51 protein-coding genes and 1 pseudogene are annotated in these 55,385 nt (G+C 63.8%); 15 read left to right on the top strand and 37 right to left on the bottom strand.

What is annotated here, in order from left to right; all coding sequences use genetic code 11:
- Window positions 1-207: 207 nt before the first annotated feature.
- Entirely contained in the window at window positions 208-4,494 is a 4,287-nt protein-coding gene (locus tag IRZ56_RS06850) for a DEAD/DEAH box helicase (RefSeq protein ID WP_196144254.1), read from the bottom strand.
- Between the two features lie 127 nt (window positions 4,495-4,621).
- Between IRZ56_RS06850 and IRZ56_RS06845 the strand changes: the two genes are divergently transcribed.
- Complete coding sequence (locus tag IRZ56_RS06845; RefSeq protein WP_196144253.1) at window positions 4,622-5,035, top strand: NUDIX hydrolase; 414 nt, start codon at window positions 4,622-4,624, stop codon at window positions 5,033-5,035.
- Here IRZ56_RS06845 and metR read toward each other — a convergent pair.
- Window positions 5,019-5,936: a transcriptional regulator MetR gene (gene metR / locus IRZ56_RS06840; protein ID WP_196144252.1), complete on the bottom strand. Its 918-nt coding sequence runs from the start codon at window positions 5,934-5,936 to the stop codon at window positions 5,019-5,021. The two genes, IRZ56_RS06845 and metR, sit on opposite strands and share 17 nt — an antisense overlap.
- Before the next feature lie 195 nt (window positions 5,937-6,131).
- On the opposite strand from metR, the gene IRZ56_RS06835 reads away from it, so the two are divergent.
- Window positions 6,132-7,130 (top strand): alpha/beta fold hydrolase, encoded by a 999-nt coding sequence (locus IRZ56_RS06835; RefSeq protein ID WP_196144251.1) that lies wholly within the window; start codon window positions 6,132-6,134, stop codon window positions 7,128-7,130.
- 70 nt (window positions 7,131-7,200) lie between these two features.
- Here the strand turns inward: IRZ56_RS06835 and IRZ56_RS06830 are convergent, their stop codons facing one another.
- The 7 genes from IRZ56_RS06830 to IRZ56_RS06800 form a co-directional block, all read right to left on the bottom strand.
- Window positions 7,201-7,527 (bottom strand): GlpM family protein, encoded by a 327-nt coding sequence (locus IRZ56_RS06830; protein WP_196144340.1) that lies wholly within the window; start codon window positions 7,525-7,527, stop codon window positions 7,201-7,203.
- Window positions 7,528-7,552: 25 nt separating this feature from the next.
- Window positions 7,553-8,878: a sigma-54-dependent transcriptional regulator gene (locus IRZ56_RS06825; protein WP_196144250.1), complete on the bottom strand. Its 1,326-nt coding sequence runs from the start codon at window positions 8,876-8,878 to the stop codon at window positions 7,553-7,555.
- Between the two features lie 13 nt (window positions 8,879-8,891).
- Window positions 8,892-10,796: a sensor histidine kinase gene (locus IRZ56_RS06820; RefSeq protein ID WP_196144249.1), complete on the bottom strand. Its 1,905-nt coding sequence runs from the start codon at window positions 10,794-10,796 to the stop codon at window positions 8,892-8,894.
- Between the two features lie 64 nt (window positions 10,797-10,860).
- Window positions 10,861-11,595, bottom strand: coding sequence for an amino acid ABC transporter ATP-binding protein (locus tag IRZ56_RS06815; RefSeq protein WP_043206506.1), 735 nt, complete (start codon window positions 11,593-11,595; stop codon window positions 10,861-10,863).
- On the bottom strand, window positions 11,592-12,263 hold the full coding sequence (locus tag IRZ56_RS06810; protein ID WP_196144248.1) for an amino acid ABC transporter permease: 672 nt from the start codon (window positions 12,261-12,263) through the stop codon (window positions 11,592-11,594). The genes IRZ56_RS06815 and IRZ56_RS06810 overlap by 4 nt, the downstream gene beginning before the upstream one ends.
- Window positions 12,264-13,010 (bottom strand): amino acid ABC transporter permease, encoded by a 747-nt coding sequence (locus IRZ56_RS06805; RefSeq protein ID WP_196144247.1) that lies wholly within the window; start codon window positions 13,008-13,010, stop codon window positions 12,264-12,266.
- Window positions 13,011-13,155: 145 nt separating this feature from the next.
- Window positions 13,156-14,076, bottom strand: coding sequence for a glutamate/aspartate ABC transporter substrate-binding protein (locus IRZ56_RS06800; RefSeq protein WP_084856003.1), 921 nt, complete (start codon window positions 14,074-14,076; stop codon window positions 13,156-13,158).
- A gap of 347 nt (window positions 14,077-14,423) precedes the next feature.
- On the opposite strand from IRZ56_RS06800, the gene IRZ56_RS06795 reads away from it, so the two are divergent.
- Window positions 14,424-18,557: an NEL-type E3 ubiquitin ligase domain-containing protein gene (locus IRZ56_RS06795; RefSeq protein ID WP_196144246.1), complete on the top strand. Its 4,134-nt coding sequence runs from the start codon at window positions 14,424-14,426 to the stop codon at window positions 18,555-18,557.
- 11 nt (window positions 18,558-18,568) lie between these two features.
- On the opposite strand, the gene glpD is transcribed toward IRZ56_RS06795, so the two are convergent.
- The 4 genes from glpD to IRZ56_RS06775 all read right to left on the bottom strand — a co-directional run bounded on the left by glpD (window position 18,569) and on the right by IRZ56_RS06775 (window position 23,728).
- Window positions 18,569-20,149 carry a glycerol-3-phosphate dehydrogenase gene (gene glpD, locus IRZ56_RS06790; protein WP_419183252.1) on the bottom strand — a complete coding sequence of 527 codons (1,581 nt, stop codon included), beginning with the start codon at window positions 20,147-20,149 and terminating at the stop codon, window positions 18,569-18,571.
- 180 nt (window positions 20,150-20,329) lie between these two features.
- A complete protein-coding gene (gene glpR / locus IRZ56_RS06785) occupies window positions 20,330-21,085 on the bottom strand; it encodes a DNA-binding transcriptional repressor GlpR (RefSeq protein WP_196144244.1) in 756 nt (251 codons plus the stop codon).
- 228 nt (window positions 21,086-21,313) lie between these two features.
- Window positions 21,314-22,813, bottom strand: coding sequence for a glycerol kinase GlpK (gene glpK, locus IRZ56_RS06780; protein WP_196144243.1), 1,500 nt, complete (start codon window positions 22,811-22,813; stop codon window positions 21,314-21,316).
- Between the two features lie 63 nt (window positions 22,814-22,876).
- Window positions 22,877-23,728 carry an MIP/aquaporin family protein gene (locus IRZ56_RS06775; RefSeq protein ID WP_196144242.1) on the bottom strand — a complete coding sequence of 284 codons (852 nt, stop codon included), beginning with the start codon at window positions 23,726-23,728 and terminating at the stop codon, window positions 22,877-22,879.
- 290 nt (window positions 23,729-24,018) lie between these two features.
- Here IRZ56_RS06775 and ybaK point away from each other — a divergent pair, with 290 nt between their 5' ends.
- Window positions 24,019-24,489: a Cys-tRNA(Pro) deacylase gene (gene ybaK, locus IRZ56_RS06770; protein WP_196144241.1), complete on the top strand. Its 471-nt coding sequence runs from the start codon at window positions 24,019-24,021 to the stop codon at window positions 24,487-24,489.
- Between the two features lie 50 nt (window positions 24,490-24,539).
- Here ybaK and IRZ56_RS06765 read toward each other — a convergent pair whose 3' ends face one another.
- Entirely contained in the window at window positions 24,540-25,649 is a 1,110-nt protein-coding gene (locus tag IRZ56_RS06765) for an ABC transporter ATP-binding protein (protein WP_196144240.1), read from the bottom strand.
- The gene (gene argF / locus IRZ56_RS06760; RefSeq protein ID WP_196144239.1) at window positions 25,646-26,566 is read right to left on the bottom strand and encodes an ornithine carbamoyltransferase; all 921 of its coding nucleotides are present in this window, start codon (window positions 26,564-26,566) and stop codon (window positions 25,646-25,648) included. The genes IRZ56_RS06765 and argF overlap by 4 nt, the downstream gene beginning before the upstream one ends.
- Before the next feature lie 432 nt (window positions 26,567-26,998).
- Here argF and grxD point away from each other — a divergent pair, with 432 nt between their 5' ends.
- On the top strand, window positions 26,999-27,334 hold the full coding sequence (gene grxD / locus IRZ56_RS06755) for a Grx4 family monothiol glutaredoxin (RefSeq protein WP_043206518.1): 336 nt from the start codon (window positions 26,999-27,001) through the stop codon (window positions 27,332-27,334).
- Window positions 27,335-27,419: 85 nt separating this feature from the next.
- Here the strand turns inward: grxD and bfr are convergent, their stop codons facing one another.
- Window positions 27,420-27,893, bottom strand: coding sequence for a bacterioferritin (gene bfr / locus IRZ56_RS06750; RefSeq protein ID WP_196144238.1), 474 nt, complete (start codon window positions 27,891-27,893; stop codon window positions 27,420-27,422).
- A 200-nt stretch (window positions 27,894-28,093) separates the two neighbouring features.
- Window positions 28,094-28,315, bottom strand: a complete 222-nt coding sequence (locus IRZ56_RS06745; protein ID WP_196144237.1) for a bacterioferritin-associated ferredoxin — start codon at window positions 28,313-28,315, stop codon at window positions 28,094-28,096.
- 215 nt (window positions 28,316-28,530) lie between these two features.
- Between IRZ56_RS06745 and IRZ56_RS06740 the strand changes: the two genes are divergently transcribed.
- Window positions 28,531-29,133: a peroxiredoxin gene (locus IRZ56_RS06740; RefSeq protein ID WP_196144236.1), complete on the top strand. Its 603-nt coding sequence runs from the start codon at window positions 28,531-28,533 to the stop codon at window positions 29,131-29,133.
- A gap of 70 nt (window positions 29,134-29,203) precedes the next feature.
- Here IRZ56_RS06740 and rnt read toward each other — a convergent pair whose 3' ends face one another.
- The gene (gene rnt, locus IRZ56_RS06735) at window positions 29,204-29,815 is read right to left on the bottom strand and encodes a ribonuclease T (protein ID WP_230381177.1); all 612 of its coding nucleotides are present in this window, start codon (window positions 29,813-29,815) and stop codon (window positions 29,204-29,206) included.
- Window positions 29,816-29,871: 56 nt separating this feature from the next.
- Entirely contained in the window at window positions 29,872-30,918 is a 1,047-nt protein-coding gene (gene pyrC, locus IRZ56_RS06730; RefSeq protein WP_196144234.1) for a dihydroorotase, read from the bottom strand.
- A gap of 130 nt (window positions 30,919-31,048) precedes the next feature.
- Here pyrC and IRZ56_RS06725 point away from each other — a divergent pair, with 130 nt between their 5' ends.
- Both IRZ56_RS06725 and IRZ56_RS06720 read left to right on the top strand, forming a co-directional pair.
- On the top strand, window positions 31,049-32,014 hold the full coding sequence (locus IRZ56_RS06725) for a flagellar protein MotY (protein WP_196144233.1): 966 nt from the start codon (window positions 31,049-31,051) through the stop codon (window positions 32,012-32,014).
- A gap of 127 nt (window positions 32,015-32,141) precedes the next feature.
- Window positions 32,142-33,359, top strand: a complete 1,218-nt coding sequence (locus IRZ56_RS06720; protein ID WP_196144232.1) for an argininosuccinate synthase — start codon at window positions 32,142-32,144, stop codon at window positions 33,357-33,359.
- A 239-nt stretch (window positions 33,360-33,598) separates the two neighbouring features.
- Here IRZ56_RS06720 and IRZ56_RS06715 read toward each other — a convergent pair whose 3' ends face one another.
- Entirely contained in the window at window positions 33,599-34,060 is a 462-nt protein-coding gene (locus IRZ56_RS06715) for a hypothetical protein (protein ID WP_196144231.1), read from the bottom strand.
- A gap of 364 nt (window positions 34,061-34,424) precedes the next feature.
- On the opposite strand from IRZ56_RS06715, the gene IRZ56_RS06710 reads away from it, so the two are divergent.
- Window positions 34,425-35,057 (top strand): response regulator transcription factor, encoded by a 633-nt coding sequence (locus IRZ56_RS06710; protein WP_196144230.1) that lies wholly within the window; start codon window positions 34,425-34,427, stop codon window positions 35,055-35,057.
- 42 nt (window positions 35,058-35,099) lie between these two features.
- Here the strand turns inward: IRZ56_RS06710 and IRZ56_RS06705 are convergent, their stop codons facing one another.
- The 8 genes and pseudogenes from IRZ56_RS06705 to metG form a co-directional block, all read right to left on the bottom strand.
- Entirely contained in the window at window positions 35,100-35,276 is a 177-nt protein-coding gene (locus IRZ56_RS06705; RefSeq protein ID WP_196144229.1) for a PA3496 family putative envelope integrity protein, read from the bottom strand.
- 104 nt (window positions 35,277-35,380) lie between these two features.
- The gene (gene nth / locus IRZ56_RS06700) at window positions 35,381-36,019 is read right to left on the bottom strand and encodes an endonuclease III (protein WP_196144228.1); all 639 of its coding nucleotides are present in this window, start codon (window positions 36,017-36,019) and stop codon (window positions 35,381-35,383) included.
- A 4-nt stretch (window positions 36,020-36,023) separates the two neighbouring features.
- Window positions 36,024-36,548: an Rnf-Nqr domain containing protein gene (locus tag IRZ56_RS06695; protein ID WP_196144227.1), complete on the bottom strand. Its 525-nt coding sequence runs from the start codon at window positions 36,546-36,548 to the stop codon at window positions 36,024-36,026.
- Complete coding sequence (locus IRZ56_RS06690; RefSeq protein ID WP_196144226.1) at window positions 36,541-37,143, bottom strand: RnfABCDGE type electron transport complex subunit G; 603 nt, start codon at window positions 37,141-37,143, stop codon at window positions 36,541-36,543. The genes IRZ56_RS06695 and IRZ56_RS06690 overlap by 8 nt, the downstream gene beginning before the upstream one ends.
- On the bottom strand, window positions 37,140-38,111 hold the full coding sequence (locus IRZ56_RS06685; RefSeq protein WP_196144225.1) for an RnfABCDGE type electron transport complex subunit D: 972 nt from the start codon (window positions 38,109-38,111) through the stop codon (window positions 37,140-37,142). The genes IRZ56_RS06690 and IRZ56_RS06685 overlap by 4 nt, the downstream gene beginning before the upstream one ends.
- A 4-nt stretch (window positions 38,112-38,115) precedes the next feature.
- Window positions 38,116-38,943: pseudogene (locus IRZ56_RS06680) on the bottom strand (RnfABCDGE type electron transport complex subunit B); the annotation flags it as partial.
- Window positions 38,940-39,482 (bottom strand): Rnf-Nqr domain containing protein, encoded by a 543-nt coding sequence (locus IRZ56_RS06675; protein WP_196144223.1) that lies wholly within the window; start codon window positions 39,480-39,482, stop codon window positions 38,940-38,942. The gene IRZ56_RS06675 and the pseudogene IRZ56_RS06680, both read right to left, overlap by 4 nt.
- Before the next feature lie 90 nt (window positions 39,483-39,572).
- Window positions 39,573-41,612 carry a methionine--tRNA ligase gene (metG, locus tag IRZ56_RS06670; protein WP_196144222.1) on the bottom strand — a complete coding sequence of 680 codons (2,040 nt, stop codon included), beginning with the start codon at window positions 41,610-41,612 and terminating at the stop codon, window positions 39,573-39,575.
- Window positions 41,613-41,770: 158 nt separating this feature from the next.
- On the opposite strand from metG, the gene apbC reads away from it, so the two are divergent.
- Window positions 41,771-42,865 (top strand): iron-sulfur cluster carrier protein ApbC, encoded by a 1,095-nt coding sequence (gene apbC / locus IRZ56_RS06665; protein WP_084856048.1) that lies wholly within the window; start codon window positions 41,771-41,773, stop codon window positions 42,863-42,865.
- Between the two features lie 159 nt (window positions 42,866-43,024).
- Here apbC and IRZ56_RS06660 read toward each other — a convergent pair whose 3' ends face one another.
- A complete protein-coding gene (locus IRZ56_RS06660) occupies window positions 43,025-43,234 on the bottom strand; it encodes a cold-shock protein (protein ID WP_003254922.1) in 210 nt (69 codons plus the stop codon).
- Between the two features lie 330 nt (window positions 43,235-43,564).
- Here IRZ56_RS06660 and dcd point away from each other — a divergent pair, with 330 nt between their 5' ends.
- Together dcd and IRZ56_RS06650 are read left to right on the top strand one after the other, a co-directional pair.
- A complete protein-coding gene (gene dcd / locus IRZ56_RS06655; RefSeq protein WP_043213075.1) occupies window positions 43,565-44,131 on the top strand; it encodes a dCTP deaminase in 567 nt (188 codons plus the stop codon).
- Between the two features lie 97 nt (window positions 44,132-44,228).
- Complete coding sequence (locus IRZ56_RS06650; protein ID WP_084856050.1) at window positions 44,229-44,459, top strand: hypothetical protein; 231 nt, start codon at window positions 44,229-44,231, stop codon at window positions 44,457-44,459.
- A gap of 13 nt (window positions 44,460-44,472) precedes the next feature.
- Here IRZ56_RS06650 and IRZ56_RS06645 read toward each other — a convergent pair whose 3' ends face one another.
- From IRZ56_RS06645 to IRZ56_RS06610, 8 genes are all read right to left on the bottom strand, one after another.
- Entirely contained in the window at window positions 44,473-45,588 is a 1,116-nt protein-coding gene (locus tag IRZ56_RS06645) for a succinylglutamate desuccinylase/aspartoacylase family protein (protein ID WP_196144221.1), read from the bottom strand.
- Between the two features lie 105 nt (window positions 45,589-45,693).
- Complete coding sequence (locus IRZ56_RS06640) at window positions 45,694-47,352, bottom strand: ATP-dependent DNA ligase (protein ID WP_196144220.1); 1,659 nt, start codon at window positions 47,350-47,352, stop codon at window positions 45,694-45,696.
- Entirely contained in the window at window positions 47,349-48,359 is a 1,011-nt protein-coding gene (locus IRZ56_RS06635) for a ligase-associated DNA damage response exonuclease (RefSeq protein WP_196144219.1), read from the bottom strand. Before IRZ56_RS06635 ends, IRZ56_RS06640 begins: the two co-directional genes overlap by 4 nt.
- 121 nt (window positions 48,360-48,480) lie before the next feature.
- On the bottom strand, window positions 48,481-50,922 hold the full coding sequence (locus IRZ56_RS06630) for a penicillin acylase family protein (RefSeq protein WP_196144218.1): 2,442 nt from the start codon (window positions 50,920-50,922) through the stop codon (window positions 48,481-48,483).
- 253 nt (window positions 50,923-51,175) lie between these two features.
- A complete protein-coding gene (locus IRZ56_RS06625; protein WP_023379046.1) occupies window positions 51,176-51,376 on the bottom strand; it encodes an SEC-C metal-binding domain-containing protein in 201 nt (66 codons plus the stop codon).
- 7 nt (window positions 51,377-51,383) lie between these two features.
- Window positions 51,384-51,860, bottom strand: a complete 477-nt coding sequence (locus IRZ56_RS06620; RefSeq protein WP_196144217.1) for an LEA type 2 family protein — start codon at window positions 51,858-51,860, stop codon at window positions 51,384-51,386.
- A gap of 2 nt (window positions 51,861-51,862) precedes the next feature.
- Complete coding sequence (locus IRZ56_RS06615; RefSeq protein WP_196144216.1) at window positions 51,863-52,339, bottom strand: YchJ family protein; 477 nt, start codon at window positions 52,337-52,339, stop codon at window positions 51,863-51,865.
- Between the two features lie 4 nt (window positions 52,340-52,343).
- Window positions 52,344-52,838: a DUF6231 family protein gene (locus IRZ56_RS06610; protein WP_196144215.1), complete on the bottom strand. Its 495-nt coding sequence runs from the start codon at window positions 52,836-52,838 to the stop codon at window positions 52,344-52,346.
- A gap of 147 nt (window positions 52,839-52,985) precedes the next feature.
- Here IRZ56_RS06610 and IRZ56_RS06605 point away from each other — a divergent pair, with 147 nt between their 5' ends.
- The 3 genes from IRZ56_RS06605 to IRZ56_RS06595 all read left to right on the top strand — a co-directional run bounded on the left by IRZ56_RS06605 (window position 52,986) and on the right by IRZ56_RS06595 (window position 54,850).
- Window positions 52,986-53,678 carry an OmpA family protein gene (locus IRZ56_RS06605; protein WP_196144214.1) on the top strand — a complete coding sequence of 231 codons (693 nt, stop codon included), beginning with the start codon at window positions 52,986-52,988 and terminating at the stop codon, window positions 53,676-53,678.
- A gap of 86 nt (window positions 53,679-53,764) precedes the next feature.
- Window positions 53,765-54,481 (top strand): OmpA family protein, encoded by a 717-nt coding sequence (locus tag IRZ56_RS06600; RefSeq protein WP_196144213.1) that lies wholly within the window; start codon window positions 53,765-53,767, stop codon window positions 54,479-54,481.
- 93 nt (window positions 54,482-54,574) lie between these two features.
- Complete coding sequence (locus tag IRZ56_RS06595) at window positions 54,575-54,850, top strand: DUF1145 domain-containing protein (protein WP_196144212.1); 276 nt, start codon at window positions 54,575-54,577, stop codon at window positions 54,848-54,850.
- Window positions 54,851-55,385 lie beyond the last annotated feature (535 nt).

Genomic DNA, 55,385 nt, shown 5'->3' with positions numbered 1-55,385 from the left:
GGCGCATGGCCAGTCGATCGCGGGGGCAGAACATGAAAGATCAGTCATCGACGCAGGACCGCATCGCGGGGCAAGCCCGCTCCCACAGGATTGGCGTCGATCGCCAGAGCGGCACTATCTCTTCCGGGCCGCGCTGTTGCGCACAGGACAAGCGGCTAGCGCCGCCCCCTGTGGGAGCGGGCTTGTCCGCGATGCGTTTGGAGTGCTTCAGTGAATATCGCGTAACAGGCGCTGTCGCCAGGCTTCCTGTTCTGCGGCCGGCACCTCCACCAGGTACTCGTAGCGCCCCGCTACCCGCGTGGCCACCGGCACACCGTCGCGATACAGTAGCCGGTTGCCGACCACCGCCGGTACCTTCCCGCCTGGCAACAGCGTTCCCAGCAGGTTCAGCGGGTCACAGGCGCTGATCATCACCAGCCCACCGTCCGGTGCCCGCCGTCGTACCTGGCGCAGCAGGCCGACCGCCTCCGGCAGGGCGAACTGTTCACCGGCCAGCCCGACAATGAATCGCCCACCGCGGATTTCGCCCCGAGCCTCCAGCCGGTGGTAGCAACGCAACAGGTCACGCCAGGGCGGCAGCACATCGCTTTCGCGCTCTAGCAGGCGCCAGCAGATCACCCCGTAGCGGCGCAGCAAGGTCCGCGCGACGTGTTCCAGGCGTTGGTCGCTGTCCGGCAGGGTAGTGCCACGACGCAACAATGCCCAGCGCCCGGCCTGGGCCATGTCGCTGGCCATCGGTGGATGGCCGCGGCGGCTGTTGCGCGAGGTGCGCTTGGCGGCGGGTGTGATCAGCCCGCGCAGGCCCGTGAAGCTATCGGCACCGACCAACCCGGCGCCCACCAATTGTTGCAATGCGCTTTCCAGCTCGCTGGGCAGCAGGTGGGCCTCCTGGGTGAGCTCGTCGAAGAACAAGGCGCCCTGGGCCTGCAGCGTCTCGAATACCCGTTGCGCCCTTGGAGGCAAGTCATCGAGCGCGGGCATTGGTGCCAGGCTGCGCCAGAGGCTCAGGTGCTCGCGCGGCAGCAGTACCAGCGGTGTGCTGGACAAGGTACTGGTGGACAGCGTGCTCGCCAGCCGGCTCCAGGCCCATTGCCCGCTGCGGCAGGCATCGTCGAGCCAGTGTGGGCTGTAGTCCTTGATCCGGGCCGGCAGCAGCTCGGCCTCCCAGGCCCCGGCCGCGCTGGGGAAGCCTTGCAACTGGCCGAGTACCTCGGCCACCGCTTGGGGTCCCCTCAGGCGTTCGTCGGTCGCCAGGTGTTGCCAGTCGAACAGGAAACGCATGTAGACCTGCAGGGTCACCGGTTCGATTTCCCGCCGCAGGCGCTTGACCGTGTAGCGATGGATACGCGCCAGCAGGTGCCGCTCGCACCACTGCAGGGTTCGCTGGCCAGGGCTGAAATGGCCGCGCAGCACATAGCCTTCGACTTCCAGACGCGCCAGGGCCTGTTCGATATCGCTGCTGGGCAGGCCTAACGGTGCCGCGATCTGGGCCACTGTCAGCGGGCCGAAACCGCTGAGCCGCGCGCGCAGCAGCTCGACCTGCGCGGCATCTCGTTCGATAGGCTGGTCGAACCCCGGCAACAGGCCGAGCGAAGGCTCCAGCCTGGCGTGTGGGTAACACGCCAACAGCAGATTCAGACGTTCGCGCGCCAGCCACAGGGCCTGTTCGCCGCTGCGCAGCAGGCACGCACGGCCTGCCTGGGCCAACTGGGCGAGAAGGCCGGGCCAGTCGTTGCCCAGGTGGGTTTCCTCAGCGCTGATGGCGCCCAGGCTCATCAAGGCTTCATGCATCTCGTCGGCGTTGCCAGGCTGCGGCCAGGCCTCGGCCTGTACGGCGACGATGGCCTCGATATCCAGCGCCCCGAGGTCGTCGCCGCTGTGCACCTCGTTCCAGCGCCGGTTGAGCACCGCCTGGGTCCTGCGCTCCTCCAATGGGGCGTCGTCCAGGAAGGTATAGGGCCGGGCATTGAGGATGGCCGCGGCCAAGGGCGAGGGGGCGGGCAGGTCGCGGGCGAGCAGGCGTATTTCGCCGTTTTCCATGCGCCGAAGCAGGGCCAGCCAGCCTTCGCTGTCCATGGCCTCGTGCAGACAATCGTCCAGGGTCTGTTCCACCAGCGGGTGGTCCGGGATCTGCCGTTCACCGACGATGTTTTCCAGGCAGGCGATCTGGTCGGGGAACACCGCCGCGATCAGATCTTCACTCTTCATGCGCTGGATCTGCGGCGCCACCTTGCGCCCGCCGACATAACGCGGCAAGGCCAGGGCCACGGCGGCGTTCCAGCGCCAACGCACGCCGAACAACGGTGCGTCGAGCAGGGCCTGGACCAGGATCGGCTCGGCGCTGCGGCTGGCCAGGTAGCGCCAGACTTCATCGAGCTCGAAGCTGTGGCTGGTGGACAACGACAGCACGATCGCGTCTTCGCTGGCAGCGGCCTGCAGCTCGAAGTTGAAGGTGCGACAGAAGCGTTTGCGCAGTGCCAGGCCCCAGGCGCGGTTGATCCGGCTGCCATAGGGCGAATGGATGATCAGCTGGGTGCCGCCGGTTTCGTCGAAGAAGCGTTCCATCACCAGCGTTTCCTGGGAGGGCAAAGCGCCCAGCACCTGCCAGGCCTGCCCCAGGTAGTCGAGCAACTGGCTGGCGCTGCCTGCTTCCAGCCCGAACGCCTGCTGCAACCAGGCCAGCACCGGGGCGAAATCCCCGTCGCTGGCCTGCAGGCGCTCATCGACCTGCGCCTGCAGGCGGGCGACGGCGGCGGACAACTCATCGCTACGCCCTGGGGCCTCGCCGAGCCAGAACGGAATGGTCGGTGGCAGGCCATGGGCATCCTCGACCCGTACCCGGCCAGGCTCGACCCGCAGAATGCGATAGGACGCATTGCCCAGCTGGAAGATATCGCCGGCAATGCTTTCCACGGCGAAGTCTTCGTTGACACTGCCGATGTTCAGCGACTGGGGCTCGAGCAGCACTGCATAGTCGGCGGTCTCGGGAATGGTGCCGCCGCTGGTCAAGGCCGTCAGCTGGCTGCCGCGGCGCCCGCGCAGGGTGGCGCTGACGGCATCGCGGTGCAGGTAGGCGCTGCGCACGCCCTGGCGGCCGTTGTAGCCCTCGGCGAGCATGCGCAGGAGCGCCTGGTAGTGCGCCGGGTCCAGCTCGGCATAGGGCATGGCCTGGCGTAGGCAGTCGTACAGGGCCTGCTCCGGCCATGGCTGGTTGCTCACTTCGGCGACGATCTGCTGGGCCAGGACATCCAGCGGTGCGCGGGGTATCTGCAGTTGATCGAGTTCGCCCTGACGCACACCTTCGAGCAAGGCCACGCATTCGATCAGGTCGTCCCGCGAGGTCGGAAACAGCCGCCCCTTGGGGATGCCTTCGACCTGGTGCCCGGAGCGCCCGACGCGTTGCAAGAACGCCGAGATCGAGCCGGGCGAGGCGATCTGGCAAACCAGCTCGACCTCGCCGATGTCGATGCCCAGCTCCAGCGAGGCGGTGGCCACCAGCACCTGCAACTGGCCTGCCTTCAGGCGCTGCTCGGCCGCCAGGCGGTGTTCCTTGGCCAGGCTGCCGTGGTGCGCCGCCACGGCAGCCTGGCCCAGGCGTTCGCTCAGGTGGCGGGTCAGGCGTTCGGCCAGGCGCCGGGTGTTGACGAACACCAGGGTGGTGCGATGCTCTCGGGCAAGCGCGGCGATGCGGTCGTAGACAAGGCCCCAGACATCGGTGGCCATCACTGCCCCCAGTGGCACCGGCGGGACCTCGATGGCCAGGTCGCGGCGGCGTGCATGGCCGACGTCGACGATGGCGCAGGGGCGCTGGTGGCCTACCAGGAACTGCGCCACGCGTTCCACCGGCCGCTGCGTAGCGGAAAGCCCGATGCGTCGCAGGGGCCGGCCGCACAATGCTTGCAGGCGCTCCAGGGTCAAGGCCAGGTGACAGCCTCGCTTGTTGCCGGCCAGGGCGTGGATCTCGTCGACGATCACCGTGTGTACGTTGGCCAGGCCTTCGCGACCGGAGGCTGAGCCGAGCAGCACGTAGAGCGATTCGGGCGTGGTCACCAGGATGTGCGGCGCCAGCTTGCGCATGGCCGCGCGTTCTTTTTGCGGTGTATCGCCGGTGCGCACGGCGGTGGTGATGCGCGGCGCCTTCAACCCCTGGGCTTGCAGGGCCTGGCTGATGCCGGCCAGCGGCAGGTCGAGGTTCAGGCGGATGTCATTGGACAGCGCCTTGAGGGGCGATACATAGACCACCTGAGTCTGCGCAGGCAGCTCGCCGTCATGGTCCAGGCCTTGGCGAAACAGCTCGTCGAGCACGGCCAGGAAGGCGCTCAGGGTCTTGCCCGAGCCGGTCGGCGCGGCGAGCAGCATCGATTGGCCGGCATGGATCAGCGGCCAGGCCCGGGCCTGGGCATCGGTGACCGTGGCGAAGTGTTGCCGGAACCAGGCGCCGATGGCGGGGTGGAACAGGTCGAGCACGGGGTGGTGCTGGGCTGGCAGGTTCATGTGTTGTTTATGGCGGGTGAAGGGCGGGTTGGCAAGGGGCCGTTCGTCCTGGTCCGCCTGGACGCTTGTCAGCCTCCGACCTGCATGTGATTCTTGCCCGTCTTTTCCTGTTGTTTAGCGAGCTCCCATGTCCAAGACCCTCCGTATCGCCGCCGCCCTGCTGATCGACGCCCAAGGGCGTACCTTGCTGGTACGCAAGCGCGGCACCCAGGCCTTCATGCAGCCGGGTGGCAAGATCGATACCGGCGAAACCCCACAAGCGGCGCTGGTACGGGAGCTGCACGAGGAACTGGGCCTGCGCCTGGACCCGCAGAACGCTCGCTATCTGGGGCAATTCACCGCCCCAGCCGCCAACGAGCCGGGTTTCCAGGTGGTGGCCGAGCTGTTTCGCGTCGACAGCAGCGACGCCGTGAGCCCGGCGGCAGAAATCGAGGAAGTGAAGTGGTTGGCGGCCGATGACGCGCTCGATCTCGAACTGGCGCCGCTGACCCGCGACCTGATCCTGCCGCTCTACCGCGAGGCGCTCAACGCACCGCGCTGACGCCATCGAGGGTCGAGAACGAGGTGTCCTTGGCCGTCAGCAGGAAATCGCGCATGTAGGGGGCATCGAGCATGTCGGTGCGCACCGCAGCGTGGAGCGTGGCGAACAGGCCCTTTTCGCCCAGGCGCTTGCCCTTGACGTAGCCTCGCGAGCTGTACTCGTGCAGCGCCCAATGGGGGATGCCGCATACGCCACGGCCGCTGGCCACCAGCTGCATCATCATCACGGTCAGCTCCGACGTGCGCACCGCGGCCGGCTCGATATCGGCCGGCTCCAGGAAGCGAGTGAAGATGTCCAGGCGGTCGCGTTCCACCGGGTAAGTGATCAAGGTCTGGTCCAAAAGGTCCTGAGGCACGATGTAGGGCTTGCTGGCCAGCGGGTGCTGGTTGGCCACGGCGAGCATCGCCTCGTAGGTGAACAGCGGCACATAGGTGATGCCGGCCAGGTCCACCGGGTCGGAGGTCACCACCAGGTCGAGGTCGCCCCGGGCCAGGGCCGGCAATGGGGCGAAGGCGAAGCCTGAGGCCAGGTCCAGCTCCACTTCCGGCCAGGCGTCGCGGAACTGGTCGATGGTGGGCATCAGCCATTGGAAGCAGCTATGACACTCGATGGCCATGTGCAGGCGCCCGGCGGTACCGCCTGCCAGGCGGGCGATGTCGCGCTCGGCACCGCGCAGCAGGGGCAGGGTGGCATCGGCCAGTTGCAACAGGCGCAGGCCGGCGCTGGTGAAGCGGATCGGCTTGGTCTTGCGCACGAACAGCGCCATGCCCAGGCGTTCTTCCAGTTCCTTGAACTGATGCGACAGCGCCGACTGGGTCAGGTGCAGGCGCTCGGCGGCTTCCACCAGGCTATCGGCCTCGCGCAAGGCATGAAGGGTTTTCAGGTGGCGGATTTCCAGCACAGGTGGCTCCGGGGGTAACTCTGGGTAATGGGGTACGGTGCTTGAGTTTCCCTCATGTTGCGTGTGGCTGTCGAGGTGGCTGCGTTTGACCGCTCGGCAGCCTTAATCAAACTGTCATGGTTTTGTGGCAGCGCGCTCGAAAGGTTTTCATCAGACTCGCGATCTACTGGGGATCTGCGTTCTGGTGTTTCTTTCATGCGGGCTTTATTGGTCTTTTTATTCTTGTTGGTCAGCGTGCCGGCCGCTGCGGCCGCCCAGCGCTGCGACTCCCAGGTGCCGGTGCAACGGGCCGAGCTGGGCGAACTGAGCCTGGTCTACCAAAGCGTCGGTGCGCCGTCGGACCCTGCGTTGCTGCTGGTCATGGGCCTGGGCGGGCAATTGATCCATTGGCCCGACGATGTGGTCGAGGCCTTGTGCCGGCAGGGTTTTCGCGTCATCCGCTACGACAATCGCGATGTCGGCTTGTCGCGCTGGAACCGAATGCCGGCCTCGGCCAGCCTGACCGTCGAACTGCTGCGCTACAAGCTGGGGCTGCCGGTGGCCGCGCCCTATACCCTGACCGACATGGCCAGCGACGGGTTGCGGCTGATGGATGCGCTGAACATCGAGCAGTTCCATGTGCTAGGGGTAAGCATGGGTGGCATGATCGCCCAGCGCTTGGCGGCCATGGCCCCGCAGCGCGTGCGTAGCCTGACGCTGGTGATGTCCAGTTCCGGCGACGAAGGCTTGCCGGCGCCCAGCCCAGCGCTGGTGCAGTTGCTGGCGCGCCGCGATGCACCCAACCGGTCGGTGGCCATCGAGCACCAGGCCGACCTGCTGGCCGCCTTGGGCAGCCCCGAGATCACCGATGAGCGCGCGGTGTTGCTGCAACAGGCCGCGGACGCCTATGACCGAGCGTTCAACCCGGACGGCGTGAAGCGCCAGATCATGGCGATCCTCGCCGAGCCGAGCCGGGTGGCGCTGCTCAACCAGCTGCGCGTGCCGACGTTAGTGGTGCATGGCACGGCCGACCCGCTGTTGCCGGTGATGCATGGCGTGCACCTGGCGGCCCATATCCGAGGCAGCCAGCTGCGTTTGATTCCGGGCTTGGCCCATCGTTTCCAGGAGCCGTTCAAGGGGCCGTTGCTGGCGGCGGTGCTGCCGTACCTGAAAGCGCATCGCGAAGCGCCAAGGCATGTGGCAGGGCTTCTGTAAACGGACCGTCACAGACCCTGCAGGAGCGGCCTTGTGCCGCGATTGGGCCGCAACGCGGCCCCGGGTGCTTTCAGTGAAAGCGCATCCACAAGGTGACCAACGCCGTCGCCGCCACCAGCCAGGCCACCGTGGCCAGCGCCAGCGAGGCCTCCAGGCGCATCCTGTCGACCAGCACGTACAACGTCGCCAGGTAGATGAAATAAGGAATGATCGACCACATGCCGAACAGGATGGTGGTCTTCAAGTCAGCCAACGACCGGCCCTTGCCGACGATGTAGTGGGCGATCAGGGCGAAGGTCGGAAACAGCGGTACCAACCCGGCGATGTAGTAGTTGCGCGTCTTCGAAAGAATGGCCAGGAGCACCACGACGGCGGCGCCCAGGCTGGCCTTGAGTATCAGGTCCACGTTGGCTTTCCTTGGTTCAGCTCAGGCCGTATTTCTTCACTTTGTCGAACAGCGTGGTCTTGGCCATGCCCAGTTCCTGGCTGGCCTGGCTGAGGTTGCCGCCGGTGCGTTGCAGGGCGTCGCTGAGCAGGTTGCGCTCGAAAGCCTCCACCGCCTCGGCGAACCCCAGCCCCTGGCTGGCGCCGCCTGCGCTCTTCTTGAACGCCGGCAGGCCCAGGGCATGGCGCTCGGCGACGTTGCGCAGTTCGCGCACGTTGCCCGGCCAGTCGTGGGCCATCAGGCGCGACACGGTCTGGCTGTCGAGCTCCGGCACTTCGCGGTCGAAGCGCAAGGCCGACTGCTGAAGGAAATGTTCGAACAGTTGCAGGATGTCCTCGCGCCGCTCACGCAGGGGCGGTAGCTCCAGGGTGACCACGTTCAGGCGATAGTAGAGGTCGCTGCGGAACTGGCCGGTCTGGCCCATGGCGTCCAGGTCCGACTTGGTGGCGGCGATCACCCGGCAATCCACCGGGATGCTCTGGTTCGAACCCAGGCGTTCCAGGGTGCGTTCCTGCAGCACGCGCAGCAGCTTGATCTGCAGGTTGATCGGCATGCTCTCCACCTCATCGAGGAACAGCGTGCCGCCATTGGCGTGCTCGATCTTGCCGATACGCCGCTTGCCAGCACCGGTGAAGGCGTTGGCCTCATGGCCGAAGATCTCGCTTTCGAACAGGTTCTCCGGCAGCCCGCCGCAATTGAGCGCAACGAAGGGCTGGCCCTGGCGCCGGCTGAAGTCGTGCAGGCAGCGGGCGACCAGCTCCTTGCCAGTGCCGGTCTCGCCTTCGATGAGTACGTTGGCCGACGTATCGGCGACGTTGGCGATGAGTTCGCGCAGGTTCTGCATGGCTGGCGAGCGGCCGATGATGCGGCCTTCGAGGGTGCTCTGACCAGCCAGTTGGCGCCGCAGGGCATGCACTTCACGGGAGAGGCCGCGTTGCTCCAGGGCGCGGCGTACCACCTCTACCAGGCGCTCCGGGGAGAACGGTTTCTCCATGAAGTCGTAGGCGCCGTTACGCATGGCGCCCACGGCCATGTCGATATCGCCGTGGCCGGTGATCAGCACCACCGGCAGGCTGCGATCGCGCGCCTTGAGGCGGCCGAGCAGTTCCAGGCCATCCATGCCCGGCAGGCGGATGTCGCTGACGACGATACCGGCGAAGTCGTCGCCGATGCGTTCCAGGGCCTGTTCGGCACTGCCCACGCCTTCGCAGGCGATGTCTTCCAAGGCCAGGGCCTGCTGGCAACCCAGCAGCACGTGGGGGTCGTCTTCGACGATCAGGACGGTCAAGGGTGCTTGGTTCATGGGGACCCTTTATTCATAGTGGTTCAGCCGATGTGCCGGTAGGCGTGGCCAGGGGCAGGGCGAGGACGAAGGCGGTACCGCCGCTGGCGGGATGCTCGACGCCCAAGGAACCCTTGGCGGCGGCGGCAAGGCTCGCCGACAGGGTCAGGCCCAGGCCCAGGCCATGCTCGCCCGGTTTGGTGGTGAAGAAGGGTTCGAACAGGTGCTTGCGCGCCTCGGCGTCGATGCCGTGGCCGTTGTCGCGCACCCGCAGGCGGTATTTGTCGCCCTGTGCCTCGCCTTCCAGCCAGAGCTGCGGCTGGGGCTGGCTGGCCATGGCGTCCAGGGCGTTGCCGATCAGGTTGACCAGGATCTGCTCCAGGCGGGTCTGGTCGATGGCCAGTAGCTGGTCGTCGAACTGGCGGTGCAATTGCAGGTTGCAGCCGGCGATTCGGTTGCCCAGCACCTGTAGGCTGGCTTCCACGGCCTTGTTCAGCGAGGCCTGGCCGCTGTCGTCGCCACGCCGGGCGAAGGAGCGCAGGCTGGCGGTGATGCGCCCCATGCGGTCGATCAGGTCGTTCATGGTGCGCAGGTTGGTACTGGCGGTTTCCAGGGCGCCACGCTCAAGGAAGCGCACGGTATTGCCCGACAACGTACGCAGGGCGGCCAGCGGCTGGTTGAGCTCATGGGCGATGCTGGTGGACATTTGCCCGATGGCCGCCAGCTTGCCGGCCTGGACCAGCTCGTCCTGGGCATGACGCAGGGTCTGTTCGGCATGCCGGCGTTCGCGAATCTGCCCCTTGAGACGCTCGTTGCTGGCGCGCAGGTCGGCGGTGCGCTCGGCAATGCGTCGCTCCAGCTGGCTGTTGGCTTCTTCCAGGGCCTCGCGGGCGGCGAGGCGGGTGGCGATCACCTTGCGCCGTTCGTTCCAGGCGATAGCCAGGATGGTCAGCAGGGCGAAGGCCACGCCCACCAGGATGCCTTGCACCATGGATTCACGGTGTAAATCCTGCAGCGGCGTGAGCAGGGTGAAATGCCAGGGGGTGTCGACCAGGCGTCGGGTCTGGGCCAGGTAGGCCATGTTCTGCGGTTTGCCCTGGCCACCTTCGCTGTTGGCCGGGAAGGTGAGCTTTTCTACGCCATCGGCCAGGGTTTCGCGGGCCAAGGGTTGCAACTCGTTCAGTGGCCACCAGTAGTACTGCAGGCTGCGCGCCAGACGTTCCTTGATCTGCGGGGTGAGCGGGCGTACCGACTTGAGTCGGCGGGCCGGGTCGCTGGAGAGAATGATGATGCCGTTCTCGTCACTGACGAACGCCTCCAGGCGCGCGCGCTGCCAGCGCTCTTCGAGGGTGTCCAGGCGGACCTTGATCACCGCCACGCCGATGATCTTGCCGTGTTCTTCCAGCCCATGGGCCAGGTAGTAGCCGGCTTCGCCGGTGGTGCTGCCGATGCCATAGAAGCGCCCGGGCTCGCCGCGCACGGCGTCCTGGAAGTAGGCGCGGAACGACAGGTCCTCGCCCAGGAAGGAGTCGGCGTCGCGCCAGTTGCTGGTGGCCTGGACCCGGCCGCTGGTATCGAGCACGAAGATGGCCCGGCTGCGGCTGCGGCGGTTCAGGCCTTCGAGGTATTCGTTGACCGTCTGGCGATACCCGCCGTCCGGGTCGGTGAGCAGGCGCGAGACGCTGTCCTCGAGCTCCAGCAGGCTCGGCAGGTAGGTGTACTTGCTGATTTCGCTCTCGACCGTGCGCGCATGCAGCTCGAGCTGGCGCTCGCCGTTTTCACTCAAGGTGCGGATGCCGTTGTTCTCGCTGACCAGGTAGCCGACCAGGCCCAGGCCGACCATCAGCAGGATGATCAGGGGCGGCAGCAGCAATTGGCGGATCAAGCGGGATTTCACGACAGGTTGGGCAGGGCGAAGGAGCGAGGGGTCGCATTTCATCACAGTGGCCTTGTCACGACCAGCGTCCGCTGCCCGGATGCACCGGGCAGCGGCACGGGCCGACTCAGTGCTGCAGGATCTTGCTGAGGAAATGCTGGGTGCGTTCGTGGCGGCCTTCAGGGTTGCCGAAGAAGTCTTCCTTCTGGCAATCCTCGATGATGCTGCCCTTGTCCATGAAGATCACCCGGTTGGCCACCTTGCGGGCAAAGCCCATCTCGTGGGTCACGCACATCATGGTCATGCCCTCGTGGGCCAATTCGACCATCACGTCCAGCACTTCGTTGACCATCTCCGGGTCCAGCGCCGAGGTCGGTTCGTCGAACAGCATGACGATCGGGTCCATCGACAGCGCGCGGGCGATGGCCACGCGCTGTTGCTGGCCACCAGAGAGCTGGCCGGGGTGTTTCTTGGCGTGGGCGCCCAGGCCGACGCGGTCAAGCAGGGCCAGGCCCTTCTTGGTGGCTTCCGCTTCGCTGCGGCCGAGCACCTTGCGCTGGGCGATGGTCAGGTTCTCGGTGATCGACAGGTGCGGGAACAGTTCGAAGTGCTGGAACACCATGCCCACCCGCGAACGCAGTTTGGGCAGGTTGGTCTTGGGGTCGGCGATCGAGGTGCCGTCGACGACGATGTCACCTTTCTGGAACGGCTCCAGGGCGTTGACGCACTTGATCAGGGTGGACTTGCCCGAGCCGGATGGGCCGCAGACCACTACCACCTCGCCTTTCTTGACCTCGGTGCTGCAGTCGGTCAGCACCTGGAAGTCCCCGTACCACTTGTTGACGTTCTTGATGGAAATCATACGGTGATCCTTTTTTGCAGGCGCTTGACCAGCCACGAAGCGGAGAAGCTGATGAGGAAGTAGACGACACCGGCGAAGATCAGGAACTCATGGGAGCGCCCGATGATATCGCCGTTGGAGCGGGCCGAGTTGAGGAAGTCCACCAGGCCCACGGTGTAGACCAGCGAGGTGTCCTGGAACAGGATGATGCTCTGTTGCAGCAGCAATGGGGTCATCTTGCGGAATGCCTGGGGCAGGATGATCAGACGCATGGTCTGGCCATAGGTCATGCCCAGTGCCTGCGCGGCGCCCATCTGACCCTTGGAGATCGACTGCACCCCGGCACGCACGATTTCGCAGAAGTACGCGGCCTCGAACATCATGAACGCCACCACGCAGGAGGTGAAGGCACCCACCGGGGTGTCTTCGCCGGTGATCCAGCGCAGCACGAATGGCACCGCCAGGTAGAACCAGGTGATCACCAGCAGCAGCGGGATGGAGCGGAAGTAGTTGACGTAGGCACCGGCCAGGTTCGACAGCAGCTTGCTCGACGACAGGCGCATCAGCGCCAGGATCGTACCCAACACGATACCGCCGACCACGCCCATGACCATCAGTTGGAGCGTCATGACCATGCCTTCCCAGAGGGCTGGCAGGGCAGGGATGATTTCGCTGAAGTCCATTTCCATTTACTTGCCCCCCACGGAAATCAGGCCAGGCACCGAGACTTTCTTCTCGACCATGCGCATGAGCAGCATCAGACCCATGTTGAGGGTGAAGTAGATCAGGGTGGCCAAGGTGAAGGCCTCGAAGAGGTTGGCGGAGAACTCGGCGGTCTGCTTGGTCTGCGCCAGCAGCTCCATCAGGCCGATCAGCGAAGCCACCGAGGAGTTCTTGAATACGTTCAGGAATTCCGAGGTAAGTGGCGGAATGATGATCCGGTACGCCTGGGGCAGCAGCACGTTGTTGTAGATCTGCGGCAGGGTGAAGCCCATGGCGCGGGCGGCGGCTTCCTGGCCTCGGGGCAGGGCCTGGATGCCGGTGCGCACCTGTTCGCAGACCCGCGCGGCGGTGAACAAGCCCAGGCAGATGACCACGCTGATCAGCGCCGAGGTGGTCGGGTTGAGGTCTTGCTTGAACCATTCCTGCAAGCCCTCCGGCAGCAGGTCGGGTACCAGGAAGTACCAGATGAACAGCTGCACCAGCAGCGGCACGTTGCGGAACAGCTCCACGTAGGCGGTGGCGATGCCCGACACCAGGCGGTTCGGCACGGTGCGCATCACGCCGAGCAGCGAGCCCAGCAGCAAGGCGATGATCCAGGCGGAGATGGCGATGGCGATGGTCCAGCCCAGACCGGCGATGTACCAGTCCAGGTAGGTTTCGCTACCCACGCCGGTGGACTTGAAGAACACGCCCCAGTCCCAGTTGTAATTCATCGGGATTTCCCCTCAGACGGTTGTTTCACGGGCACCTTCGAGCAACCGAGGGCGGCGAACGCCCTCGGTTGAAAGGTTAGACACTAATGAGTGGCCTGTCGGGTTGTTTACTGCTCGGCTCGAGCACCCGGCCACTGGCTGAGGATCAGGACTTCTTCTCGTCCGCCGCCTTGTCGGTCGGCTCGGCGATCAGTTTTTTCAGCTCTTCGCTCATCGGGAAGTTCAGGTTCAGGCCCTTTGGCGGGATCGGCTGTTGGAACCACTTCTCGTAGCTCTTGTTGACTTCGCCCGACTTGAAGTAAGCGATGATGGCGTCATCGACCGCTTTCTTGAACGCCTCGTCACCCTTGCGCACCATGCAGCCGTAGATCTCGTAGGACTGTGGCGTGCCGGTGATGACCCAGTCTGCAGGCTTGCGTGCCTTGGCCATCTCGCCGGCCAGCAGGGCGTCGTCCATCATGAAGGCCACGGCGCGGCCGCTTTCGAGCATGTTGAAGGCTTCGCCGTGGTCTTTTGCGGAGATCACGTTCATCTTCATCTGCTTGTCGGCGTTCATCGCCTTGAGGATGCGCTCGGAGGTGGTGCCAGCGGTGGTCACCACGTTCTTGCCGGCCAGGTCCGGGAAGTCCTTGTAGGCCGGTTGACCGTCCTTGACCTTGGTCAGCAGACGGGTACCGACTTCGAAGATGCCCACCGAGAAGCCGACCTGTTGCTGGCGTTCGACGTTGTTGGTGGTGGAGCCGCACTCCAGGTCCACGGTGCCGTTCTGCACCAGCGGGATGCGGGTCTGGGAGGTGACGAGGTTGTAGCGCACCTTGAGGTCAGGCACGTTGAGCTGTTTTTTCAGCGCTTCGACGACGGCCAGCTGGATGTCGTGGGAGTAGCCCACAGGCTGTGGCTTGCCTGCCAGATAGGAAAACGGAATGGAGGAGTCGCGGTGGCCCAGGGTGATGGTGCCCGAATCCTTGATCTTCTTCAGGGTGCCGGTCAGCTCTTCGGCCATGGCGGGCGAAGCGATGACCGCAGCCGCGATGGCGGCGCCCAACAGTTGACGAACGATACGCATCAAATTTTCCTCGACGTTGTTTTTTTTATGGAGCCGTTGGCGGACTCTTCGTTCTACGAATACAGCAAGAAGCGGGTGCATTCGGCTATTGAGTGTAGAGCATGAGTCGTGCCAAGCCCTGATATCGATCATAAAGCCCGAAAACACGGGAGCATTAATGTTTTTTGACGATTGCGCGAAGGTTTAGTTGTACGGTTTTCCGAATGGGTGCGTGGTGGTCATTCGGAAATCCGAACGGGTGCCTGCGAGATGTTTCCGCAATCGGCACACAGGTAGCTAATAAATGCCGCTGGGCAATGGCGGGCAAATGATCGACTGATGTCTTTCGACGTCAAGAGGTTGTGCCCATGCAGTCCTTTCCCATGGATTCGATCGACGCTTTGATTGCGCAGCGGTTGCCGGATTGGTTCAGGCAAGCTGCACCCGATCAGCGCACTGCATTTCACCAAGCGTTGCGCAGGGAGCAGGAAAGCACAGAGCGGCTGGGACATCTGTTGCGACAGATCCCGGCGCTGGATGAGTTCGCCGTTTCATTGCTTGCACCAGCGTTACGCAAGGCAGGCTTGGCCGACCCTGATCCAAGACGTATCTGGGTCGCCATCGAGCAGAGCGTGGAGCTGCCTTCGGCTGCATCGAAACTCTATGCGCCTCGGTTCACTTACCATTCCCGGCAGAGTGCATTGGCCGCCGCGCTGCACAACTATCACCAGGAAGAGACCAAGCCTTCGATCTTTCGCAAGGCGCTGTTGCAGAATGCGCAGGGTGTTCGGTTGGCGCTGAGCTTCGAAGTCTTCGTCAGATTGTGCAGGCAAGTGGATATTGGCGGGGCGTACCAGCACAAGATTGCCAGCGTGCTGTTGCCCGCCGAGCGGCCCGGGCATGCTGAAGGGCACGCGCGGCAAGCTGTCGAGCGGTTGTTCGAAGACAGCCTTCGCGCACGGATGGAAGCGGCGGTGCGCATGGCCGCGCTCAAGGGGGCGCTTGATGAAGCCAGCTACCGGCAAGCACTGCCCATAACCCTTGTCGATCCGAATGCCCAGCGCTGCGCCGGAGTGGTCACGCCTTGCCAGCTCTGGCTGCTGGGCAAGCGCGTGGCGGGCGTGGTCACACTGGAGTTGCGGTCTGATCGCGACGCACCCGTGGAGGGCGTGGTCGCTTGGATCCCGGGCGACCCGCAGCAAGCTGTAGGTTGGCATCGAAGCTGGGCTTCGTTGTACCGCTCCCTGGCAAGTCGCCTGCGTCAGCAGGCCTATCGACGTTTCTTTGCCCGTTTCATCAAGGAAGAGGACCGGCTCTCGTTCGACAGCGCTCTGGCAAAGGCGCTGTCGAACACGGCAGCAGGAGCGCCGGTCGAGCTCGATGGGCGTCATTTCGTCATCCCGGGTGACCTGTTCCAATATCTACGAGCGGTGCAGATGGAAAGCATCGTTGAAAACGCCCGCGCCCTGGCGGTGCCCACCGGGGATGAGGACATGGCCAGCCGGCATGCACGCCTTCAGGAAATGAAGAGCGCCGGATTCAGTCTGCTGGGCCTGGCCGGGATGTTCGTGCCGGTGCTGGGAGAGCTGCTGTTGCTGGAGTGCGCCGTGGAATTGGCTGAGGAGGTGTTCGACGGCTATCGAAGCTGGCGCCTGGGCGATCGCCAGGGCGCGTTGGATCACGTGTATGGCGTGGCGCAGAATCTGTTCGTCACAGGTGCCCTGGCGGGAGTCGTCCATGGTTTCCGACGCGTGCCCTTCGTCGATGACCTGCACCCGCGGGTCAAGGATGGTCAGGCCAGATTGGCCCATGATCCCGATCAACCCCACGGCCTGCGCAGTGCCGGGCACCTGCTGGAAGGCCTGGCAGGAAGTGAGTTCGCCGAACTGCTGGAGAGCGAGGCCGAAGATCTGTTGGCGATCACAGGGCTGAGCATTGACCAGTTGCGCCGATTGCGCGTGGAAAACGGCCCCGTCCCGGCACGCCTGCTCGATGCCAAGGCGCGTTTTCTGACGCACAAGGCCTCTTCTGCGCGCTCCCAGACGCTGGTATCTCAGGTTCATATCGGCGCTGCGCCAGGTGAGCCGAGCCAGGCACAAACCTTGCTGCTAGGCCAATACCACGACCTGACGTGGCGGGGGGCGCAAGAAATCCTCGAGCAATCCAGCAGTGATCAGGTCGATGCACTGCTGGCGTCCTCGCGCGTTCCGTTGGCCATGGCACAGCGGGTTCGCCAGTATCTGTACGACAGCCGTCTTGATCGCGCCTGCCTGGGGCTGCGCTTGAGGCAGGCAGTCAACGCCGACACTGAAAAACTGGCCCTGGGCTTGATCGGCGAACGGGCGCCCTGGCCCGGTTCGGTGCGGGTGGAGTTGCGCGTCGGCAATGGACAGGGGTTGTTGCTTGCCGCTGCCGGTCCGCAGGAGGCTGGAACGACGCATTGCATCGTCAAAGGCGAACACGGCTATCGGTTGCTGGGGGAGCTCGCTGCCAGCTCGCTCGAACCCGAGGGTGGCCTGATGACGATGCTGCTACGTACGATGGGACCGGCGCAGATGGCACAGATCGGTCCCAGGGCCAGCGTTTCGCAACTGAGCAGGTGGTTGCTGGAACAGGCTCGCGACAATCGTCAGCAGCTTGCAAGGCTGCTCGGCATGGAGTCGCAAGCGCAATGGCGGCTGCCTCGACGGTTCGCCGACGGGCGGCTGGGCTATGCCTTGAGCGGTCGGCCGGAAAGCAGCACACGGGCGATCAGGCGAGGCATCCACCAGATCTATCCGACCCTCAGCGAAGAAGAGCTGGATACGTATCTGCGTCAGGCCAGGGGAGGAAGCACCAGTCTGTGGAGTCATTACGTGGAACTCCAGCAGCAACTGTCTGAGCTGCGTAGCGCCCTGAGCGATTGGCAGGGGCGTTGGCGCAATCCGCTTGATCTGTTGAGGCGGCGTCGGGTCGCTGACACGATACGCCGATGCTGGCGACGCAAGCTGGTAGGTGCCGATGGCGAATACGAACTGGTGATCGACGGTGAGCCGGTGGATGAGCTTCCGACATTGCCTGCGAGTATCGATTTCAGCCACGTGCGGCGGCTGGTATTGCGCAAGATGAATCTGGAGGCGCTGGATCCTGCGTTCCTGAGGCGTTTCGCCAATCTCGATACCCTCGACCTGCATGGCAACCAGTTGACGACCGTTCCTGCGGGTCTGCAACTGTTGCGTCGGCTCAGGCACCTGACGCTGTCGGGCAACCAGATCGTCGCGAGTCCTCTGGTCGACCAACGTTTGGCTGGGTTGTCCCGCCTCGAAGTGGTGGAGGTCGGGGGCAACCCCATGGGGCGTTGCCCAGCGCTTGCCCATTTGCCGAACCTGCGCCATCTGGGGCTGCGTCTGGCAGACCTCACCGAAGCCCCCGACCCGGTGCGGGAAATGCCCTGGCGGGCCTATGTGAATGCCCGCGACAATGGCATCCGGCGGCTGCGTCAGAACGTGCATGGGATGATCGCTTCCTGGCGGCGCCTGAACCTGCATGGCAATCCGTTGGGCCAGGCGTCAGAGCAGTACCTGGAGCAGCTCCAGGGCAGCGGTTCGCATCGACCGATGCGGGAGGAGGCAGTCGTACGTCGGGCCTGGACCAGGACCGCAGACAAGGCACTGCGAGGGCGACGGGAAGCGACCTGGAATCGCTTGCGCGAAGAGCCTGATTCACAGGAACTGTTCCATTTTCTCGCGCATCTGGCGGACAGCGACGATTTCATCGAACATGCCGAGCATCTGCAGCGTCGCATTTGGCGGATCCTGGATGCTTGCGAGCAGAGCGAAGCTGTCCGGGAGCACTTGTTTCGTGTGCAGTTCGGCACCGCGACTTGCGACGACCGCCCTGTGATGGTACTCAACCAGCTTGAAGTCGGCTTGTTGGTGCTCAGAGGTATCGAAGACGTTCCCCCAGCGCAGCTCGAAAGCCGGTTGGTCCAGCTGGGGCGCTCGTTCTATCGACTGGACCTGGTCGATACCATTGCCCGGCAGCACATCGACAGGCTTCGTGCGGCCGAGGCCATGGGCATCGATGAACTTGAAATCATCCTCGCCTATCGATTGAGGATGGCCAAGCGCTATCACCTGCCGATTGAGCTGGACAGGATGCATCATCCCAGCTTTGCCAAGGTCAGGGACAGTGACCTGCTTTCTGCGCAAAATGAGATCGCCAGGCTCGAAACTCCGGAAGCAATCATTGATTCCTTGGCGCAGCGACCGTTCTGGCACGATTACGTGCAGCAACGCTATGCCGATCGGTTCGATGCGCTGGTCGAACCGTTCCAGGAACGCCTGGCCAAGGCTGCCGCGGCCGCAGAAGCGGCTGGGCAGGAGCAGACGGAATCCGCCCGGGCCGTTCGGGAATTTGACTACGTACAGGAATCCGAGCGCCTGCGCCTGGAATATGAATCAGCCAGGCGGGCCCTGATGCGAGCCCTGGCCAGGGAAGCCTACGAGCGCCACCCGGCCTGAGGCTGCGCGTGTCAGGCGGCCTGTGCCGATCCGCGTCTGGTCTGGGCTTGCTGCAGGTATTCGTCCAAGGTTTGCCGTTCGGCTTCGCTGGTGAAAAGGCCGAGCTTGCTACGGCGCCACAGGATGTCTTCGGCGCTGCCAGCCCACTCCTCGGCGCAGAGGTAATCCACTTCACGGGTGAACAGGCCCGCGCCGATGGACTGGCCCAGATCTTCCGGCCCTTGGGCGCCTTCGAGCAGCCGCCAGGTGCGGCTGCCGTAGGTCTTGGCCCAGCGTGTGGCGATCGCCACGGGCAGCCAGTCATACCGGGCCAGTATGGCGTCCACCAGCGCCTGGACGGTGGTCATGTTTTCTCCCCCAGGCAGCGCGGCGCCGGCCGTCCAGCTTTCGCGCATCTGGGTAAAGAAAGGCTTGAGCTCGGCCATGGCCGATTCGGCCAGTTTCCGGTAGGTGGTCAGCTTGCCGCCGAACACCGACAGCAGCGGGGCCTGGCCCTCGCTGGCGGACAGCGCCAGGGTGTAGTCGCGGGTCACGGCCGAGGGGTTGTCCGATTCGTCATTGCACAACGGGCGCACGCCCGAGTAGGTGTGCAGGATATCGGCCCGACCGAGCTGGTGGTTGAAATGCTCGTTCACCACATTGAGCAAATAATCCGTTTCAGCTTCAGTGATCGCCACCTTGGCAGGATCGCCGCTGTATTCGCGGTCGGTGGTGCCGATCAGGGTGAAGCGCTCGAGGTACGGAATGGCGAACACGATGCGCTGGTCCTCGTTCTGCAGGATGTAGGCATGTTCGCCCTCGTACAGGCGTGGGACGATGATGTGGCTGCCCTGGATCAGGCGAATGCCATACGGGGCATCGAGTTTCAGATCGTCCTTGATGAAGCTGGCGACCCATGGACCCGCAGCGTTGACCAGGGCGCGGGCACGGATGCTCTGCTGGCGGCCGTCGGCGTGCAGCAGCTCGACTTCCCAGACGCCATCGACCCGCTCGGCGCGCAGGCAGCGGGTGCGGGTATGGATGTGCGCGCCTTTCTCGCGGGCCGCCATGGCGTTGAGCACGACCAGTCGAGCATCGTCCACTGCGCAGTCTGCGTATTCGAAGCCACGGGTGATTGCCGGCTTGAGGGGGTTGCCCGGGCCGAAGCGCAGGCTGCGGGAGGCACCCAGGCGCTTGCGCTTGCCCAGGTGGTCGTAGAGGAACAGGCCGGCGCGGATCATCCAGGCTGGGCGCAGGTGCGGACGATGAGGCAGGACGAAGCGCATCGGTTTGACGATGTGCGGTGCTTTGGCCAGCAAGACCTCACGCTCGGCCAATGCCTCGCGGACCAGGCGGAATTCGTAATGCTCGAGGTAGCGCAGGCCCCCATGGATCAATTTGCTGCTGGCCGAAGAGGTGTGGCTGGCCAGGTCGTCCTTTTCGCAAAGGAACACCTTCAGCCCGCGTCCGGCCGCGTCGGCGGCAATACCCACGCCATTGATGCCCCCCCCGATCACGGCAAGGTCGTAGCAATCGGCGAGGGGGGGCTGGGGCGGAGCGAACTGGGACACGGCAAGGCCTCCTGGGGCGCGATTCACATCGAAAATGAACATTGATGTTCGTTTTCGAAAATACTAGCGCAACGAAAAGGCATCCGCCAGTCAGTCTCTATAGAAAAAACTGATCGGATTACAAAGAAGTGAACAATAGTGAACATCGAGACCGAAAGGGCAGTCGATCTCGGGACAAGCCCGCTTCTACGGGAATGCCGTAGGCGCGGGCGATCGGGTCTTTCAGACCACTTCGAGGCGAACCTTGTGCTGGCTCAATAGCTGGGCAAGGGCAGGGGTAGGTTGCTGGTCGGTCACCAGGCAGTCGACCAGGCTGATCGAGCCGAGGCGTACCATGGCGTTGCGTCCGAACTTGCTGGAGTCGGCGGCAAGGATCACCTGGCGGGCATTGGTGATGATCGCCTGGGAAACCCGCACTTCCTGGTAATCGAAGTCCAGCAGGCTGCCGTCCTCGTCGATGCCACTGATGCCGACCAAGGCGAAATCGACCTTGAACTGGTTGATGAAATCGACACTGGCTTGGCCGACCACGCCACCATCCCGGCGTACGGTGCCGCCGGCTACCAGGACTTCGAAATCATCCTTGGCGCCCAGGATCGCTGCTACATGCAGGTTGTTGGTGATGACCTTGAGGTGGTTGTGATTGAGCAGGGCGCGAGCGATCGATTCGGTGGTGGTGCCGATGTTGATGAACAATGAGGCATGATCGGGAATTTGCCGGGCCACGGCCTCGGCGATGCGCTGCTTCTCGTCGCGCATCTGGTCGGCGCGCATGGCGTAGGCCGTGTTCTCGATGCTGGAGTCGTATGCTGCGCCGCCGTGGTAACGCCGCAGCAGGTTCACTTCGGCGAGTTGGTTGATGTCGCGGCGGATGGTTTGGGGGGTTACGACGAACAGCTGCGCCATTTCTTCGATACTGACGTAACCACGCTCGCGCACCAGTTCGAGGATTTGTTGTTGGCGGGGGGGCAGATTCATGGGCGGTCCTTTGGGGCAGCCGGGCAAATGCTGCAATGATGCCGTAGGACGCAGATCACGGCCAGCCTGCTACCTCAGGTTTGGTGTATTGCCTGTTCTGGCCCTATCGCCGGCAAGCCGGCTCTCATAGAACATGCATAACTATTTGAGTTTGCAGGTCCTTTGTGGGAGCGGGCTTGTCCCGCGATCAGGCTACGATGTCGGTCAAGTAGTACCGGACCTGCAGGTTCAGGCCTCGTGATCTTCCCAGTCGCGCGTGCGGTCCACGGCCTTGCGCCAACCTTTGTAGAGTTTTTCCTTCTGCGCTTCGTCCAACTGCGGGCTGAACTCACGCTCGATGATCGCCTTGTCGCGCAGTTCATCCAGGCCGCTCCAGAAGCCACAAGCCAGGCCTGCCAAGTAGGCGGCGCCCAGGGCTGTGGTTTCGCGCATCTTCGGTCGCTCCACGCAGGTACCGAGGATGTCGGCCTGGAACTGCATCAGGAAGTTGTTGGCTACCGCACCGCCGTCCACGCGCAGTTCGCTCAGGCGCTGGCCGCAGTCCTGCTGCATGGCGTCGAGCACGTCGCGGGTCTGGTAGGCGATCGACTCCAGGGCGGCGCGGATGATGTGGTCGACCTTGACGCCCCGGGTCAAGCCGAACAACGCGCCGCGGGCATAAGGGTCCCAGTAGGGAGCGCCCAGGCCGGTAAAGGCCGGTACCAGGTAGACGCCGTTGCTGTCCTTGACCTTGCTGGCGAAATACTCGGTGTCGTAGGCGTCATTGACGATCTTCAGCTCGTCGCGCAGCCATTGCACGGTGGAGCCGCCGTTGAACACAGCGCCTTCCAGCGCATAGGCCACTTCGCCGCGCGGGCCGCAGGCGATGGTGGTGAGCAGGCCGTGGGAGGAAGTCACCGCTTTGTCGCCGGTATTCATCAGCAGGAAGCAACCGGTGCCGTAGGTGTTCTTGGCCTGGCCGGGTTCGACGCACATCTGGCCGAACAGGGCGGACTGCTGGTCCCCGGCGATGCCGGCGATGGCGATGCCGCTCTTGGTGAGGCCGTAGACTTCGGAAGACGGGCGTACCTGCGGCAGCATCTGGCGAGGGATGCCGAGGATCTGCAGGAGCTTCTCGTCCCATTCCAGCGTGTGGATGTTGAACATCAAGGTGCGCGAGGCGTTGGTGTAGTCGGTGACATGCACCTTGCCGCCGGAGAATTTCCAGATCAGCCAGGTGTCGACCGTACCGAACAGCAGCTCGCCACGCTCTGCGCGTTCGCGGGCCCCTTCGACGTTGTCGAGGATCCACTTGAGCTTGGTGCCGGAGAAATAGGGATCGGTGACCAGGCCGGTGGCCTGGCGAATATAGGCAGCGTGGCCATCGCGCTTGAGCTGCTCGCAGATCTCGGTGCTGCGGCGACATTGCCAGACGATGGCGTTATATACCGGGCGCCCGGTTTCCTTGTCCCAGACCACCGTGGTTTCACGCTGGTTGGTGATACCCAGTGCGGCGACCTGGGCATGGCTGATGCCGGCTTGGGCCAGGGCCTCGACCATGGTTGCGCTCTGGGTCGCGAAGATTTCCATTGGGTCGTGTTCGACCCAGCCGGCTTGCGGGTAATGCTGCACGAACTCGCGCTGGGAGGTGCCGACCACGTTGGCGTCCCGGTCGAAGATGATGGCCCGCGAACTGGTGGTGCCCTGGTCCAGGGCGATGATGTAGTTCTTGTCCTGGGAATCTGTCATGTCGGTGGCCTTGCACAAAATAGGGGAAATCAGGGGGCCGGGTGTCTTGCCGGCGCGCCAGTATCAGGAAGCCTGGGTATCGCCCTGTGGATTATCGTCTGTTTGCGGGGTCGCGATTTGCGCCATCGGCAGGTTGCGGGCGATCAGGCCCCGGTACAGGGCTGCCCCCAGGCATGCGCCGAGGATCGGTGCGAACACCGGAACCAGGAAATAGGGAATGGAGCGCCCACCGGTAAAGGCAATTTCGCCCCAGCCGGCCAGGAATGTCATCAGTTTAGGCCCGAAATCTCGTGCCGGGTTCATCGCAAAGCCGGTCAGCGGGCCCATGGCACTGCCGATCACCGCGATCAGCAGGCCGATCAGAAGCGGCGCCATGGCGCCTCGGGGCAGGCCATTGTTGTCATCGGTCAAGGCCATGATCACAGCCATCAGGATGGCGGTGATCACTACTTCGACGAGGAAGGCCTGGGCGATGGACAGGGCCGGGTGTGGATAGGTGGAAAACACCGACGCCAGCTCCAGGCTGGCCTCGCTGCCGCGGACCATGGCATGGGCTTGTTCGAAATCGAAGAACAGGTTGCTGTACAGCCCGTAGACCAGCGCGGCGGCGCAGAAGGCACCACATACCTGGGCGAGGATGTAGAAGGGCAGCTTGCGCTTGTCGAAACCGGCGAACAGGCACAGGGCGATGCTCACGGCCGGGTTCAGGTGCGCACCGGAAATGCCGGCGGTGAGGTAGATCGCCATGCTTACGCCGACGCCCCAGATGATGCTGATCTCCCAGAGCCCGAAGCTGGCACCGGCGACCTTGAGCGCCGCGACACAGCCGGTGCCGAAGAAGATGAGCAGTGCGGTGCCGAGAAATTCGGCCATGCATTGGCCGGACAAAGTCGGTTGTCGTAGAGCAGTCGTCATGTATGACCTCGTTTCTTGTTGTTGTGAGGCACTGGGCGCTCGACAGCAAGGTCCGGTGTCTATCCCCGTTGACGCCGGACAAGTGTAGGAAACGCACCTTTAGAAGGTGTCATTTATTCAGAAACGAAAAAATATAGACAAGAAACGCTGATGTCAAAGGTCGAAAGTGAACGCTCAGTCACATTCTGGCTGCGCACATCGATCCCGAATACCGAGTTAGACGGGCGGCTGGTCGGGTTGTAGGAATTGGCCTAAAGTAGCCGCCGACTTGCCATCGACTGGAGCCGTACATGACCCCCGCCCTCGATCTTTTGAAGAAGGCGCGTGCCGAACATCGCGTGCACAGCTACGAACATGATCCGAAATCTGCGTCCTATGGCCTTGAAGCAGCTGAAAAGCTGGGGCTCGATCCGCAACGTGTGTTCAAGACCCTGCTGGCCAGCAGCGAGAAGGGCGAGTTGCTGGTGGCGGTGGTACCGGTAGGGGGCACGCTAGACCTCAAGGCGCTGGCCCACGCAGCAGGCGCCAAGAAGTGCGAAATGGCTGACCCGGCGGTGGCGCAGCGTTCCACAGGCTACCTGGTTGGCGGGATCAGCCCGCTGGGGCAGAAGAAGCGCCTACGCACGTTTATCGACGCATCGGCGCAGCAATTCGACAGCATCCATGTGAGTGCCGGGCGGCGTGGGCTGGAGGTCGAACTGGCCGCAGCGGTGCTGGCCGAGCACACCCAAGGAACGTTCGCCGAGATTGGCCGGGGCTGAAGCTCGCCCCTGTAGGAGCGGGCCAAGCCCGCTCAGAGGTGATGCGCCGATCAGGTCGCCGAGCTGTAGCGGCGCACGCCGTTTTCCTGCCGTGGCAGCTGCGCCGCGACAGTGCCTGGAACGGGGAACAGCACCAGGTGGTCGGCGGCCACGGTGATGCCGACTTCCTGCCCGACCTGATGGTCGACGTGGCTTGGGAAGATCGCCTCCAGCTGGCTGCCGGTGGGCAGTTGCAGCCGGTACAGGGTCGAGGCACCGAGGAAACTCTTGCCGACGATATTCGCCCGCAGGTCGCTGTCGGGAGAGTGGATGATGTCGTCCGGACGCAGCAGCACGTCCACCGAGCTGCCTGGCGCCATGGTATAGGCACGGTTGCCGCGCAGTTCGCCTACCTCGGTCTTGACCGCTTCGTGGCTGCTCATCTGGCCACGGATGAAGTAGCCCTGGCCGATGAAGCTGGCGACGAAGGGCGTCTGCGGCTCGTGGTAGAGGTTATAGGGTGTGTCCCACTGCTCCAGGCGGCCTTCCCTGAATACCCCGACCTGGTCGCTGACGGCAAAGGCTTCTTCCTGGTCATGGGTGACCAGGATCGCGCTGGTGCCTCGGCTCTTGAGGATGTCGCGCACTTCATGGCTCAAGCGCCGACGCAGTTCCACATCCAGGTTGGAGAAGGGCTCGTCGAGCAGCAGCAACTGCGGCTCCGGTGCCAGGGCGCGGGCCAGGGCGACCCGTTGCTGCTGGCCGCCGGACAGCTCGTGGGGATAACGCCCGCCCAGGCCGCCGAGCTTGACCAGCTCGAGCATTTCCTCGACCACCTCGTTCGGGCGTGGATGCTTGCCCAGGCCAAAGGCGATGTTCTGCGCCACGGTCAGGTGGGGGAACAGGGCATAGTCCTGGAACACCATGCCGATCCGGCGTTTCTCCGGCGCCAGGGTGAAACCTGCGCGGGAGATAACCTCGCCGGCCAGCTGGATTTCGCCTTCGTGCACGGGCTCGAAGCCTGCGATGGCCCGCAGGGTGGTGGTCTTGCCACAACCTGAGGAACCCAGCAGGCAACCGATGTCGCCTGCGTTCAGGTGCAGATTGAGGTTCTGGACGATGCGCTGGTCGCCATAGCCACAGGCCAGGTCGCGCAGGTTGAGCAATAGCGGTTGACTCATGCGTGGTGGTAAGCCGGTTCTACAAGGAATTCCAGGAGGGCCTTCTGTGCATGCAGGCGGTTTTCAGCTTGGTCCCAGGCGACCGAACGAGGGTCGTCGAGCAGGTCCTGGCTGATTTCCTCGCCACGGTGGGCGGGCAGGCAGTGCATGAACAGGGCGTCGGGTGCCGCCAGGTCGAGCAGTTCGCGGGTGACCTGGTAAGGCGCGAAATGCGCCAGGCGCCGTGCAGTTTCCTCCTCCTGGCCCATGGAAGTCCAGACATCCGTGGTCACCAGGTGGGCACCTTGCACGGCTTGCTTGGGGTCACGGATGACTTGCACACGGTCGCCGCCAAGGGCCAGGAAGCGTGGATCGGGCTCGTAGCCTTCCGGGCAGGCGATGCGCAGCTGGAAGTCGAACTGCAGGGCCGCCTCGATGTAGGAGTTGCACATGTTGAAGCCATCGCCGATCCAGGCCACGGTCTTGCCCTGGATCGAGCCGCGGTGCTCGAGGAAGGTCTGCATGTCGGCCAGCAATTGGCAAGGGTGCGACTCGTCGGACAGGCCGTTGATCACCGGGACCCGCGAGTTGGCGGCGAATTCGGTGAGGGTGCTGTGGGCATGGGTGCGGATCATCACCGCATCGAGCATGCTCGACAGCACGATGGCGCTGTCGGCGATCGGCTCGCCACGGCCCAGCTGGGTGTCGCGGGGCGAGAGGAAGATGGCCTGGCCGCCGAGCTGGATCATGCCGGCCTCGAACGACACGCGAGTACGGGTGGAGGACTTCTCGAAGATCATCCCCAGCACGCGGTTTTTCAAGGGTTCGAACAGCACGCCTCGCTTGCGCAGGTCCTTCAGCTCGATGCCTCGACGGATCACGCCGAGCAGTTCGTCAGCAGTGAAATCCATCAGGGAGAGAAAGTGCCTAGCGCTCATGATTGACTACCTTATCTGCAACGGTTTGCAGGCCGACCGTATGGTTTTGTTGACAACGGGAGCGACCTGCGGCGTAAGCCGCACGGGGCGGACGGAATAGGGGGAAGGCGCAATACTATAATTAAATGTCGCCTGAAACCAAGAGGGGGGCCAGCAGCTCTGTTGCAAGGCATGTCGTAAGCCTTGTGAGCGTACTGTTTTTTATTTTCCACAGGTGGGTTGTACACGGCTTGCCGGCCCTTTTGCAAACCTTGCGTCGCGAATCATGTCGCGGGTGTCGGCGGGCCCGCGCCTGGCGAATCCTCGGGAGCGGCGCTGCTGTGCATGCGCAGGCCGCAACGGGGCTGGCAAGGCCGAGCATGCAGCTCGGCTTTCCGTTACAATGCGTCACCGTGCCGACGATCGCGTCGGAAAGTTCAGCCGAGGTGCTTCATGGATATCATCGAAACAATCAAAGAGCAGATCGCCAACAACACCATTCTGCTTTACATGAAAGGCTCGCCGAATGCCCCGCAGTGCGGGTTCTCGGCGCGTGCCGCGCAGGCCGTTATGGGTTGTGGCGAGAAGTTCGCCTACGTCGACATCCTGCAGAACCCGGAAATCCGCGCCAACCTGCCCAAGTACGCCAATTGGCCGACTTTCCCACAGCTGTGGGTTGGCGGCGAACTGGTCGGCGGCAGCGACATCATGCTGGAGATGTTCGAGAAGGGTGAGCTGCAGACCCTGATCAAGGAAGCCGCCGCCAAGGCCAAGGCCTCCGAAGCCTGATCGCTTTCGTTGCAGGTAAGAAAAGCCCCGCCTAGGCGGGGCTTTTCCATATGGAACAGAGCACGCTGCGCGCCCGAATCCAGGTTTATTCCTCGCCCATCTGCGACTGCAGGTAGTTCTCCATTCCCACCTTGTCGATCAGGCCCAGCTGGGTCTCCAGCCAGTCGATGTGTTCTTCCTCGGACTCGAGGATGTCTTCGAGCAGTTCGCGCGAACCGAAGTCACCGACGGTTTCGCAATGGGCGATGGCCGCCTTGAGGTCGACCAGGCCTTTCTGTTCGATCTTCAGGTCGCACTCGAGCATTTCCTTGGTGTGTTCGCCGATCAGCAACTTGCCCAGGTCCTGCACGTTGGGGATGCCTTCGAGGAAAAGAATACGCTTGATCAATTTGTCAGCGTGCTTCATCTCGTCGATGGATTCCTTGTACTCGTGCTTGCCGAGTTTGTTCAGGCCCCAGTCCTCGTACATCCGCGCGTGCAGGAAGTACTGGTTGATCGCGACCAGCTCGTTTCCGAGGATCTTGTTGAGATGCTGGATGACGCTTACGTCGCCTTTCATGTCGGGTTCCTGCCCTGTTGAAGTGTGCCAATACAGGAAGTCTGAGCCCGACCTGGAGCGCTGTCAAACCTAAGTTATTGAATAGTAAGTGAAAATTAATAGGAATAAGAATGTTTGTGAACCGCGTTCGAACGCTAACTTATTGAATTGAAGGCATAAAAAAACCGGACACTAGGTCCGGTTCTTCGAATTTCGGTGATTTACGCCGCGTTGAATTCAACGGGGTAGGGCAGGGCTGCCTGCTGGCTGACCTGAAGTTCGGTCAGGGTCTCGCGCACCACCTGCTTGGCCAGGCATGCACATTTGCCACATTGGCTGCCCACGTTGGTGGCGGCCCGGACTTCCTTGTAGCTGCAGCATCCTTCATAGATCGCATCGCGGATCTGTCCGTCGGTGACGCCGACACAAAGACACACATACATAAGGTCAGTCCATCATGGTTGAGGCTCGATGGGGTGGAGCTTAATGGTAATGAGAATGCGTGTCAAAGAACTTTCCGCCGGCCTTGTGTCGGTGCGACCGGCGGTTGGATTCGGCCTGTCACCCGAAGCCGTGTATGATGGGCAACCTTTGCTGGATGCCGGGGCAGGTCGACCCTCCCGGGTATCTGATTTCACCACCATCAAGGAGATAACGAATGAGCGTACTCGTTGGTAAACAAGCCCCTGACTTCACCGTTCCAGCCGTACTGGCCAACGGCGAGATCGTCGACAGCTTCAACCTGGCTTCGGCCATCAAGGGCAAATACGGCCTGGTGTTCTTCTACCCACTGGACTTCACCTTCGTCTGCCCGTCCGAGCTGATCGCCCTGGACCACCGCATCCCTGACTTCCAGGCGCGCGGCGTGGAAGTGATCGGCGTGTCGATCGACTCGCACTTCACCCACAACGCCTGGCGTAACACCCCCGTCAACAACGGCGGTATCGGCCCGGTCAAGTACACCCTGGCTGCAGACATCTCCCACGAGATCTGCAAGGCCTACGACGTTGAGTCCGAAGGTGGCGTCGCCTTCCGTGGCGCCTTCCTGATCGACAAGAACGGCGTTGTCCGTTCGCAGATCGTCAACGACCTGCCGCTGGGCCGCAACATGGAAGAACTGCTGCGCCTGGTCGATGCCCTGCAATTCCACGAAGAGCACGGCGAAGTCTGCCCTGCCAACTGGAAAAAAGGCGACAAGGGCATGACCGCTTCGCCGGAAGGTGTTGCTGCCTACCTGAGCGAGAACGCTGGCAAACTGTAATTGCCACGCGAATAAAAAAACCGGCCTTCATGGCCGGTTTTTTTATGTTTCGCCGTTTACAACGCCTGGATCAGTCGTTGAAATCGCGCCAGCCGCCCATTTCCTTCCAGCGGTTGACGATGCCGCAGAACAGCTCGGCGGTCTTCTCGGTGTCGTAGCGTGCCGAGTGGGCTTCACGCCCGTCGAAGTCGATGTCGGCACTTTGGCAGGCTCGGGCCAGGACGGTCTGGCCGTAGGCCAGGCCAGCCAGGGTGGCCGTGTCGAAGCTGGAGAAGGGGTGGAACGGGTTGCGCTTGAGGTCGTTGCGCGCCACGGCAGCATTGAGGAAACCCAAGTCGAAGCTGCTGTTGTGGCCGACCAGGATGGCTCGCTTGCAACCATTGGCCTTCAATGCCTTGCGCACCCCGCGGAAGATGTCGGTGAGCGCGGTTTCCTCGCTCACTGCCATGCGCAGCGGGTGATCCAACTTGATACCGGTGAATTCCAGGGCCGCCGGTTCGATGTTGGCCCCTTCGAAGGGCTCCACTCGGTAGAAGTAGGTGTGCTCCGGGAACAGGAAGCCTTTTTCGTCCATGCCGATGGTAACGGCGGCGATTTCGAGCAGCGCGTCGGTCGCGCTGTTGAAACCACCGGTCTCCACATCCACCACCACGGGCAGGTAACCGCGGAAACGCTCGGCCATCGGATGGCGAACGCCGCTGCCTTGACCTTCCTGGTCGTCTTCGTAGAACGCTTCGCTCACGCCTTCTCCTCCAGCAGACGCCAGCGCAGTTTTTCACCGGCGCGCAGCGGAACCACGGTGTTGTCACCAAATGGCAGGCTGTCAGGAGCGGTCCACTCGTCACGGACCAGGGTGATGGTGTCGGTGTTCGCTGGCAAGCCATAGAACGCCGGGCCGTGCAGGCTGGCGAAACCTTCGAGCTTGTCCAGCGCATTGCGCTGTTCGAAGGCCTCGGCATACAGCTCGATGGCCGCATAGGCGGTATAGCAGCCGGCGCAGCCGCAGGCGGCTTCCTTGGCGTGACGGGCATGGGGCGCCGAATCGGTGCCGAGGAAGAACTTGCTGTTGCCGCTGGTGGCTGCGTCCAGCAGCGCCACCTGGTGGGTGTTGCGCTTGAGGATCGGCAGGCAATAGAAGTGTGGGCGGATACCGCCGACCAGCATGTGGTTGCGGTTGTACAGCAGGTGCTGGGCGGTGATGGTTGCGCCGACGTTGGCCGGGGCCTGCAGGACGAACTGCGCGGCATCGGCGGTGGTGATGTGTTCGAACACCACTTTCAGCGTGGGGAAGCGCTCGACCACGCGGGCCAGGTGCTCGTCGATGAAGCGTTTCTCGCGGTCGAACACATCGACCTCGGCACGGGTCACCTCGCCATGCACCAGCAGCGGCATGCCGGTTTCGGCCAAGGCTTCGAGGGCTGGCGTGATGTTGTCGATGCTGGTCACGCCCGAGTCGGAGTTGGTGGTGGCGCCGGCCGGGTACATCTTGGCGGCATACACGAAACCGCTGGCCTTGGCCGCGCGAATATCCTCGGCGCTGGTGCGGTCGGTGAGGTACAGCACCATCAGCGGCTCGAAGCGGCTGCCCGCCGGACGTGCGGCCAGAATACGCTCGCGATAGGCACCTGCCTCGACGGCGTTGCGTACCGGCGGGACCAGGTTGGGCATGATGATGGCGCGGGCGAAGGTACGCGCCACGTCGCCAACGGTATGGGGCAGGACGGCACCATCGCGCAGATGGATGTGCCAGTCGTCGGGACGCAGAAGGGTCAGGCGATCGGACATTGGGGATTCCAGGCGGGTCGAACTCAAGGGCCAATGCTACCGGAAAACCCCGGTAGGAGCACGGCTATCAAGTTTTCCCGCTGGCGTCCGATAGCCTGCAGGTAAGCCGTCAGAATCTGTGGAGCCACCCGTGCGCCAGCGTTACCTAGCCCTTCTTACCCTGTTTGCCAGCCTGCCGGCCGGGGCGTTGACCTTCCAGACGCGCGTGGAGAATGTCGCCTGGAGCGTCGAGGGCGACCCGTTCGAATGCCGGCTGTCCCAGGCGATCGACGGTTTCGGCAGCGGCGAGTTCGTCCGCCGTGCCGGCGAGCAGGCGGTTTTCCGGTTGCGTTCGGACAGCAACGCGCTAGGAGCGGGCAGCGCGACGTTGCTGGCCGCGGCAGCGCCTTGGCAACCTGGTCGAGGCGACATCAATCTCGGGGCCGTGCGCATGGGGCGCAGCGGGGTGTTGTTCACGTCGTCCCAGGGGCAGGCCAGCCGGCTGATCAACGGCCTGCTCGACGGGCGCAGCACGGTGGTGCGCAACTATGCCGGCGAAGGCGGCAGGCCCATGGAGGTGCGAGTATTGCCGGTCAGCTTCGCCAAGGCCTATGGTGACTACCAGGCATGTGCCGGCAAGCTGCTGCCGATGAACTTCGACCAGGTCCGCCAGACCCAGGTCGGTTTCCCGCGCGGTATCGAGCTGGATAGCGCGGCTCGGGCGCGCCTGGACGTGATTCTCGACTACCTCAAGGCCGACCCGTCGGTGAACCACATCGAGCTCGATGGTCACGCCGACAACAGCGGCAGCCGCCTGACCAACCGCGACACCTCGCGCCGCCGGGCCCTGGCGGTCGCCGACTACCTCAAGGCCCATGGCGTGCCGGAGGATCAGATCACCGTGCGCTTCCATGGCGAACGTTACCCCCTGGCCCGGAACAACAGTGCCGCCAACCGGGCGCGCAACCGCCGGGTGAACATCCAGCTCGAGCGTGTCGCCCCGGTCGAGAAGCCGGTGGAAAAGCCCAAGGCAGAGCCCGCCCCGGCTCCCGCTGCCGCAGCCCCAGCGGTGCCTGACCCAGCGCCGACGCAGGCCCCCGCAGGAAAAAAATCCTGACTGAGGCGATAGTCGCGCTGTTGACCGTTCCTGTCGCTTTGTCATCACAAGCTGTCGCCCCATTGTAAATATTTCAGTGGGGCCGGTAGAATCAACCGCTTTCCGTACAACCCCGTGGAGTGATGGCATGGCGGACGTAAAAAAGGTCGTACTGGCGTATTCCGGCGGCCTTGATACTTCGGTGATTCTCAAGTGGCTGCAGGATACCTACAACTGCGAAGTGGTGACCTTCACCGCTGACCTGGGTCAGGGCGAAGAGGTCGAGCCGGCCCGCGCCAAGGCACAGGCAATGGGCGTCAAAGAGATCTACATCGACGACCTGCGCGAAGAATTCGTGCGCGATTTCGTGTTCCCGATGTTCCGCGCCAACACCGTCTACGAAGGTGAGTACCTGCTGGGTACTTCCATCGCCCGTCCGCTGATTGCCAAGCGTCTGATCGAAATCGCCAACGAAACCGGTGCCGATGCCATTTCCCACGGCGCGACCGGCAAGGGCAACGACCAGGTACGTTTCGAACTGGGTGCCTACGCCCTGAAACCAGGCGTCAAGGTCATCGCCCCATGGCGTGAGTGGGACCTGCTGTCCCGCGAGAAGCTGATGGATTACGCCGAGAAGCACGGCATCCCGATCGAGCGTCACGGCAAGAAGAAGTCGCCGTACTCGATGGACGCCAACCTGCTGCACATTTCCTATGAAGGCGGCGTCCTGGAAGATACCTGGACCGAGCACGAGGAAGACATGTGGCGCTGGAGCGTCTCCCCGGAGAACGCCCCGGACCAGGCTACCTACATCGAGCTCACCTACCGCAAGGGTGATATCGTCGCCATCGACGGCGTCGAGAAGACCCCGGCTACCGTTTTGGCCGACCTGAACCGCATCGGTGGCGCCAACGGTATCGGTCGCCTCGACATCGTCGAGAACCGTTACGTCGGCATGAAGTCCCGTGGCTGCTATGAGACTCCAGGCGGCACCATCATGCTCAAGGCCCACCGTGCCATCGAGTCGATCACCCTGGACCGTGAAGTCGCTCACCTGAAAGATGAGCTGATGCCCAAGTACGCCAGCCTGATCTACACCGGCTACTGGTGGAGCCCGGAGCGTCTGATGCTGCAGCAGATGATCGACGCCTCGCAGGTCAACGTGAACGGCGTGGTCCGCCTGAAACTGTACAAGGGCAACGTCACTGTTGTCGGTCGCAAGTCGGACGACTCGCTGTTCGATGCCAACATCGCGACCTTCGAGGAAGACGGCGGCGCCTACAACCAGGCCGATGCCGCGGGCTTCATCAAGCTCAATGCCCTGCGCATGCGTATTGCCGCCAACAAGGGCCGCTCGCTGCTCTGACCCTGGCGAGGGCACCCTGAAAAACCCGGCCTTGTGGCTAATGCCGGTCAGTTAAGCCTTATCGGCTGCACTTGGGGCTGCTACGCAGCCCATCGCGGCACAAGGCCGCTCCTACAGGATAACGTGACCTTGCCAATGGCGGGTTGCCTGTAGGAGCGGCCTTGTGCCGCGATGGGGCGCGTAGCGGCCCCAATTGCTTAACTGACCGACATTAGACCTTGGGCCGGGTTTTTTCTTTCTTACTGGTCGATCGTCTCGTCGGGTGCGCTCAGCGCCTCGACCGATAGCTTGATGCGAATACCGGTATCGAGGTTGTCGAGTACCCAGCGGCGAGCGTGGGGGGGAGGGCGAGAGAGGGTACGCAATACATGCTGCTCGATCATTTTGCGCGTGTCGGGCCCTGAAAGCGTGATGATCATGGTCGGCGCGCTCGACTTTTCCGCGGGCGGGGTGGTGGGCGTTTGGGCGTCGGTTTTGTTCCGGCCGGCGGTTCTGGTGGGCTGGTACAGGGAGTGGTAGTTGAAATTCAGGGTCAGGAAAAACAGCATGGTCAGGAAGAATGGAAAGCCCACCAGGAACCAGGTGTAGGTCTTCTGACTGTTCTCACTGAGAAAAGGCAGGGAAGCCAGGGCGGAGGCTTCGATGATGCCTGCGAATATGGCGATGATCGCCAAGGGACTGATGGATTCTGTCTGCTGCATGGTGTTTCGCCCGCAAATAGTTGCATATCTCTCGCCTGTTTTCGTGGCCGGCTGAAGATAGAGATATTTCCCTTGGACGCCATGAAATAACCATTGCCACTTTTTCGGGCTATTCGGAAACGGAATTAATCATTCTGGGTCTTCGCGTGTCTGCGTCTAAGAAATAATTATTTATTCTTATTAATTTTTTGCATTACATGTACGGAATGCAAAATTTTATAAAGGGTCGACTCGTAGGAAAGGTCCGAAATTGATGTAGGTCTCGTCTTTAGGTGGTCATATGCCGCAATCCGTCGCGCCATGGAGGAGCGTGCTCGGTTATCGTGGTGGCTCGGAGCAAGAATAATGAATCAATGGATATCGCATGAATAAAGTGCTTATCGTGGATGATCATCCGGTTATTCGTCTGGCTGTACGCATGCTGATGGAGCGGCATGGGTATGAGGTCGTGGCGGAAACCGACAACGGTGTGGATGCCTTGCAGTTGATCCGTGAATATCAACCCGACATTGTGGTGTTGGATATAGGCATTCCAAAACTTGATGGACTGGAAGTCATCGGCCGATTATCGGGCCTCAGCCCGGCCAGCAAGGTGCTGGTCCTGACTTCGCAGGCAGCAGGGCATTTCTCCATGCGTTGCATGCAGGCGGGCGCGGCGGGTTATGTGTGCAAGCAGCAGGACCTGACCGAGCTGCTCAGCGCGATCAAGGCGGTGCTGTCCGGGTACAGTTATTTTCCCAACCAGGCCCTGCACAAGGCGCGTGGTTGTGCCAAGGGGGGCACCGAGGAGGAGATGGTCCAGCGCCTTTCCGGCAGGGAGGTCATGGTGTTGAAGGAGCTGGCCAGTGGCAAGAGCAACAAGGAAATCGCCACCAGCATGTTCCTCAGCAACAAGACGGTCAGTACTTACAAGACACGCCTGCTGCTCAAGCTCAATGCCCGTTCACTGGTCGATCTCATCGAGCTTGCCCAGCGCCACGGCTTATCGCGCCCCTGAAACAGGAAAGCCTCCGCAAGGGAGGCTTTCAGACCAGGCGGGCTACAGGTCGTAGTCGAAGTCGGCGAGTTGTTTCTGCAGACGCCGTTCCTCGAGGAGATTATCGATGGTACGGCGTTTGCTCAGGTTGGTCTTCGCTGTTTCCACCTGGGGCTCGATATCGTCTTCCGAGGTGGCAAATTCATCGTCGATCGACAGCTCGTCTTTATCGGTGCTCATGAGTTACTCCAAGCCAAGGGGCCATTGGCCGTCCTTATAGCGAGAAACCTGATTCCGGTAAAAAAGATTTTTTCAATCGTATACAACCATTTCCCTCTATCGTCTCAATCGTCAGAGGTCTTCTGTTTGTACTCGCACAGGTCCTCGATACGGCAGGCGCCACAACGGGGTTTGCGCGCCTGGCATACATAACGCCCATGCAGGATCAACCAATGGTGGGCGTCGAGCAGGTAATCCTTGGGTACGAACTTGAGCAGCTTCTTTTCCACCTCCAACACCGTCTTGCCAGGCGCGATGCCGGTCCGGTTGCTGACGCGGAAGATATGGGTGTCGACGGCCATGGCCGGTTGGCGGAACGCGGTGTTGAGCACGACGTTCGCGGTCTTGCGGCCAACACCAGGCAGTGCCTCGAGGGCTTCGCGGGTCTGGGGCACTTCGCCGCCGTGGCGCTCGATCAGCAGGCGGCAGGTCTCGATGACGTTCTTGGCCTTGCTGTTGTAGAGGCCTATGGTCCTGATGTATTCGCTCAGCCCATCGACGCCCAGGGCATGGATGGCCTGCGGCGTGTTGGCCACGGGGTACAGCCTTGCAGTGGCCTTGTTCACCCCCACATCCGTCGCCTGGGCCGACAGGATGACGGCGATGAGCAATTCGAAAGGAGTGGTGTAGGCCAGTTCGGTCTTCGGGTCGGGGTTGTCTTCGTGCAGCCTGCGAAAAATCTCCAGGCGTTTGGCGGCATTCATGGGCTCAAAGGCTTCCTTGACGACGTGAGGGGGCTGGCCCCGGACGCAGGCGATTGTACAGCGCCAGCAAGCCGCCGAGCAGCATCAATCCACCCGGCGCCAGGCTTGCCAGATGCACGCCGACCCCGGCAGCCAACCCTTGCCGGCAGGCGCCAAGCAATACGCACAGCATCAGCAGGCCGCCCAGGAAAACGCCCAGCCGACGCCAGCCAAGCCCGTCAGGCCACAGCTGATCCGCCATCAGGCATTGGATGCAGAGCAGGGCGGGATAGTGACCGAGTGCAAGGGCCAGCGGTAGAGCCCAGGCCTCTAGACCCAGCTGCAGGCTGCTGGCAAGCGCTGCGAGCAGCAACGGGCTGGCCAGCAGGCGCCAGGGGCCAGCGAGCCAATGGCGCAGCGGTATCAGCAACGCCTGGTGCAGGCCTATGAGCACCACGGCGCACAACCCAATGGCAATGGCCTGTGCCAAGGTCGAGGTGGCACCTGCCAGGGGAATCACGCTGATCCCAGGCAGCCAGAATCTATTCATCGGTACGTGCCTCCAGCAGGGTGGTGCGGTGGGCATCGAAATAGCGCAGGGCATCCTGCAAGGCGTCGATCACCGCACGGGAAGTGACGGTGGCTCCGGCTAATTGGTCGTAGTCGCCTTGGTCGCGCTTGATGGCCCAGGCGCCGGCCTGCGTGCGGCCTGCGAACTGGTCCAGCCAATGAACCCGGGGATCGACCAATTGGTCCCCGAGGCCAGGGCTTTCCTGCTGCTCCAAGATCTGGATTCCGACCAGGCGCCCGGTTGGGTCGATGGCGATCGCCAGAACAATCGGCCCCGCGTACCCCTGTGCCTGGCTGTGCAGCAGCACAGCGCTCGGCTTGCCGCCCAGGGTTGCCCTGTAGCCGGCCAGCAGCCGGCTATGGGGCAGGTGCGTGTCGGCCAGTGTCAGGGGCGCTTGCAAGGGCTGGTTGTCGAAGCTACCGGCAGGCAGTGCCTGTAACCAGTGTAGGTTGCGCAACTGTCGCTCGGCCTCAAGGCGGGTTGGCGCTGTCCAGTGCCGCCAGGCCAGGGTGCTGGCCAGCGAAAAGAGGCCGATCAGCACCAGCAGCAAGGCATTGCGCGCCGCCCGGTTCATGCACTGGCCTGCGAACGGCGTGCCGCCAGGCGTTCCAGCGCGGGTACGGCAAGGTTCATCAAGAGGATGGCGAACGCCGTGCCGTCGGGATAGCTGCCCCAGGTGCGGATCAGGTAGATCAGCAAGCCCGCGCCGAAACCGAACCCCAGGCGGGCCAAGGCACTACGGGGAGCGGATACCGGTTCGGTGGCGATGAAGAACGCCGCCAGCATGGTCGAGCCGGAGAACAGGTGCAACAGCGGCGAGCCGTTGGAGTCGGAGCCCGAGCCGTTCCAACACAGCAGGCTGAACACGAACAGGCCCGCCAGCAGGCCTGCTGGGGCATGCCAGGCGATGACCTTGCGCTGCCAGAGGAACAGGCCGCCAAGCAGGAAAGCCAGATTCACCCATTCGCTACCGCGCCCGCCGATCGCGCCGAAGCCTGGGTGTTGGGCGAACAGTTCTTCGAGGGTCAGGCTGCGGTTGTGGCGCAGCCCGTCCAGCGCCGTCGGAATGGCCCAGGCATCGACGTGCGCTGGTGTGCCGAACAGATGTTGCGCACTCTCCATCAAGCCAGCCGGCTGGCCTGGCCATTGGTTCATCTGCAGGGGGAAACTCAGTAGGACGAAGGCATAGCCGACCATTGCCGGGTTGAACAGGTTGCGCCCGACGCCACCGAAGGCTTGCTTGCCTATGGCGATGGCCACGCTCGTGGCGATGACCGGCAACCACCACGGTGCCAGGCTGGGCAGGGCTGCGGCCAGCAGCACGGCGCTGACCAGTGCGCTGCCGTCAGTCAACATCGGCAACGGCGATTGGCCGCGCAGGGCCAGCAGCAGGGCTTCACAGGTCAGGGCGGTGCTGGCACAGAGCAACAGGTTGAACAGCACACCCCAGCCATGCAGCCAGAGCAGGGTCAGCAAGCCGGGGGCGCAGGCCAGCAGCACCAAGCCCATGGCATTGCGCAGCCGCGGGTCAGGCGCTGGCATGGCCCGGCTCGGCCAGCAGGGCGTCAAGGCGTCGCTGGGCCTGCTCGGCCGCCTCTTGCAGATGACGCAGTTGCTCGAGCTGGGCTTCGCTCGGTGCGTTGCCAAACGCACTGCGGGCCTTGCTCAACTGGGCGCGGCTCATGGCGGCAGCGATCTTCGCCTGCTTCAAGGCGGCGTCGCTGCTGGCGGCTTTTTGCGCCTTGACCCGTTCGATAGCCGCCTTGATCGGATCTGGCGCGGCATCGCTGTTGCCTGCCGTAGGGCCGACCGGGCGCTGGTTGCGCGCCAATCGCTCGGCCTGACGACGTGCTTCATCGCGTTGCAGCCGGGCATTGCGTTGTTCGTGGCGACGGCGCGCGTGGTCGCGGCGTTGGGTGCGCGCGGCCTGCTGTAGCGGCGTCTGGGCCAGCCCGCCAACGATCGGGATGAGGGTGTCCGGCAAGGGCAGCAGGTCGATGCAGTCGACCGGGCAGGGCGCCAGGCACAGGTCGCAGCCCGTGCATTCACTGGCGATGACTGTATGCATCAGCTTCGCGGCGCCGACGATGGCATCCACCGGGCAAGCCTGGATGCATTTGGTGCAGCCAATGCACTCGGCCTCGCGGATATAGGCCACCTGGGGCGGTGCGCTGCCCCTGCTCGGGTCGAGGTCGATGATCGGGGTCTCGAGCAGGCGAGCCAGCGCGGCGATCGTTTCTGCGCCGCCCGGTGGGCATTTGTTGATCGCTTCGCCAGCGGCCAGCCCTTGGGCATAGGGCCGGCAACCGGCGTGGCCGCATTTGCCGCACTGGGTTTGTGGAAGCAGGGCGTCGATGCGTTGAATCAGGCTCATTGTGTGAATAATCCGTTGAAACCGGAGAATGCCATGGCCATCACGCCGGCGCCGATCAGTGCGATGGGCAGGCCGCGTAGGGCAATGGGCATGTCGTCGTGGTCCGTACGTTGGCGCAGGTCGTCGAACAAGGCCAGGGCAAGCCAGAAGCCCAGCCCCCCGGCCAGGCCGCTGCCGAGTGACGGCAGCCATTGGCCGAGCGAGCCCGGCTGCAATAGCAAGCCTAGCACCAGGGTGTTGCCCAGTAGCAGGGGCGGCAGGTTGTCCATCCTCCAGGCGGGGCGCAGTTGCCCGAGCAGCCTGGGCAGGCCCAAGGCCAGCAGTGCCAGCAAGGGCAGCAGCACGAATAACTGCAGGTCCTGTACTTGCAGGATAAACATCAGGTCCTGCAGCAGTTGCCCGACGATCAGGCCCAACATGACCGCCAGGGCGCTGCAAGCGCCGAGTACGTGAAGCTGCACCCGGGAAATCGGTGACCGCTGCAGGATCAGGTGATTGACCAGCGCAGCGCTGACCAGTACCAGGACGTAGTCGCTCATGGGAAGGCCGATGGCTGGGAGCTGCCGACAGTATGGCACGCGACGGCGGATGGAAATGCCCCGGCCGAGGGCCGGGGCAAGGAGCGCTGCTTACTTGATGCGCTGGCCTGGCTTGGCGCCGCTGTCGGGGCTCAGCAGGTAGATTTCCTCACCGCCAGGGCCCGCCGCCATGACCATGCCTTCGGACACGCCGAAACGCATTTTTCGTGGCTTGAGGTTGGCCACCATCATGGTCAGACGGCCTTCGAGCTTGGCCGGGTCTGGGTAGGCTGACTTGATGCCGGAGAATACGTTGCGGCGTTCGTCGCCGATGTCCAGGGTCAGGCGCAGCAGCTTGTCGGCGCCCTCGACCGCCTCGGCCTTGACGATCAGCGCCACGCGCAGGTCGACCGCAGCAAAGGTATCGAACTCGACCTCCGGCGACAGCGGGTCCTTGGCCAGTTCGCCATTGCCAGCCGGGGCTGCAGCCTCGGCGGCGGCAAGGTCTTCCTTGCTGGCGGCGACCATGGCTTCGATCCTGGCCGGTTCGATACGGCTCATCAGCGCCTTGAACGGGTTGAGCGTGTGGTTTTCCAGGCGCGACAGGTGGTCGCTCCAAGTCAGCGGTGCGACATTGAGGAAGGCCTCGGCGTCGGCAGCCAGCACCGGCAGCACCGGCTTGAGGAAGATCACCAGCTGGCGGAACAGGTTGATGCCCTGGGCACAAATGGCCTGGACCTCGTCCTGCTTGCCTTCCTGCTTGGCCAGCGACCACGGTGCCTTGTCGGCGATCCAGGCGTTGGCGCGGTCGGCCAGGGCCATGATTTCACGCATGGCACGGGCGAAGTCGCGGTTCTCGTAGGCATCGGCGATGGACGGTGCGGCGGCCAGGAACGCTTCGCTCAGCTCGGGAGCGGCATCGCCGCCTACCAGGACACCTGCATTGCCCTTGTGGATGAAGCCTGCACAGCGGCTAGCGATGTTGACCACCTTGCCGACCAGGTCGGAGTTGACCTTCTGCACGAAGTCGTCGAGGTTCAGGTCCAGGTCATCGACGCCACGGCCCAGCTTGGAGGCGTAGTAGTAGCGCAGGTATTCCGGCTGCAGGTGGTCCAGGTAAGTACGCGCCTTGATGAAGGTGCCGCGCGACTTGGACATCTTGGCGCCGTTGACCGTCAGGTAGCCGTGCACGTTGATGGCGGTCGGCTTGCGGAAGCCCGCGCCTTCGAGCATGGCTGGCCAGAACAGGGCGTGGAAGTTGACGATGTCCTTGCCGATGAAGTGATACAGCTCGGCCTTGGAGTCTTCTTTCCAGAACGCGTCGAAGTCCAGTTCCGGACGGCGTGCGCACAGGTTCTTGAAGCTGGCCATGTAGCCGATCGGCGCATCCAGCCATACGTAGAAGTACTTGCCCGGCTCGCCCGGGATCTCGAAGCCGAAGTACGGCGCGTCGCGGGAGATGTCCCACTCCTGCAGGCCCGAGTCCAGCCACTCGGCCAGCTTGTTGGCGACGGCGTCCTGCAGGGTACCGCTGCGGGTCCACTGCTGCAGCATCGCCTGGAAATCAGGCAGCTTGAAGAAGAAGTGCTGGGAGTCGCGCAGCTCCGGCGTGGCACCGGAAATGGCCGACTTGGGGTTCTTCAGCTCGGTGGGTGCGTAGGTGGCACCGCATTTTTCGCAGTTGTCGCCGTACTGGTCTTCGGCCGCGCACTTGGGGCAGGTGCCCTTGATGAAGCGGTCGGCCAGGAACATCCCCTTCTCGGGGTCGTAGTACTGGGTGACCGAACGGGTGGCAATGTGCCCTGCTTCACGCAGGCGGGTGTAGATCAGGCTCGACAGCTCGCGGTTTTCTTCGCAGTGGGTCGAGTGGAAATTGTCGAAGTCGACCAGGAAATCGGCGAAGTCGCTGCTGTGTTCGGCCTGGACGTTGGCGATCAGCTGTTCCGGGGTGATGCCTTCCTTCTCGGCGCGCAGCATGATGGCCGAGCCGTGGGCGTCGTCGGCACAGACATAGATGCACTGGTTGCCGCGCAGCTTCTGGAAGCGAACCCACATGTCCGTCTGGATGTACTCGAGCATATGGCCAAGGTGGATGGAACCATTGGCATAGGGCAGGGCGCTGGTGACGAGAATCTGGCGTGGCTCGGACATGGTGGCTTGGCTACTTGATCTGGCAACGGGATGGAAAATGAAGAAGATCGGCCACTATAAAGGGCTGGCGAATATATTTCACCCCAAGGACGCATCTGCTGACGATTGACGGTTAGCATAGGCGCCTGTTCCATATTCGTTTGCCATTGGGAGTGTCCATGAGTGCCGTCACACATGCCGCCGTCGAAGGCGTGCTTCGCCAGTACACCGACCCCTACCTGAACCAGGACCCGGTCAGCGCCGGTTGCGTGCGCGCCATCGACATCCAGGGCGGGCAGGTCAACGTACGCTTGCAACTGGGCTATGCCGCCGGTTTGTTCAAGAACGGCTGGGCGCAGGTGCTGGGCACCGCCATCGAAAACCTCGACGGCGTGAGCGCGGCTACGGTTTCGATCGACTGCGTGGTCGGTACCCACAAGGGCCAGGCCCAGGTGCCGGCCATGGCCAACGTCAAGAACATCATCGCCGTGGCGTCGGGCAAGGGCGGTGTCGGCAAGTCCACCACCGCCGCCAACCTGGCCCTGGCCCTCGCCCGCGAGGGTGCCCGGGTGGGTATCCTCGATGCCGATATCTACGGCCCGAGCCAGGGCGTGATGTTCGGCATCGCCGAGGGCACCCGGCCGCAGGTGCGCGAGCAGAAGTGGTTCGTGCCGATCAAGGCCCATGGGGTGGAAGTCATGTCCATGGCCTTTCTCACCGATGACAACACACCGATGGTCTGGCGTGGCCCGATGGTCTCCGGCGCGCTGTTGCAACTGGTGACCCAGACCGCCTGGGACGACCTCGACTATTTGGTGATCGACATGCCGCCGGGCACCGGCGACATCCAGCTGACCCTGGCGCAAAAGGTGCCGGTGGCCGGCTCGGTGATCGTCACCACCCCGCAGGACCTGGCCCTGCTGGATGCGAAAAAGGGTGTGGAGATGTTCCGCAAGGTCAACATCCCGGTACTGGGCGTGGTCGAGAACATGGCCGTGCACATCTGCTCGAACTGCGGCCATGCCGAGCACCTGTTCGGCGAAGGGGGGGGCCAGAAGCTTGCCGCCCAGTATGGGGTCGAGCTGCTGGCTTCCCTGCCACTGTCGATGTTGATCCGCGAGCAGGCCGACAACGGCAAGCCGACGGCCATCGCCGAGCCGGAAAGCCAGATCGCCATGATCTACCAGGAGCTGGCCCGCCAGGTGGGGGCGCGCATCGTGTTGCAGGAAGCGGCGGCGCCGGCGATGCCGAACATCACCATTAGCGAAGATTGACGCCCGCTCCGGTTTTTCGCGTTCTTGCTGATAGCCAGGGGCCGCTGCGCGGCCCTTTCGCGGCGCGAGGCCGCTCCTACAGGGAGAGCGCCGGCATTCGATCAGGCATAAAAAAACCCGCCAGAGGCGGGTTTTTTTGAAAGCGAGGAAGCAATCGACTTAGGCGATTTGAACTTCTTCAGCCTGCATGCCTTTCTGGCCGCGGGTAGCGACGAAAGTAACAGCCTGGCCTTCTTTCAGGGTTTTGAAGCCGTCAGCCTGGATGGCTTTGAAGTGTACGAACAGGTCGTCACCCGACTGAGGGGTGATGAAGCCGTAGCCCTTCTCATCGTTGAACCACTTGACAACACCGGATTGGCGATTGGACATGTTTCTGTCTCCTTGGACAAAGTAGATTTCGGCACAGGAAACGCCCTGGCCGGGACTGAGCGCAAAGAGAGCAGAAAATTCAGCGATGGGCCGATTGGAATCGTGCATCAAACTAGAGATTCTCGGTGTCACGTGCAGCACAGTGGCGCCACCTTAACCCACTTTCCCCGACCTGCCAATGGTCAATGACGGCTTTGTCGAAATTCGGATCGACGGCGGCTGCAACTCCCGTCCGGCGCGGGATTGCGGGATGGAACTTTGCCACAGGCGCCGGGACCGGTAAGATGCGCGTCTCGTTTTTCACCTTGCACTCTTCAGGACACTCCCGCCATGAGCATCAAATCGGACAAGTGGATTCGCCGCATGGCGCAGGAACACGGCATGATCGAACCGTTCGTCGAGCGTCAAGTGCGCGGCGGCGAAGACAGCCGGGTCATTTCCTTCGGCGTCTCCAGCTACGGCTACGACGTGCGTTGCGCCGACGAATTCAAGGTGTTCACCAACATCAATTCGGCCACCGTCGACCCGAAGAATTTCGATGCCGGCAGCTTCGTCGACGTCAAGAGCGACGTGTGCATCATCCCGCCGAACTCCTTCGCCCTGGCCCGCACCGTCGAATACTTCCGCATTCCGCGCAACGTATTGACCATCTGCCTGGGCAAGAGCACCTACGCCCGCTGCGGCATCATCGTCAACGTCACCCCGCTGGAACCGGAGTGGGAGGGCCACGTGACCCTGGAGTTCTCCAACACCACCACCCTGCCGGCCAAGATCTACGCCAATGAAGGCGTGGCGCAGATGCTATTCCTCGAGTCCGATGAAGAATGCGAAGTGTCCTACAAGGATCGTGGCGGCAAGTACCAGGGCCAGCGCGGCGTCACCCTGCCGCGCACCTGAGGCGACGAGCGTGGGGAATTCCTCGCGCTCCAGGCACTCCAATGCTCAGAACGGTCCGGTGCGCATGACGCGCATCGGCTATCGCCAGGAGCAGCCAATGAAACTCCATCCCGCTATCAGCGCGAAGCTGGCCGTCCTCCAGCCCAACCAGATCGGGTTGCTGGCATGGTCCCTGCTGGCGCATCCCCCCACGCCAGTGCAGGCCGGTGGTGTGCCCCACCAGCCAGACCCTGATACCCCACAACCCCCCGAACCAGGCGAATCACCCCCTATGGAGCCGGGCGAGCCCACCTTGCCGGACGAGCCGCCTCCCTCGCCGGTGGCCTGAAGGCCACGCGGTCTCAGTTGGCCAGTAGGTAACCGCTGCGGCAGACCTGCTCGCCCGCCACATGCGCGATGACCATGCCTGCCGTGGCCATGCGCCTTACGCTGCGTGCATACAGCAAGCCTGCCTGGGCGTTGCGCACTGCCGTCACTCGATCGCTGAGCGGGTCGATCACTTCGGCGATCAATTGGCCGGCTTCCAGGTACTGCCCGGGCTTGGCGTGGAACACCAGCAACCCGCCTAATGGGGCCATTACCGGTTCCACGCCAGCCAGTGGCGTTGCTGGGTAGGCGAGGGGCGGCAATGCCTTGACCTGGCCTTCGATGACCCCGGCATGGGTCAGGAAATCCAGGATGCCCTGACAGTCCTTGGCCGCCAGCTCATGACTGACATCGGCCTGGCCGCGCAGCTCGACCGTCACCGAAAAACTGCCCAGGGGGATCGGGAACTGCTTGCCGAAGCGCTGCTGCAATTGCCACCACACCAGGCTGAAACATTCATCGAACGACTGCCCCCCTGAATCGGTGGCCAGCAGGCTGGCCTGCACGCCCAGGTAACGTGCCAGGGGCTCGACCTGAGGCCAGGCCTCAGGCGTGGTGTACAGGTGTTCTACCGCTTCGAAGTCACAGTGCAAGTCGAGCACGATGTCGGCGTCGCAGGCCAGGCGTTGCAAGGTCAGGCGCTGGGATTGCAACGGCGTGCGTGCAGGATGGGCGTCCAGCCCGCGACGCAGGTATTCGCGGATCAACGCCAGGTTGTGCGCCGGGTCCTGGGTCAGGTGGCCTTCGATCTGGTCGCCAATGCTGTCCGACAGGTCGACGAAGTTGCGGTTGAAGTTTTCCCCGCTCTGCAACTCGAAGCGCCCCAGTGGCGCGTCCAGCAGCACCTGCTCCAGGCCCACCGGGTTGGCCACCGGCACCAGGATCACCTCTTTGCGCAGCCGACCTAGCTGTTCCAGCTCGACCAGGCGGCGCTTGAGGTGCCAGGCCACCAGCATGCCGGGCAATTCGTCGGCGTGCAGCGAGGCCTGGATGTAGACCTTGCCGCCACCGCGCGGGCCGAAATGGAAGCTGTGGAGCTGACGGGCAATGCCCGGGACGGGGGACAGCAGGTCGTGGGTCGAATGATGCATGGTGGTCCTGGCTGAGTGGCGAAAACGGTCTGCGATAACAGTCGGCACAAAGATAGAAGCATAACTTCGGCCGTTGCGCAGCCTCCTTGTCCGGGCCGGCCGCGTTCAGGCCAGCAATGCCTGCAAGGTGGCCAGGTCGTCGGCCTGCTCGACCGGCTTGTCATGCCGCCACCGCAGCATGCGTGGAAAGCGCACGGCGATGCCGCTCTTGTGGCGCTTGGACAGGGCGATGCCCTCGAAGCCAAGTTCGAACACCAGGGTCGGGGTCACACTGCGCACCGGGCCGAAGGTTTCCACGGTGGTCTTGCGGATAATCGCGTCCACCTGGCGCATCTCTTCGTCGCTCAAGCCGGAATAGGCCTTGGCGAATGGCACCAAGGTACGTCCGGGCGTACCCGGGGGGCCATCCCAGACCGCGAAGGTGTAGTCGCTGTACAGGCTGGCACGCCGGCCATGGCCGCGCTGGGCATAGATCAGGACCGCATCGACGCTGAAAGGGTCGATTTTCCATTTCCACCACACGCCCATGTCCTTGGTCCGGCCCACGCCATAGAGTGCATCGCGCTGCTTGAGCATCAGGCCTTCGACGCCAAGGCTGCGGGAGTGCTCGCGTTGGCGCGCCAGTGCCGGCCAGTCGTCGCCCTGCAGCAGGGGGGAGAGTACGACGGGTGCCAGAGGGTGGTCGCGCAACAGGGCCTCCAGTTGCGCCCTGCGCGCATGCTGCGGTCGGTTGCGCCAATCTTCGCCCTGCCATTCGAGCAGGTCGTAGGCTTGCAGTACCACCGGGGCGTCAGCGAGCAATTTCTTGCCCAGGGTCTTTCGCCCCAGACGCTGCTGCAGCAGGGCGAAGGGCTGCACGGCGATGTCCGTGGCAGCGGCGCCGGGCTTCCAGACCAGGATTTCGCCATCGAGTACCACGCCATCCGGCAACGTAGCGGCGAGGCTGTGCAGCTCGGGGAAGCGCTCGGTGACCAGCTCCTCGCCCCGCGACCAGATCCACAGTTGGCCGTCGCGTTTGACCACCTGGGCCCGGATGCCATCCCACTTCCATTCCACTTGCCAGGCGTCGACCGGGCCGAGCAGGGCGTCGAACTGCTCGAGCGGTGCCTGCAGCGCGTCGGCCAGGAAAAATGGGTAGGGTTGGCCACCGCGCTGGTGATGCTCGTCGGCCGATTCGGCGGCGACCAGCTGCCGGTAGCGCTGCGCTGTTGGGCGATGGCTCAGGTCGGTATAACCGACCAGGCGCTGGGCGACGCGCTTGGCATCCAGGCCTGCCAGCTGGGCCAGGGCCCGGGTGACCAGCAGTTTGGACACGCCTACCCGGAAGCTCCCGGTGATGAGCTTCACGCAGAGCATCAGGCTTGGCCGGTCCAGCTGTGCCCACAAGGCGGGCAGGCGTTGGCGGATCACCTCCGGCGGTTGCCCGCGCAACGGCAACAGGTGGGCCTCGACCCAATGAGCTAGGCCCTCCTCGTTGCCGTGCGGGTTTTCCGGCAGCAGCAGCGAGAGCGTCTCGGCCAGGTCACCCACGGCCTGGTAGCTTTCCTCGAACAGCCAGTCCGGCAGGCCTGACAACGTCAACGTGAGCTCGCGCAGCAGGCGGGTCGGCACCATCTGCCGCGGGCGCCCGCCGGCCAGGAAATACACGGCCCAGGCCGCGTCCTGGGCGGGCGCCCGGGCGAAGTAGTCTTGCAGGGCCGCGAGCTTGGCATTGCTGGAGGTGGTCGCATCCAACTGCAGATAAAGGTCGGCGAAGGCTTTCATGGCGAGGCCTCGCCGACGGGGTCGTCCTCGTCGCCGTATTCGGTCACGAAGGCCCTCGCATCCAGGCCCTTTTCGACGAGGTAGCGCACCAGGGTGTTGACCGAGCCATGGGTGACCATGACCCGTTCGGCGCCGGTTTGCTCGATCGCCCACAGCAGCCCCGGCCAGTCGGCATGGTCGGAGAGCACGAAGCCTCGGTCCACCCCGCGCCGGCGCCGGGTGCCGCGCAGGCGCATCCAGCCGCTGGCGAAGCCGTCGCTGTAGTTGCCGAAGCGTTTCATCCAACTGCTGCCGGCGGCCGAGGGCGGGGCCAGGACCAGGGCTCGGCGCAACAGTGGGTCGTTACGTGGAATGTCCCCGGCGTAATGGGTGTCCGGCAGGCGTATGCCGGCCTCGCGATAGACTCGGTTCAGCGGTTCGACGGCACCATGCACGAGGATCGGGCCAATGCTTGCATCCAGGCCATGGAGGATGCGCTGGGCCTTGCCGAAGGCGTAGCACAGCAGCACGCTGGCCTTGCCCTGGTCGCGGTTGGCCCGCCACCAGGCGTTGATCTGTGCGAATACCTCAGCTTGTGGTGGCCAGCGGTAGATCGGCAGGCCGAACGTCGACTCGCTGATGAACGTATGGCAGCGCACCGGTTCGAACGGCGCGCAGGTGCCATCGGGCTCGACCTTGTAGTCGCCCGAAGCGACCCAGACCTCGCCCTGGAACTCCAGGCGCACCTGGGCCGAGCCCAGCACATGGCCGGCGGGGTGGAAACTCAAGGTCACGCCATTGTGGTCGAGCCGCTCGCCATAGGGCAGGGTCTGCAGGTCAATGCTTCCCAGGCGGCTGCGCAGGATGCCGGCGCCGGGTTCGGCGGCCAGGTAATGACGATTGCCCAGGCGGGCGTGGTCGCCGTGGCCGTGGGTGATGACGGCTCGGTCCACGGGCTGCCAGGGGTCGATGTAGAAGTCACCGGGCGGGCAATACAGGCCTTCGGGGCGGGCGATGACAAGGTCCATGGGGCGCGTCGGCTGGCTGGGGGCTTGTTAGCTCAGAGCACGAGGCGGGGTGGGAAGTTCGAAAGAATACGGGCAGCCCATGTGGGCTGCCCGCACGCTCCGCGAGCGAGGGAGCGTGGCCTCAGCGACCCGGCACCAGGGTGAGGCGTTGGCTGCCATAGGCGCGGGAGAAGTTCTGCTGCTGCAGGGGCAGGCTCATGAAGCGGCCCTGGAACCAGGCGTTCAGGCCATCGCTGTAGTGGCGGCTGGCCGGGTTGCCGGACTGGCCGTTGCTGGTCATTACCTGCAGCGGTTCGGCCTGGCCGAAATCGACGATCATGCGCGCCGAGGCCGGCAGGCTGGTGTCGAAGCTGCTGCCCCAGGCATAGGGCGTCAGGGCCAGGGTGCTGAAATCGCCGCCGGCCGCCCTGGGCGCTCGGCTGACGGCATCGCCCAGGCCATGATAGGCCGGTGCCGGCCAGCGATACTGGTGCAGCCGGCCCCATTGCCAGGCGCGACGGTCAGCACCCAGTTGCGCAACGCCAGCTTCCATCGCGGCCGCCAGGCTGCGGGCGAGGATGGTGGGCTTGTCTTCTGTTTGTGTCGTGCTGCGGTCGTCCCAGAACGGGCTGTCCTCGCGCCCGAGCAAGTGGTCGGCCTGGGCCGAATAGGACAGGCGCGCGTTGCCGACGAATGCTTGCCAGGCCGGGCTGGACTCCGGGCCGAGTTCGTCGAGGAAGGTCTGCCGCGCCACAGCCTGGAGGAACAGCTGGTAGAGCGCGGCATCGGCCGAGACTGGGCTCAGGCGGCCATCGAACGCCTTGAGCGTCGCCAAGGCCTCGCGGGCCTGGGGGCGCTGGGCGGCGGGCAGTGCGTCGATGGCTTGGGCGAGGGACTGGGCCATGCCCGGTGCGTCGAACATCTGCTTGAGCTTGTCCGCCAGCAGGGTGACCTGGTCATTCTGCAAGGCCATCAGGCTGCGGCTGTCATGGCGACCGTTGCCGGCCAGCTGGGCCAGGCGCTCGGCGCGCTCGGGGTAATACCAGGTGTTGGAAAGCTGCATGCCGTAGCCTCGGGGCAGGCTGCGCTGGTTGGCGTGGCCGATCCAGCCGGCGGTGGGGTCCTGGTCGTAGGGGTGCAGCATCGGGTCGGCATAGCCGTCCCAGTCGTAGCGCCCGTCCCAGCCTGGCGAGGGCAGTAGGCCCTGGCCTTCACGGCGGTTGGGGTAACGGCCGCTGACCTGCCAGCCGATGTGCTGGGGTTCGGCGAAGACGAAGTTCAGCGCCGCGGCACCGACTTCGCGGGTGGTGTCGAAGGCTCGCTCTACCGACGGCGCGCGAGTCAGGTTGAACAACGCGTCCAGGCTGGCGTCACCCTTGAGTTGCGGCAGGTTCAGGGCAAGGCCCAGGCCAGCGCTGGCCGGCTGGCTGAGCAGAGTGCCGTGACGTGTGTCGTACATGACTTCGCGCTGCGGGCGCTGGCCACGTACGAAGAAGGTTTCGCTGCGTGCCCGCGCCGGCAGCCACTTGCCATCGGCCAGGTAGCTCAGTTGGTTACCCTGGCGGCGCAGTTGTTCCAGGTACAGGTCCTGGTTGTCGGCCATGACCGCGCTGCTGCTCCAGGCCAGCTTGCCGTTGTACCCGGCCAGCACGATGGGCAGGCCCGGCAGCGACAGGCCGGCAACCTGGTACTTGCTGGTGTGGATTTGAACCGGGGCCAGGGCCCAGTTGGCGCGGCTGTCGCTGGCCAGCAGGCTCTTGCCGCTGCGGCTGCGCTGCGGGCCCAGGGCCAGGTTGGCTGAGCCCGGGGTGCCGAGCAGGCCCAGATCAGCGAGTTTCTGGCCTGCACTGGCCAGGGCATCCAGGCCCGGCAGCTGGCTTGCCAGGTTCAGGCCCTTGAGTTTGTCCAGTTCGGCTTCGGCCAGCGGTTCGTCTGGCGCACCCGGCAGCAGCCAGGCCAGCTTGTCGGCGCCGACCTTTTGCGCCAGCACCAGGGCCGCGAGCTCTTCCTGGAGGTTCACCGACTGGCTGAAGGCATAGAGGCTGAACACCAGCGCCGAATCCTCGGGCTTCCAGTATTCCGGGCGGTAGCCGCTGCGGGCGAGTTCTGCCGGCAGTCGGTCGCGGTAGCGGAACAGGTAGGCGTTCACCCCGCGGGCATAGACCTCGAAGAAGCGCTTCAGGCGCGGCGAGGCATCGGCATACAGCTGCCCGGCGCTTTGCTTGAGGTTGGCGGCCCGCATCAGGCGGTCGATGTCCAGGGCCTCGGAGCCTGCCAACTCGGCCAGGCGGCCCTGGGCCAGCAGGCGCATGGCGACCATCTGCTCGATACGGTCACCGGCATGGACATAGCCCAGGCTGAACAGCGCGTCATGGAAGCTGCTGCTTTCGATCAGGGGGGCGCCCATGGCGTTGCGGCGCACCGAGACGTTCTGCGCCAGTCCCTTGAGCGGTTGCACCCCCGTGGTGGGGGGCACGCTGTCCTGGTAGCCGCCCGTCTGGCAACCGGCAAGGCCGAGCATGCCGAACAATGCGGCGGCAGTGCCGAACCGGGGGCGGAAGGGGGGAAGGGCGGGGGCTGCCATGACGAGGCTCCTGCTAGGCGTGGCGGGGGGGCAAAGGCGCTACGTTAGTGAGCGCGCGGTCGCCGTGCAAGGTGGCTGGAGGCTTTATTTTCAGGGGCTGCCCAGCGGCTGTTCAGATTAAAACGGATGGGATGGTCATCGCGGGGCAAGCCCGCTCCCACACAGGCTTGCAACGTCTGCGCGGGTCCCCCTGTGGGAGCGGGCTTGTCCTGCGATGACCGCGAAGCGGCCCGCAGGACTGGACTGCCGGGGATCAGGCCCCGTGGCACTTCTTGAATTTCTTCTGGCTGCCGCACGGGCATGGGTCGTTGCGGCCGACGTCCTTCAGGGCATTGCGCACCGGCTCCTGGTGGCCGTGGTTGCAGTGCGGGCCGTGCACATGGCCGTGGTCGTGGTCATGGTGGTCGTGACCGTGGTTGCAGTCGGGGCCATGGACATGGGGTTGTTGGGTCATTGCGGGGTTACTCCGGTTGAAGATCGCCGGGGATTATCTCACCACTGCGCGACAAGTGCAGGCCCCGGTGGACGATCAGCCCGGTGTTCAGTTCACCCTGCAGGCGGTAATGCAGAGGTTGCTCGCTCTTGAGCAGCTTGGCCAGGGGCTTGAGGTGCTGCCACAGATTGGTCCGCGCAGTGATCTTGAAGGTGCGCGTGGCATGGCCGCCGACGCTGCGCCAGAGGCTGGCCTCGTCCTGCGCCAGCATCAGCTCGTTGAGCCGCACCGAATAGGCCAGGTTGCGAATGAACAGGCGGCTGTCGTTGGGGTTGTCCACCCGTAGGTGAAGCACGAACTCCTGCTGATGCAGACGGGCCTTGACGGTCTCGACCCTGACCAGCCGAATCTGCGGCTCGCGCCAGCTATCGCCGCCCCAGCCGGCACAGCCCGCCAACAGTGCCAATGAAAGGGTGAGGACGAGCAGGCGGGCCGTGGCGATCATGGTCAGCTACCGATATAACTGGCGCAGCATTTCTTGAACTTCTGCCCGCTGGCGCAGGGGCAGGGGTCGTTGCGGCCGGCCTTGAGGCCCACGGTCGGGTCGATGAAATACCAACGGCCGTCGTGTTGGACGAAGGCGGAGCGTTCATGGTGTTGGTGGTCGCCTTGCTGATCGTGCCAGCGCGCGGTGAAGCTGACGAAGGCATGCTCGGGCTGGCCGCCGAGCACCTCGGCGCGCTCGACCTCCAGGCCCAGCCAGGTACTTTGGGCGCTCCACGCGGCAATGGCCGCGCGATCCAGGCCTGCCTGTTGGGCGGGCAGGGTGGTCGCCACCAGGTAGTCCACCAGGCCCAGCACATAGGCACTGTAGCGCGAACGCATCAGCGCTTGGGCGTCCGGGGCCGGGGTGCCTGCGTGATAATGCCCGCAGCAGGCGTCGAGCAGGTTGCCGCTGCCGCAAGGGCAGACCGAGACACTCATTCCATCACCACCAGTACTTGCCGAAGTTTTCAGGGTTGGCCCAGAACTTGGCGTTGAGCCAGTCCGGGACCTGCTTATAGTCATGTAGATCATAGGTGAACAGGCTCAGCACCTGGTCGTCCCGGCGAAATTTCTCACTGGCCGACAGCGCCAGGGCGAAGAAATCGGTGTCGAGCCAGCCGCAGGCCTGCAGGTCCGCCAGCACGGCGACCCGGCTGGCATTGAGGTTACGGATGCCGCCGAGCAGCTCCAGGCCGGTGCGTTTGGGCAGATGTTCGAGGCAGTCCACCAGTACCGCGAGGTCGAAGCGCTGGGCGGCGGCCAGAGGCGGTAGCGGGCCCGGTGCGACCGTTTCGATGTGCACCTCGGGGTGGGCCTGGGCAAATGCCTCCAGGGCCGGAAAACGCGTGCCCACCAACAACAGGCGTTGGGGGGTGAAGCGCTCGAGCAGGGCGGCGAGGGCCTGCTGCGGGGTGCGCTGGGAAAAACCGTCGGTCATTGCCAATCCTCGTTCAGGTGGGCCCTAGACTAGCGGGCCCGGGGCGGTCGGCAAAGAGGTATGGCTCATTGCTGGCAGAGAGGGAATGCGCGGTCTTTACTCCGAAGGATCGGTCTTATGCCGATTCCCCCTAGGAGAAGCTACAAGATGAGCATAGTACGCACAGCGATACCCCTGGTCCTGCTCACCAGTGTGTTGACTGGATGTGCAGGTTTGCAAAAAACCGACTGGCCGAAGTGTGCTGCCGTCGGGGGTGTGGGCGGCGCTGCCCTGGGCGCCATCGAGAGCTCCAGCTGGGCTGGGTGGGGCGCGTTGCTGGGCGGTGGCCTGGCGGCGGGCTACTGCTGGGCCCATGGCGATGGCGACGAGGATGGCGACGGCGTGCCGGACAGCCGCGACAAGTGCCCAGGTACCCCGCCCGGGGTGCAGGTCGACGCCAATGGCTGCCCGCCAGAGCCGGCCCCGGTGGTCGAGGAGGTGGTGGTGCAGAAGGAAGAAGTCATCGTCATCCGTGACGTGCACTTCGAATTCGACTCCGCGCGCCTGACCGCGACCGACAAGGAGCGCCTCAATACCATCGCCACGCGCCTGAAACAGGAAGCGCCGAGCGCCCGCCTGACCGTGACCGGGCATACCGACAGCGTCGGCTCCGACAGCTACAACCAGAAACTGTCCGAGCGCCGCGCCCACTCGGTGACCGACTACCTGGTCGAAAGCGGCGTACCTCGCAGCAGCTTCGTCTCGGTGGTAGGTGCTGGCGAGACCCAGCCGGTGGCCGACAACGCGACCGCCGATGGCCGCGCCATGAACCGTCGCACTGAAATCAAGATCGAGCGCTGACGGCCTGCGCCCATGCCTTGAGCAGTGGCATGGGCGCGCCCTCATACAAGTGTCCGGCCGCGGCCGGTGACACAGGAGCATTCATCATGGGTGTCATGTCGAAGGCGGCATTGCCGCTGCTGGTGATCACGAGCTTGCTGGGCGGTTGTGCCACCCACAGCGATGGCAGCGCGCCCCTCAATCAACGAACTTGGCCGTTGTGCAGCCTGCTGGGCGGATTGGTCGGCGGTGGCCTGGGGGCCATCGAGAGTTCCGCCTGGGCGGCCGGCGCCGGCGCTGCTGGTGCGATTGCCGGCGGCCTGATCTGCTATGCCCAGGACGGCGACGAGGATGGCGACGGTGTATTCGACCGCCGCGACCGCTGCCCGGACACGCCGGCCAATACCCCGGTCAACCATATGGGTTGCCCCTTGCCGCAGTACCCGCCTGCCAAGGCCGCGGAACCGGCGCCGACACCCGAGGTGATCACCCTCGACGACCAAGGGCAGGTGTTATTCGCCTTCGACTCGGCCGAGCTGACCGCTGGCGCCCAGCAGCGCCTGCAAAGCCTGTTGCCCAAGCTCAACGACCCCTCGGTGACCAGCGTCAAGGTCATTGGCCACACCGACAGCGTCGGCTCGGACAGCTACAATCAGGCGCTGTCCGAGCGCCGTGCCAGCAGCGTTGCCGAATACCTGATCAGCCAGGGCCTGGCCCCGGCCAAGGTGACCAGCCAAGGGCGCGGGGAAGCGGAGCCGGTGGCCGACAACGACACCGACGAAGGCCAGGCGCGCAATCGGCGGGTGGAGTTGCACCTGAACTGACGCCTCTGGCGCCTACCCTGGCATGGGTTTAGTGTTGGCAGCGGCCCGCTCGAACGGGCCGCGCGCCATGACGACAAGACAGAGGGCGGGGGTATGAAATTCATACTGGGCCTGGGCAAGGCCCTGACGGTAGTGTTCTGGTGGGTGGTGTTGGTGAACCTGTTCATGCCCCAGCCACTGCCGTTCAATCTGCTGATCAATGCTGCGGGCATTGCCCTACTGGGGCTGCATTGCCTGGAGGTGCTGTTCTTCAACGGCAGCCTGCGTGGACGTAGCCATCGCTGGTTCGATCGCCTGCAGATCCTGCTGACCGGCATTTTCCATGTGATGTCTATTCCCAAGCCGTTGAATACGACATCAAACCCATAATGGAGACGAACAGTAGTGCCGTTGCCGTAAAGATGTTTGTTCAATCGTTGGTATTGATTTAATCGAGCAGTTCGTTTGCGGTGGTGACACTGAATCACCTTTGCGCCCTTACGGCGGGTCACTTTTTGCCTGACGTCGCGTTTGGCGGCGTCTGGGCTATTGCGTAGCACAAGCAAAGGCAGACTGCTTGGTAGGATCATGTCACTGGTGCTGTAAATAGCTTAAAACCGGCCAGTTAAACAATTGGGGCCGCTACGCGCCCCATCGCGGCACAAGGCCGCTCCTACAGGAAACCCGCCGTTGGCCAGATTTGCATGGTCCGTGGGCGATCACCCAGCCGTTCGGGCTGCGCTGTCGCGCAAAGAACAAGTGGCTAGCGCCGTCCCCTGTGGGAGCGGGCTTGCCCCGCGATCAAGGGCGCAGCCCTTGCCTGGCGACGGTGATTCCGGCCCGGCCCAATCGCGGGACAAGCCCGCTCCCACAAGGCCCGCAAAATCAAATAGTTATGCGTTGTTCTATGAGAGCGGCCTTGTGC

This window comes from Pseudomonas guariconensis (genome assembly GCF_015680235.1).
Classification (GTDB): domain Bacteria; phylum Pseudomonadota; class Gammaproteobacteria; order Pseudomonadales; family Pseudomonadaceae; genus Aquipseudomonas; species Aquipseudomonas guariconensis_A.
The sequence above is the reverse complement of the archived record's forward strand: the minus strand, read 5'-3'. Positions and strand labels throughout refer to the sequence as shown.

What these genes read in the sequence shown, in the direction of transcription:
- IRZ56_RS06850 (WP_196144254.1), bottom strand. Translation starts at nt 4,494, where the DNA reads ATGAACCTGCCAGCCCAGCACCACCCCGTGCTCGACCTGTTCCACCCC.
- IRZ56_RS06845 (WP_196144253.1), top strand. Translation starts at nt 4,622, where the DNA reads ATGTCCAAGACCCTCCGTATCGCCGCCGCCCTGCTGATCGACGCCCAA.
- IRZ56_RS06835 (WP_196144251.1), top strand. Translation starts at nt 6,132, where the DNA reads ATGCGGGCTTTATTGGTCTTTTTATTCTTGTTGGTCAGCGTGCCGGCC.
- IRZ56_RS06825 (WP_196144250.1), bottom strand. Translation starts at nt 8,878, where the DNA reads ATGAACCAAGCACCCTTGACCGTCCTGATCGTCGAAGACGACCCCCAC.
- IRZ56_RS06820 (WP_196144249.1), bottom strand. Translation starts at nt 10,796, where the DNA reads ATGAAATGCGACCCCTCGCTCCTTCGCCCTGCCCAACCTGTCGTGAAA.
- IRZ56_RS06815 (WP_043206506.1), bottom strand. Translation starts at nt 11,595, where the DNA reads ATGATTTCCATCAAGAACGTCAACAAGTGGTACGGGGACTTCCAGGTG.
- IRZ56_RS06810 (WP_196144248.1), bottom strand. Translation starts at nt 12,263, where the DNA reads ATGGAAATGGACTTCAGCGAAATCATCCCTGCCCTGCCAGCCCTCTGG.
- IRZ56_RS06805 (WP_196144247.1), bottom strand. Translation starts at nt 13,010, where the DNA reads ATGAATTACAACTGGGACTGGGGCGTGTTCTTCAAGTCCACCGGCGTG.
- IRZ56_RS06800 (WP_084856003.1), bottom strand. Translation starts at nt 14,076, where the DNA reads ATGCGTATCGTTCGTCAACTGTTGGGCGCCGCCATCGCGGCTGCGGTC.
- IRZ56_RS06795 (WP_196144246.1), top strand. Translation starts at nt 14,424, where the DNA reads ATGCAGTCCTTTCCCATGGATTCGATCGACGCTTTGATTGCGCAGCGG.
- glpD (WP_419183252.1), bottom strand. Translation starts at nt 20,149, where the DNA reads ATGTTCATTTTCGATGTGAATCGCGCCCCAGGAGGCCTTGCCGTGTCC.
- glpR (WP_196144244.1), bottom strand. Translation starts at nt 21,085, where the DNA reads ATGAATCTGCCCCCCCGCCAACAACAAATCCTCGAACTGGTGCGCGAG.
- glpK (WP_196144243.1), bottom strand. Translation starts at nt 22,813, where the DNA reads ATGACAGATTCCCAGGACAAGAACTACATCATCGCCCTGGACCAGGGC.
- IRZ56_RS06775 (WP_196144242.1), bottom strand. Translation starts at nt 23,728, where the DNA reads ATGACGACTGCTCTACGACAACCGACTTTGTCCGGCCAATGCATGGCC.
- ybaK (WP_196144241.1), top strand. Translation starts at nt 24,019, where the DNA reads ATGACCCCCGCCCTCGATCTTTTGAAGAAGGCGCGTGCCGAACATCGC.
- IRZ56_RS06765 (WP_196144240.1), bottom strand. Translation starts at nt 25,649, where the DNA reads ATGAGTCAACCGCTATTGCTCAACCTGCGCGACCTGGCCTGTGGCTAT.
- argF (WP_196144239.1), bottom strand. Translation starts at nt 26,566, where the DNA reads ATGAGCGCTAGGCACTTTCTCTCCCTGATGGATTTCACTGCTGACGAA.
- grxD (WP_043206518.1), top strand. Translation starts at nt 26,999, where the DNA reads ATGGATATCATCGAAACAATCAAAGAGCAGATCGCCAACAACACCATT.
- bfr (WP_196144238.1), bottom strand. Translation starts at nt 27,893, where the DNA reads ATGAAAGGCGACGTAAGCGTCATCCAGCATCTCAACAAGATCCTCGGA.
- IRZ56_RS06745 (WP_196144237.1), bottom strand. Translation starts at nt 28,315, where the DNA reads ATGTATGTGTGTCTTTGTGTCGGCGTCACCGACGGACAGATCCGCGAT.
- IRZ56_RS06740 (WP_196144236.1), top strand. Translation starts at nt 28,531, where the DNA reads ATGAGCGTACTCGTTGGTAAACAAGCCCCTGACTTCACCGTTCCAGCC.
- rnt (WP_230381177.1), bottom strand. Translation starts at nt 29,815, where the DNA reads ATGGCCGAGCGTTTCCGCGGTTACCTGCCCGTGGTGGTGGATGTGGAG.
- pyrC (WP_196144234.1), bottom strand. Translation starts at nt 30,918, where the DNA reads ATGTCCGATCGCCTGACCCTTCTGCGTCCCGACGACTGGCACATCCAT.
- IRZ56_RS06720 (WP_196144232.1), top strand. Translation starts at nt 32,142, where the DNA reads ATGGCGGACGTAAAAAAGGTCGTACTGGCGTATTCCGGCGGCCTTGAT.
- IRZ56_RS06715 (WP_196144231.1), bottom strand. Translation starts at nt 34,060, where the DNA reads ATGCAGCAGACAGAATCCATCAGTCCCTTGGCGATCATCGCCATATTC.
- IRZ56_RS06710 (WP_196144230.1), top strand. Translation starts at nt 34,425, where the DNA reads ATGAATAAAGTGCTTATCGTGGATGATCATCCGGTTATTCGTCTGGCT.
- IRZ56_RS06705 (WP_196144229.1), bottom strand. Translation starts at nt 35,276, where the DNA reads ATGAGCACCGATAAAGACGAGCTGTCGATCGACGATGAATTTGCCACC.
- nth (WP_196144228.1), bottom strand. Translation starts at nt 36,019, where the DNA reads ATGAATGCCGCCAAACGCCTGGAGATTTTTCGCAGGCTGCACGAAGAC.
- IRZ56_RS06695 (WP_196144227.1), bottom strand. Translation starts at nt 36,548, where the DNA reads ATGAATAGATTCTGGCTGCCTGGGATCAGCGTGATTCCCCTGGCAGGT.
- IRZ56_RS06690 (WP_196144226.1), bottom strand. Translation starts at nt 37,143, where the DNA reads ATGAACCGGGCGGCGCGCAATGCCTTGCTGCTGGTGCTGATCGGCCTC.
- IRZ56_RS06685 (WP_196144225.1), bottom strand. Translation starts at nt 38,111, where the DNA reads ATGCCAGCGCCTGACCCGCGGCTGCGCAATGCCATGGGCTTGGTGCTG.
- IRZ56_RS06675 (WP_196144223.1), bottom strand. Translation starts at nt 39,482, where the DNA reads ATGAGCGACTACGTCCTGGTACTGGTCAGCGCTGCGCTGGTCAATCAC.
- metG (WP_196144222.1), bottom strand. Translation starts at nt 41,612, where the DNA reads ATGTCCGAGCCACGCCAGATTCTCGTCACCAGCGCCCTGCCCTATGCC.
- apbC (WP_084856048.1), top strand. Translation starts at nt 41,771, where the DNA reads ATGAGTGCCGTCACACATGCCGCCGTCGAAGGCGTGCTTCGCCAGTAC.
- IRZ56_RS06660 (WP_003254922.1), bottom strand. Translation starts at nt 43,234, where the DNA reads ATGTCCAATCGCCAATCCGGTGTTGTCAAGTGGTTCAACGATGAGAAG.
- dcd (WP_043213075.1), top strand. Translation starts at nt 43,565, where the DNA reads ATGAGCATCAAATCGGACAAGTGGATTCGCCGCATGGCGCAGGAACAC.
- IRZ56_RS06650 (WP_084856050.1), top strand. Translation starts at nt 44,229, where the DNA reads ATGAAACTCCATCCCGCTATCAGCGCGAAGCTGGCCGTCCTCCAGCCC.
- IRZ56_RS06645 (WP_196144221.1), bottom strand. Translation starts at nt 45,588, where the DNA reads ATGCATCATTCGACCCACGACCTGCTGTCCCCCGTCCCGGGCATTGCC.
- IRZ56_RS06640 (WP_196144220.1), bottom strand. Translation starts at nt 47,352, where the DNA reads ATGAAAGCCTTCGCCGACCTTTATCTGCAGTTGGATGCGACCACCTCC.
- IRZ56_RS06635 (WP_196144219.1), bottom strand. Translation starts at nt 48,359, where the DNA reads ATGGACCTTGTCATCGCCCGCCCCGAAGGCCTGTATTGCCCGCCCGGT.
- IRZ56_RS06630 (WP_196144218.1), bottom strand. Translation starts at nt 50,922, where the DNA reads ATGGCAGCCCCCGCCCTTCCCCCCTTCCGCCCCCGGTTCGGCACTGCC.
- IRZ56_RS06625 (WP_023379046.1), bottom strand. Translation starts at nt 51,376, where the DNA reads ATGACCCAACAACCCCATGTCCATGGCCCCGACTGCAACCACGGTCAC.
- IRZ56_RS06620 (WP_196144217.1), bottom strand. Translation starts at nt 51,860, where the DNA reads ATGATCGCCACGGCCCGCCTGCTCGTCCTCACCCTTTCATTGGCACTG.
- IRZ56_RS06615 (WP_196144216.1), bottom strand. Translation starts at nt 52,339, where the DNA reads ATGAGTGTCTCGGTCTGCCCTTGCGGCAGCGGCAACCTGCTCGACGCC.
- IRZ56_RS06610 (WP_196144215.1), bottom strand. Translation starts at nt 52,838, where the DNA reads ATGACCGACGGTTTTTCCCAGCGCACCCCGCAGCAGGCCCTCGCCGCC.
- IRZ56_RS06605 (WP_196144214.1), top strand. Translation starts at nt 52,986, where the DNA reads ATGAGCATAGTACGCACAGCGATACCCCTGGTCCTGCTCACCAGTGTG.
- IRZ56_RS06600 (WP_196144213.1), top strand. Translation starts at nt 53,765, where the DNA reads ATGGGTGTCATGTCGAAGGCGGCATTGCCGCTGCTGGTGATCACGAGC.
- IRZ56_RS06595 (WP_196144212.1), top strand. Translation starts at nt 54,575, where the DNA reads ATGAAATTCATACTGGGCCTGGGCAAGGCCCTGACGGTAGTGTTCTGG.